Below are 57,671 nucleotides of genomic sequence, written 5' to 3' on the forward strand. Positions count from 1 at the left end.
TTGATTTTCGGCGGGGTTTTCGCGCTACTTTGGAGCGATTTTGGCAACTCTATCACTAAGCCTCATATCGAACGATACATTAGCGAGAAAACGGGCTTTGATATTAGGTTAGATAAATTTGACCTTAACTACGACGATTTCGACATTACGGCGCTAATTAATGGCGAAATTTCGGCGCATTTGGTGGGCAAATACGATATTTTTTCCAAAAGCTTCGACACAAACTACGAGCTAAATGCAAAAGATCTAAAAAGCTTTGGCGTAGCACTTGACGGCGAAAGGGTTTCGCTAAATGGTCGCGTGCTAGGAAATATGCAAAAAATCAGCGCAAACGGCGCAGGACGGGCATTTGATAGCGATGTGAAATTTTTAGCTAATCTCACAGATTTTATGCCCACAGACCTGCAAATCGTAGCGCCAAATTTAAATGTCGCCAAAATTTTAGCCGTGGCAGGTCAGCCACTTTACGCCACCGGAAATGTCGCCATTGACTCCAATATCATCGCCACAAACGGCGCACCAGAGGGCAGTGCAACCATAAAATCGCAAAATTTATTGCTAAACGAAAAGGCGCTAAAAGATCTAAACATAACTATCCCAAGTGGCGTTAAAATCGCGCTAAACTCCGATATCAGCGTGAGCGAGGGTATCGCCAAAGCCACGAGCGAAATCAACTCAAATTTGGCAAATTTAAGCGCGAAACAAAGCATTTTTGATATGCAAAAGCGCACCCTTCAAAGCGATTTTACCCTAAGCGTGCCTGAGCTTAAAAACATAGCCAAAATCATAAACTACGAAACCTCTGGCGACTTACTCGCTAGTGGCGAGCTAATCAGCGATTTTAAGAATTTCACGCTAAAAAACACAAACATAAACGCCTTTAAAAATGGCCTAAAAGCCGTGATAAATGGCGCGTATAATGCGCCTAGCAAAGACGGCAAAGTTAGCGCGAATTTCGCTATTAGCGACTTTGCCAAACTCTCTCACATCACAGGGCAGAAATTTTCAGGCTCAGGCAAGGGCGTGGCTGATATCACGCTAAAATCGGGAAAACTAGCTAACCTAGCCCTAAATCTCGACGCGCTTGGCGGAAATTTGATAGCTAGTGGCAATCTTAGCGCGCTAAGCGTGCGCGCAAAATCGCTAAATTTGGCAGTTATAACCTCGTTTTTGGGCATGGAAGCTATCGGAAATGGCGCGATAAACGGCGAAGCTAAGCTAAATCTAGATTCTGGAACAAACGGCGAACTTAGCGCAAATATCGCTAATGGCGTGCTTTATAAAAAATACCTCGACAAACTTAGTGGCAAATCTTTCCCAAGCGATACGAAATTTAGCCTAAATTTGGGCGCAAATATCAAAAACTCGCTTGCGAATTTTACCGCCAAACTCGGCTCAGATTTGGCGAATTTCGACAAAATAACAGGGACTTATAATCTCAAAACTAGCACTCTAAACGCCGATTATAGCGTTAATGTGCCAAATTTAAGCAAGATGAAATTTCTAACTGGCATTGAGCTGTTTGGCAAATTTAACGGAAACGGCAAAATCGATTACAAACCTAAAAATTTCGCCGTTTCGTTTGCGTCAAATATCCTTGGCGGGGCAATGAACGGCAAAATGATAAACGATGATGTCAGCGTCAAACTCACGAAATTCGCAGTCAAAGACCTGACCGATATGCTTGGTGTGCGCCACATTTACGACGGCGTTGGGGACATGGATTTTAGCTACAACACAAAGTCCAAAAAGGGCAAATTTAACTCCCTCATAAATCAAGGACGACTCAAAAGTAGCGATTTTATGGGCGTCGTAAGCAAAATTTTAGGTCGTGATTTAGCCGGCGAAGTTTATAATAATGTAACGCTTGATGGCACAATCGTGCAAAATTTAATCACTTTTAACACAAATATGAGCGCGCAAAAAAGCAAGCTAAATGTGAGCGCGGGCAAATTTGACACCCAAAGCAAGCAAATCAATATCCCGGTTAAGGCAAATATCGAAAAAACGGATATTAGCGTCCAAATCACCGGCACCACGCAAAACCCAAAATATAGCGTCGATTCTGCGTATTTGAAGGAAAAATTAAACAAAGAAATCAGCAAAGGTATCGACAAACTCCTAGGCGATAAGGGGTCTAAATCAGGGCAAAACACTGGCGCGAATTCTGACGCGCAAAATAATGCCAAAGAAAAAAGCCGTGAAGACAAGGCAAAAGAGGCTGTTAAGGGGATTTTAAAGGGACTGTTTTAACGCAAAATTTGGCTAAATTTTAAAATTTAGCCAAATTTTAAAAATTTTAAAATTTCAAAAAATTTCGGCGCAGTATTTTGCAAACCAAAATTTAAACAAAACGCAAAATTTCAAAATTTCAAATCTCAATCACCACGACCTTGCCCCTGCTAAGGGCGATTTTGCCTGATTTTTCCATCTCTTTTAGCACGCGCGATACCGCCTCTCTGGCACTTCCGATATGATTGGCTATATCTTCGTGCGTCGCGCACACTTCGCCGTTCGCGCCCAAATTTTCGCGCAAAAACCCCATTATGCGCTCGCTAAGTGGCGCGAAAATCGCCTGCTCGCTTGCCATTATGACTTGCAAAAAGCGTTTGGCTACGATTTCTAGGGCGAAATTTAGCACGGCGGGATAGCGTTCTTTTATGATTTTGAAAATGCTTGGCGGGATTACGATGAGCTCGCACTCGGTTCTAGCCTCGACGCTAAGGCGGTTTTGGGCAAGGGCGAACTTGCAAGTATCGCAAATCATACAGCTCTCGCCGTTTTGTATGCTAAAAACAGTCAGCTCCTTGCCCCCAGTGCCGATAAATGCGCGCAAAAGCCCGCTACGAAGCAAAACATAGCCCAGACAATCCTCGCTAGCATAGATTATCTGCCCCGCTCTGAGGCGCTTTTTATACGCGTTTTTGTAAATCAAGCTCAAATCATCGCCGCTAAAATCAAATTTATCGCAAAAATTTCCCTTCAAAAACTCCCAGTCTTGCGCTTCTAGCATATTTCACCCCTAAAAATTTTATAAAGCTTTCATTTTACACTTTTAAACTACCATTTACTTTAAATTACTAATATTTTGAAAATTTTTAAGGAGATGCAATGAAAAGCCTAACCCTGCCACTAATCGTATCGTGCGCGCTCTGTGGCGCAAACGAGCTAGAAAAACCAAAGCAAAATTTCATCGAAATTTATCAAAACGATAGTTTTTTGACCCAAACTTTTAGCCCAGGCTCTGCGAAATTTAGCGTAGAAATCCCTGCCACGCTCGATTTAGGTCTGCTTGAAATAAAAAGCGAGTGCGAGCTAGAAAACCTTGAAGACAGCGGGATTTATGAGATAAAAAGCGACGAGAGAAAACGCCTAGAAGAGGCACTCGCAAAGGTAGTAGCGCAAAAAAAGGCAATCCAGGCTAAGATTGAATTTAGCAAAAGTTTGGCTAGTTCTGGTAGCGGAAATGCAGATGAATTTTACATGGGCGCGCTAAGGGATTTTGAAAATATCGCTAAGCTTCAAGCCGATGAGAGCGCGCTAAACGAGCAAATCGCACGCACACCAAGTGCGCAAATGAGGCATGCGAATTTAAGCTTTGCGTGTGCGCCAAAGAGCGTTGCGTTGCGATACGCGGCGTTTTTAAACGAGGGGGCGAGCGCGAAAATCAGCGCCGATACAGAGAAGCAAAAGCTTGCTATCACGCAATCAATCCGCGTGAAAAACCCGCTAAATTCGGCTCTTGACGCGCTTAGTGTGGCAATTTATCCGTATGCGTATTCTGCCCTGCTCGCCCCAAGGCCGTTTCAGGCGCACTATATCGGCGGGCAAACTTACGAAGCAGATGGCGTGTATATGCAAAAAGCCATGCTAAATGCCGCGCCAAGGGCTGCGATGAGCAACCGCGCCGTGCAGGCGACAAATGCAGAGCTCACACTATCTAACTCATACATGATTGAAAATTTAAGCATTGCGCCAAATGAGAGCGCGAAAATCGACTTTGACAAGCAAATTTTAGAAGCGAAATTTAGCGTTTTTATCGACGCATACAGCCAAAATTTAGCGTTTTTGCAGGCCAAAACAAAGCTTGAAAAGCCACTCAATCACGCCCTTACGACAATCGAAATCGACGGGGTAAATGCTGGTCAAGACTGGCGCGAGGAAATACCTGCCGGTGTGGATACTAGCGTGTTTTTAGGACAAAATCGCCTAATCAAAGTCACCAAAAAAATCGATGAAAAAAACACCAAAGAAAACTTTTTTGGCACCAAAAAAACCACGATTTCTAGCTGGAATTACGAGGTGAAAAACACAAGCGAGCGGGCTTGGGATATCGAACTACTCGCCAAAATGCCACTAAGCGCGGACGAGAAAGTCAAAATCACTGATAAAAGTGGCACAAAAATAGGTAATATCGACACTGAGGGCCGAGCAAGCTGGAAATTCAGGCTAAATAACGGCGAGGCAAAAACGATAAATTTCGGATATGAAATCAGCGATAGTAGAGATTAAACGGGGTTTATTTCGCATTTAGTGCCAAATTGGATTATGGCTCTTTTAGTATTAGAGCCATAATCAACATTTTAAAAGAGTATCAATGGAAAATAAAGAAACAAAATTACTAAATTTGCATAAAAAAATCAAAAAATATAACTACTATTTTTTGATTTTTACATTGCTAGTTTCATTACAAATTTTTGTCTTACCAAACGACATTGTAGAAAAATTTCCTATTTTGAATACTTTTATAAATTTTATGAAATCTCATTTTGAAATCGTAAATTATTCATACGAAAATTTACCGACTTTTGTTACATTTTATCTATGCGAAATGAGCTTACTCGGTCTAATTTATGGCGCTTGTTGCTTCATTTATGCTATTTATTTTCTGGGTTTTAATTATGGTTTTTGGATAAAATGCAAAAGAGCAGATGACCCCAGCATATTTTTACACGAAAACAAATCCGCCCCAGACCAATTTATCACTTTGATTTTACGACCAGGCGAATTTTCAGGCTTGCTCATCAAAAATAGATTTCTATTTTTGGTTTCTCTATCTTTTTTTCTGCTTATGTGTTATGATCTTATAGAAATAAAAAATAAAAAAGGTTATTTCAATAGCTCAGAAATTCTGAAATTAGAAAATTTGGATTTTTTCATCTTTGGAATTTTTTATGGTTTTGGATTGATTTGGTTTTGTATTGCTATATTTAGTGCTATTTTTGGAATTATTACTTCCTTTATTATTGATTTTAAGCGATTAGATTAAAAATATCGTTGTTAAATTTTAACTATACGAAAAAATAAAAAATTGCTTTGTTCGCGACAAAAATTTAGCGTCGCAAAACAAAGCAGAAAAATTTATAAATTTATTTCACGCTTGCGATGACTTCGATTTCTACAAGAGCGTCTTTTGGGAGTTTTGCGACCTGAACGGTTGAGCGGGCTGGTTTAGTGTCTTTGAAATACTCGCCATACACCTCATTTACCGCCGCGAAATCGCCCATATCAGCCAAAAAAATCGTGGTTTTAATCGCGTGGTCAAAGTCGCTTCCAGCCTTTTTCAAAATCGCTTTTAAATTAGCCATAACCTGCGTAGTTTGCGCTCTCACATCGCCACCAGCGAACTCGCCCTCTGGCGTGAGCGCAATCTGACCAGAAGTGAAAACAAATCCATTTGCAACGATTGCTTGTGAATACGGCCCAATGGCACCTGGGGCTTTTTTTGTCGAAATTACCTTCATACAGCTTCCTTTCAAAAAAAAATTAAAAAATTCTAGCCACTTTTAACTTATGAGCCAATAAATTTAAGTTTTTTATAAAACTACCAAATTTTAGCCAAAAATCAGTCCATAAAGTAGCTTTAAAATTGTGCATGCAACGACGAAAAGCAGTATCGTGCGCACGAATTTCACATCCTTTTTCACGACCAAATTTGACCCCATCCAGCCGCCTACTATCTGCGCGCAACCCATGATGATACCTATCATCCACAGCACCTGTCCGCCGATGATAAATACGCCTAGTGATACGATATTTGAGACAAAATTTAAAATTTTTGTCTGTGCGACAGCAGTTTTCATGTGAAGTCCTAGCACGCCAACTAGTGCAAAAGTCCAGAACGACCCAGCCCCAGGTCCGAAAAATCCGTCATAAAATCCCAAAAGCAGACCAAACAAAACATAAAATAAATTTTTACTCATCTTCGCTGCGCGCTCGCTTTCGCCTAAATTTGGGCTTAGCACAGTGTAAATAAAAAGCGCTAAAAGCAAAACCGGGATAATGTAGTTTAGAAATTTCGCGTCGATTAAAAGCACCACACGCGTGCCAATAAATGCGCCAATGAGAGTGCAGACTATCGCTAGGGCGATTTTGCGCGGATCGACTAGCCCTTTGAGTGTGAAATTTAGCGCCGCAGAAAATGTGCCAAATGTGCCTTGAAGCTTGTTTGTGCCAAGGGCGAGGTGTGGCGGGATACCCACTGCAAGCAGTGCAGGCAGGCATATCAGCCCTCCGCCACCAGCAATTGCGTCGATAAATCCACCAGCAAACGCCGCAGCAACTAAAATCAAAATTTGCCAAATTTCAAATTCCACACTCTCCCCTTTTAATCAAATTTATTTAATTTCAAATTCAGGAAAAACGCTGTTCCAAAGCGTTTTTAAATTTTCGGTTTTAAAGTCCCCAACCCGCCTAAGCCTGTGCGTCATCGCTAGCATATCTGGGTAGCGAGCGAGCAAATGCACCGAAAAATCGTGCGAATATGGGCTAATGTGCGTGATTAGCGGGACTGCGCGCAGGCTTTTTATCTTTGTCGCGTTGCCCTCTTTTTCGATTACGATATCAGCCATGGCGCCCAGCATGCGCGCGCTCTCGTCTTGGTTTGAGATAAAATTTCCTAGCGAATAAAAGCACGGCACGCTTCTGTTATCATCTGTGGTGATGAGCTCTAATGGTTGGATTACATGCGGGTGTGTGCCGATGATGAGATCTGCGCCAGAGTTTGCCAAAAACTGCGCCTGCTTTTTCTGCGTGGCGGTTGGTTTGTGTGTGTATTCCACGCCCCAATGTGGCAAAACTACCACAAAATCGGCGTGTTTTTTCGCAAGTTCTAAGTCGCTTAAAATTTTTTCCTCGTCGCTTAGCAAATCCACCAAATACCCTTTGCCTTTTGGCATTATGTGGCCGTTTAGCCCATAAGTGTAGTTCAAAAACGCGACGCTAACATTGTTTTTTTTCAAAATTTTAACGATTTTACTGCTATTTTGATCTGGCGAAATGCCGATATATGTGATATCCTCGAAACTAGACCAAAATTTCGAGCTATCTAGTATGCCTTCTTCGCCCTTATCGAGCGCGTGGTTTGTCGCATGGGCGATTAGATTGAACCCAGCGTCCCTCACAGCCTCGCCTACTTCGAGCGGAGAGCCGAAATTTGGGTAGCCAGAGAGCTTTTTTTTATCTTCGATTAGGATTGTTTCTTGGTTTATGATTTTGATATCTTTGTCTTTGATTTCATCTTTGATAAAGCGATAATACGGCTTAAAATCGTGGCTTTTGGCGGTTTTATCATGCGCGCCCTCGATTAGCTTGGAGTGGATTAGATTATCCCCCACAGCGATGAGAGAGAGGGTGTTTTCGCTAGCACAACCAAAAAGTAAAAATGAAAAAAACAGAATTAAAATTTTCAAAATTTCCCCAAATTTAGCCAAATTTAACACTGTTCGCTACTATTACTAGCCGAATTTGGCTCTGAATTTTGCGTAGAATTTTGCGTAGAATTTTGCGCTGAAATTTCGCCATTTTGCGCTGAATTTTCGTGCTCGTCGATGATGGCTTGCATTTTGGTGCGGGTATTTTCTAACCATGCGTTATCGCTCGTATCGACTGGGTCTAGGTAGATGATTTTCACATGTCCGCTTCGCACGCGAAATTCCTTCGAATCCGCAATCGCCCCAGTGCCGATAAGCACGATAGGCTGGACTTTAAGGCCTAGTTTGTTTGCTATCATTTTTGCGCCGTTTTGAAATTTGAGCATTTTCGTGCCACGATGTCTGGTGCCTTCCGGAAACATCACGATAGCGCGGCCATTTTTTATACGATCATCTACTTCATGCACGATTCGCACGAGCTCGCGAGGGTTTTTGCGATCGACGGCAATCATCTTTGGCAGGGTTAAAATTTTGCCGATTATCGGCAGTTCGCCAATCTCTTTTTTGGCTATCCAGCAGATGTTTGCGGGGTGCGTTTCTTCCAAAACCACGATATCCATAATGCTTTGATGATTTGCGATAAAAAGCCCCACCTGCGGGTCTGGCGAGCCGATGATTTCGATATCATAACCCACAGCGTATCTTTGCCACCTGCCCCACATACGGCGAAATGTGCGGTGCGAGCTGTTTTTCGCCCACATTAGCACGATTACGACCATTACCGTAGCGACGAACCAAAACGAGTAAAAAAGCGCCTTAATCCTTGACAATTTCGTCCTTTTTGATCCAGCCGATTTTGCTACCACTTAGCATGATTTTATAAAATCCCTTGTTTTCGCCCAAAATTTCGACCTTTTGAGGCTCTTTGGTGACATAAAACACCGTAGATGTCGGTATCGGCAGGATATGCACGGCGGTATTTTTGGCGATTTTGCCGTTTCCATAAGGGTTTTGATAATACAAATTTAGCGCCAAAATAATCACCGCAAAAATCAGCGGAGTGATATTTTTGCTGAGCAAAAACATCACCAAAAGCACCGCTGCAAGGGTGTAAATGGCGATTTGTTTGTAAGCTTCAAATTTTGATTCTTTCGGATTGAGCCCGATTTGCGTGCTAAGATCCTCGGCCTGCGGATTTAGCTCGATACCGAAATTTTCGAATTTTTTCGTTTGCAGATTAAAATAGCTAAAATCGAAATTTTTCACATTTTTGTCGATTACAGCGAAATAATACCCACTCTGGCTAGCATATCCGCCACGCACAGAATCCACGCCTTGTTTTACAATAGCGGGATTATCCACGCTAAATGAGGCAAGCGCGCCGTTTCGCACGCTTAAATCTAGGGTAAGCAAATTTGAATTATCGTCAAATTTGGCGGTTTTGTAGTTTTTCAGCTTCAAATCATCGGCTGAAATATGGACGAAATTTTCCCTTTTTTCTAGCTTGATAAACTCAGGATTGCGCGGTTTAATCGAGCTTTTTTCAAAAAATTCGCCATTTCGCTCTAAGGTTAGAATAATGTCATTTATCTTCGCACCCTCGCCATTTGCGCTAAAATACAGCGTCGTTTCAAACATCTCATCGCCCTGTATCCACGAAAGATTATCCTCGTTTAGCCAGATTAAATTCTCCGTGCGATCGATCGCTAGCTTTGGCGTAACGGTTACTTTTTGACCTAAATACACGCTGAAATTTATCCTAAAAATTTCATTATAATAGGCTTTTTTAGGCGCTCCATCGACTTTGAGAGTGAGTTCTTTGGGTTTGATATCCTCATAGATTTTCTCATCTGAAATATCCAAATCCACCTCATTTGTCGGTGCGAGCGCCTTCAAATCATCAAGGCTAAGGTTTTTGTTCATAACCTCGTTTTTATTCAATTTCATCATTACGCGAGAGTTATCACGCTGTGCGCCCTCAGTAGAGCTGGTTTGCTCCGATTTTTTCGGAGCGTATTTGCTCAAATCATCGAGCGAATCTATGCTAACCTCTGGCGCAGCTAGGCTAAGTGCGCAAATACTAAAAAGGGCTAAAACTATTCTTAACAAACTAGCCCTTTTAGCATTTTTTCGCCGTCCGTTCCACCAAGAATTTCCTCGATAGCGCGCTCAGGGTGCGGCATAAGACCAAAGATTTTTTTGTTTTTATCGCAAATTCCAGCTATGCTATCAACCGAGCCATTTGGGTTTAAATCATTGCCATTTTCGTCGCAGTATTTAAGCAAAATTTGGTCATTATCATACATTTTTTTCAAATTTTCGCTATCGACATAGTAATTGCCCTCGCCGTGTGCGATAGGGATATTTAAAATTTCGCCATTTTTGCAACAAGCAAGAAATTTATTGTCATTACTAATGACTTTTAGATAGTGATATTTAGAGATGAAGCTCAAATTTATGTTGCGGTTCATGGCGCCCTCTAAGAGTTTGAGCTCCAAAAGCATTTGAAATCCATTGCAAATACCGAGCAAATACCCGCCCTTTTTGGCGTGAGCGCGCACAGCCTCCATAATAGGGCTAAATTTCGCAATCGCAGCCGTTCTTAGATAATCGCCATGGCTAAAACCGCCAGGAAGCACGACCAAATCGGCATTTAGCGTAGTATCTTTATGCCAAATCACTTCCACATTGCAACCAAGACGCTCAAAAGCATATTTTGTGTCGCGTTCGCAGTTCGTGCCCGGGAAATTGATAACCGCTACCTTCATAGCACAATCTCGTAATCTTCGATAACGGTGTTAGCTAGCAGGTCTTCGCACATTTGCTCTACATTTTTATAAATCGCCTCTTTGTTCTCGCCTTGCATGTCAAGCTCGATTTGTTTAGCCACGCTTACAGAATTTACACCGCTAAAACCAAGCGAAGTTAGGGCGTGTTTGACAGCCTTGCCTTGCGGATCTAAAACGCCATTTTTCAATTTTACATTTACGATTACTTTCATTTTTTATCCTAAAATTCTTTTTAAAACTTCCTCATAAGCGACTTTTACATCACCGAGCCCTTGGCGGAATACATCTTTGTCTAGTTTTTGGTTCGTATCCTTATCCCAAAAACGGCAGCTATCAGGACTAATCTCATCAGCTAACAAAATTTCGCCTTTGCTATCTTTGCCAAGTTCGATTTTAAAGTCGATTAGGCGCAAATTTCTCTCATCGAAAAATTTAACCAAAATTTCATTTATTTTCTTTGCGATTACTTTAAGCTCGTCAAGCTCGGCTTGATCTTTTACCGCGCCTAGAATTATGGCGTGTTCGTCGTTTAGGATCGGATCACCCAAATCATCGTCTTTGTAGCAAAACTCGACCAAAGTAAATGGCAAAATCATGCCCTCTTTGATACCAAGGCGTTTTGTAAGTGAGCCAGTAGCGACATTTCGCGCGATGATTTCAAGTGGGAAAATTTTGCATTTTTTGACTAATTGCTCAGTTTCGTTTAGCGTCTCAACTAGCGCAGTTTTGATGCCGTTTTTCTCTAATAAATGAAAAATTTGAGTTGAAATTTTGCAATTAAGTGCGCCTTTTCCAGCCTCTTCTGCCTTTTTCACGCCGTTAAATGCAGTTAGGGAATCTTTAAATTCGCTAATTAGCAAATCATCGTTGCCCTCCACAGACCACATTTTTTTGCCTTTGCCCTCGTAAATAAGCTCTTTTTTGCTTGCCATGCTACTCTCCTTTGCTTAGTCTTAAAATTTTAATCGCATCAATTGCGGTTTTTAGCTGAATATCGTCGTTAATCTGCTCTTTTGAGATGAAATTCTTCTCATCTTTTTTCTCTTTTTTTTCTTCTTCTTTTTTCGGCTCTTCGACCTTTGCAAGCTCGCTTTCTAGGTGTTTTTTAAGGTCGGCTTCTTTGACTGAAAATTCATTTTCGCTCTTTTGAGGCACCTTGCCAGCTGCTACAATCAAATCAGGCGTAACGCCCACAGCTTGGATTGTGCGACCACTAGAAAGGTAATACCGCGCGATTGTTAGTCGCAAGGCTTCCTTGTTTTCGATAGGCAAAATCACCTGCACGCTACCCTTGCCGAAAGTATTCTCGCCTACGATTACAGCGCGTTTTAGATCCTGCAACGACCCACTTACAATCTCGCTTGCACTCGCACTTCCGCCATTTACTAGCACGACAAGTGGCAGGTCGGTTACCTTTTTCTTAGGATCTGCGTTATGCTCCTCGGTATCGGCTTTGTTGCGACCTTTTTGCGATACGATTAAGCCCTTATCAACGAATAAATTCACAAGCCCGATTGCCTGCTCCAAAAGTCCGCCAGGGTTATTTCGTAAATCAAGGATTATCCCCTTTGCCTCGGGGTGTTCTTTTATAAATTTGGCCGTATCAGCGGTAACATGCTGATCGAAATTTGTTACACGCAAATACAAAATTTTCTCATCGTCTATCATTTTAGAATACGCAGACTCGACCTTGATTATATCACGCACGATCTCCACATCAAAGGGCTTACTCTCGCCTTTGCGAACGATTGTAAGCGTGATTTTGGTTTTTGGTTTGCCGCGCATTTTGCTTACGGCTTCATCAATTGTAATCCCAAGTGTCGCATTTCCGTCGATTCGCAAAATCACATCATTTGCTTTGAGCCCCTTTTTATCAGCCGGTGTGCCCTCAATCGGCGAAATTATCGTTAGTGCGCCATCTTTCATACCGACCTGAATGCCCAAACCGCCGAATTCGCCCTGAGTTTGCACCTTAGTATCATTGTAAGCTTTTTGATCCATAAAGCTAGAATGGGCATCCAAATTTCCCATTAATCCCGAAATCGTCTTATCCACAAGCTCCGAAAAGCTCATCTGCTCGACATAGTTATTTTCCACGATTGCTAGGGTTTTAGTAAGCTTTGCCAGCGCTTCAAGCCTTGTTTTTTCGCTGTCAGGTTTTTTGGTCGAATTTGCCTCTTTCGCCTCCAAATTTCCTACAAAAAACAGACCAAAAAGTAGTGAAAATACAAAACCAAAGCCAAAAAAGAGATGTTTTTGTTGCAAAAATTTGTCCTTAATTTGAAATAGGCGAAATTCTATAAAAATTTCGCTAAATATTAGTTAAATTTAAGCCATTTTTAGCGATAAAATTTTAAAATTCAGAGCGAAAAATTTAAAAGATTAAATTTATTTACTAAAAAACCTTGACATAATTAGACTAAATATATATAATACAGACAAAATCAACTTTAAGGAGTTTTTTATGAACGAAACACTTGAAATTTTAACTGACAAAATGCACTCACTACTCGAAAGTTCGCTCTCCCTAGCTATCCACTCCAAAAATGGCGAGGTTGCGAATTTGCACATTTTGTGGGCATTGTGCGTGGATTCAAGCTCTGTGCTAAATCAAATTTTTAACAAATTTGACATCAGCAAAAGCGCGGTTGAGTTAGAAATCAAAAGCGCGCTACAAACCCTGCCAACTAGCTCAAATGTCACGCGCGATAATATCAAAATTTCGCGCGAAGTGGTAAATTCATTAGAGAGCGCAAAAGGCCTAATGACGAGCCTTGGGGATAAATTTATCGCTATTGATACCTGGTTAGTGGCGAATTTAGACAAATCTCCGCTAAAAGAAATTTTGGCTAAATTTGCCGATCTTAGCGAGATAAAAAAAGAGCTTGAAATGCTAAGAGCGGGCAAAAATATCACCACCAAAACAGGCGATGACACACTTGAAGCGCTTAGCAAATTTGCGCTAAATTTGACCCAAAAAGCGATAAATGGCGAGTTAGATCCTATTATCGGGCGCGATGAAGTCATCACTCGCATGATGCAAATACTAATCCGCAAAACGAAAAACAACCCAATACTTCTTGGCGAACCAGGTGTGGGTAAAACCGCCATTGTCGAGGGTTTGGCGCAGTTAATCGCACAAAAAGATGTCCCGCTTAGCCTACAAAACAAGCGCGTAATGGCGCTTGATATGAGCGCGCTCATTGCCGGTGCGAAATACAGAGGCGAGTTCGAAGACCGCCTAAAAGCCGTCATCGACGAGGTCAAAAAAGCTGGCGATGTGATACTTTTCATCGATGAAATTCACACTATCGTGGGAGCCGGGGCAAGTGAAGGCAGTATGGACGCTGCAAATATCCTAAAACCTGCTTTGGCGCGAGGCGAGCTACACACTATCGGCGCGACTACGCTCAAAGAATACCGCAAATATTTCGAAAAAGACGCCGCCTTGCAACGCCGTTTCCAGCCTGTCATCGTGGCTGAACCGACCGTGAGCGAGGCTACGGCGATACTTCGTGGCATAAAAGAGCGCTTAGAGGTTCATCACAATGTTACAATCACAGATAGCGCGCTAGTCGCTGCCACCAAGCTTAGCCACCGCTACATCAGCGATAGATTTTTGCCTGATAAGGCGATTGATTTGATCGACGAGGCCGCTGCTGAGCTAAAAATGCAAATCGAGAGCGAGCCTTACGAGCTAGCCAAGGCAAAAAGGGAAATTCTAACACTCCAAGTCGAAAAAGAAGCCCTAAAAATGGAAAACGACGCCAAAAACGACAAAAGGCTAAATCAAATCGACAAAGAGATTGAGAATTTAAACGAAACCAAAAATTCGCTTTTGGCTAAATTTGAAAACGAAAAGGCTGTATTTAACGGCATAAGCGAAGCCAAAAAATCAATAGATAGCCTAAAAATCGAAGCCGCAAACGCTAGAAGCAAAGGCGATTTAAGCAAGGCTGCTGAGATCGAATACGGCAAAATCCCAGCCGCAAACGCCAAAGTCAAAGAGTTAGAAGCCAAATGGGAGGGTATGAAGGAAAGCGGAGTTTTGCTAAAAAATCGCGTCGATGAGGAAATGGTCGCAGGAATCCTTAGCAAATGGACAGGAATTAGCGTAAGCAAAATGCTCTCATCAGAGCGCGAAAAATACCTAAATATCGAATCTCACCTAAAACAAAGTGTCGTGGGTCAAGACGCCGCACTTCATGCCATAGCGCGCGCTGTGAAGCGAAACAAGGCTGGCCTTGCTAGCGCAAATCGCCCGATTGGAAGCTTTTTGTTTTTAGGACCTACTGGCGTGGGTAAAACAGAGAGCGCCAAAACGCTAGCGAAATTTTTATTCGACGATGAGCGAGCGATGATTAGATTTGATATGAGCGAATATATGGAAAAACACAGCGTCTCACGCTTGCTTGGTGCGCCTCCTGGATATGTGGGATACGATGAGGGTGGTCAGCTAAGCGAGGCTGTGCGCCGCCGTCCATATAGCGTGCTACTTTTCGACGAAATCGAAAAGGCACACAAAGATGTCTTTAATATCCTACTTGGCATTTTAGATGACGGGCGCGCGACCGATAACAAGGGCGTGGTCGTGGATTTTAAAAACACCATTATAATCCTTACGAGCAATATCGGCTCGGATAAGATTATGAGTCTGGGCGAAAATGAGCGCGAAAACGCCGTAAAAGACGAGCTGAAAAACTATTTCAGACCTGAATTTATCAACAGACTCGATGACATTGTGATTTTCAATGCCCTTAGCGAGGACAATCTCATCGATATCGTGGGAATTATGTTTAAAGAGCTAGCACATTTGCTCGAAGAGCGCGGTATCAGCGCAACTCTAAGCGAAAATGCCAAAAAGCTCATTGCTGGGGCTGGATTTGACGCAGAATACGGCGCCAGACCGCTAAGACGAGCACTTTATGATTTAGTCGAGGATAAGATCGCCGATATGATTTTAAACGACGAGCTAAAAGAAGGAAATGCAATCCTAATCGACGCCAACGGCGAGGATATCGAGATCAAGGTCGTTTCATAAGCTAAATTTGGCGCGAATTTATGCGCTAAATTTAGCCTCAAATTCGCGCTAAATTTTCTTAAATTTCAGCGCGAATTTATTTAAAATTTCAAGCCTAAATTTTGCAAATTTAGGCTTTTTTAAATTTTAAAATTTCAAATTATTTATAAAATTTCGAAATATCCACAGCAGGGTCTGGATTTTTGTTTTTCGCTAAATTTCTAGCCCCTAGCGTATCTGCTTGCACCCCGTCGCTAAAAATATCGCTAAATTCGCCAAAATTTGCCGTCTCTACACCCAGCCAATGCGCAAAATTTTGCGGAAAATAATTCGCAAAACTCTCATTTTTTACAAATTTGCGCCCCACACTATCGCTAGAAAATTTTATTAGCGGGATAGCGAAATGCTCCTTGCTAGCGTTTTCTAGCACCAAAAGCTCGGGCGGATTTTTCTTGTAATTATGCGTTAGTCCATGATCGCTAAAATAAATCACAGAAAAACTCTCGCCAGTTTTTGCGCGATTGCTCTCTAAAATTTCATATAACGCGCGCAAATCGCCGTCACTTTGGGCTATGCTTTTGGCGTAGCAGTTTATCCAAAATGTCCTCTCATCGGCGTAATTTTTGTAATCTTGCGATTTTAAGCGCGAGCAAGCGCGCGGGTGAGAGCCGATAGTGTGCAAAAATATCACACGGTTTTTCTCGCTTTTTTGCGATAAAATTTCGCCTACTTTTTTTACTAAATTTTCATCAAATTTCCCTGCTACACTCTCATCATCGCTCAAAAAATATAGCATTTTCGCCCTTTTTGCGACGATTGTGTTTGCCGTATCGTAGTAGCCGATTTTGCCCTGATTACTAAGCCAAAATGTCTCGAACCCAGCCAAATTTGCCAAATCAACGATATTTAAATCAAAATCTCCGCCCTCATTTAGGACATGTTTAAGTGCCAAAATCGTATTTAGCCCAGTAGCTGTGTAGCCATCGACAAAGGTGCCGTTGATTTCGCGCAAAAATGGCGTATTTGGCACGCCATATCCATACGCCTCGAAATAATCCCGCCTTGCACTCTCGCCAATAACAACGACAAAATTTTTATAATTTGGATTTACGCTTTTGATTTGCCATTTTGGCTCTATTTTTGTTTTAGTGTAGAGCCTCACATCATCTAAGCTCTGTTTAAAAAATTTAATTGCCTTTACAAATGTGCTTGTGGTGCCGATTTTAAGCGGCTGTCCCAAAGCCGTAACAATAGCAAAAATCGCAAAAAATGAGATTATTTTTTTACCTTTTAGCTGAAATTTTGGGGTGATAAAATAAAAAAACAAAAGTAAAACTGCGCTAAGCGCAGAATACACCAAATACTGCGGTGGCAAAGTCTTGCTAAACTCGTCTGCTTCGCTTCCATAAGTCCCCCAAATAGCGAAAACAAACGCCTCATTTATCCGCCCATACAAAAGACCAATCGGCGCGTAAAGGCACAAAAACGCAAAAAACACAAAATACAACCAAAAAGATTTTTTAAAATGTATAAAAAGTAGCGAAGAGAGCGTGAGATAAAGGACATTTACATAAAATGCCCACCCACCAAAAAGACTAAACCTACCTGTGCCTAGCACCAAATACACACTAATTAGCACAAGCGCAAGCACGATGAGCGCGTATTTTATTCTCTCTCTCTCTAAAATAGAGCTAAAAGCCATGATTTTCCTTTAAAGCAAATTTAAAATCGCCGATTTTAGCACAGGTTTTATAAAATTTTGTGAATTTTGCAAATTTATCGCAGGAAATTTTAACTCGTAGATTGCTTCGCTTCGCTACTTGCAATGGCAATAGCAAGCAGAATTTTGCCTAATTTGTCATTGCGAGGCGACAAAGTCGCCGTGGCAATCCAGTAAAATTTAGAGAGAATTTGAAATTTATTGTAACTTCCCTGGATTGCTTCGCTTCGCTCACAATGACGGATTTAGTAAATTTTACAGCTCTACACTAACGCGACTTTTAGTTTATGCGACGCCAAAGTTTTTGGCTTTTCACCCTTGCTAAGGGCGATAAACTCGTCCGTGCTAAGCAGGTAAAAATCAATTAGCTCGCGCCCCATTAGCGCGCAGATTTCACCACTTTTGCCATCGATAAAACCAAACGCACTTTTAGAATTTACCAGCAAAAAATCAGCCCCGCTATCAAACGCGTCAAAGAGAATTTCCCCAGCCACCCTTAGCGCGCACTCCTTTTCGGCGCCGTAAATTTCAGCCCTTAACGCCTCGTTTTCGCGCTCAAATCTCACGACATCTCCGCCAAATCTGCGCACCAAATCCCGCGCGCCCTCATCGCCCCAAACAGCGATTTTAAAGCCCGTGTAGCGGTGCGGGGCAGTGTTTGCGTCTATCTCGGCTAGGCTTTGTGCGCTATAAATTTTATCCGCGCGCGCCGGATCAATCCCACAAAGCTCGCAAAGCCTATCATAAATCAAATCGCAATCATAATCCAAATTTAGGGCATTACACGGCGTGAAATAGACGAGCTGTGGGCGGATAAAATCTAAAATTTCGCCCCTTTTTTGCGGGAAATTTTCGAGCAGAAAATTTGCGAAAACAAAGGCGCTGTTTCCCAAAAAAACCTCGCTAAACTTCCTTAAATTTGAGCTGTAAAAATACGGCGCTAATTCCTTGTAAAACTCGAAAGTATCGCTATTAGCGATAGCAGAAAAACTCTGAAATTTAGAGTAAAAGCTCTCAAATCCGCACTCCAAATCCTTGCGCGCCTCGCTCTGGCTAAGTGGCGCAATGTATAAAATCCTGCCAAAGCGCGCCAAAATCCCACCAAATGGCTCCTCCACGCTTACGACCACGCCATTGATTTTGACAAAACTCACGCCCTCATAGCTAAAATACGGATCGCCCGCCTTTATCTCGCCTAAAAGCTCGCCCACGCTAGCGAAATTTTCGCGCTCAAAAATATATGGCTTAAAATAGCTTAAAACATCGATTTTAGGGTCAAATCTGAAAAGCCTGATCTCCAACATAATTGCTCCTTTTTGCGCCCAAAATTCTACTAAAATTTGGCTAATAATTAGATTTTTAGGCGCAATTTTATATAATAATCGCTTTTATTTTAGCCAAAAAGTGAAATTAATATGAAATTTTTATATACCTTAAACCACGCGCCCATAAACGCGCATTTTAGCAAAAACTCAAACGATTTCGTCGTGCGCGAAGTCCCATTGTATGAGTCTAGCGGTGATGGCGAGCATGCGATGATACATCTGCAAAAAAAGGACCTTACCACCTGGGAAGCCTTGCAGATTTTAAGCGAACATTTAGGCGTTAAGATGCGCGATTTCGGCTATGCAGGGCTCAAAGACAAAGAGGGCTTAACTAGCCAGTTTGTTACATTTCCTTTCAAATTCGCGCCAAATTTAGAGAGTTTTTCGCACGAAAAAATCAAAATTTTAAGCCTTAATCGCCACAAAAACAAGCTAAAAATCGGGCATTTAAAGGGAAATAATTTTTTTATCCGCCTAAAAAAGGTCTTGCCAACTGACGCTTTAAAACTGCGTGAAGCTCTTGAAACACTCAGCGCGCAGGGGTTTGCGAACTATTTTGGCTTCCAGCGCTTTGGTAAATTTGGCGACAATGCCGAGGCAGGTCTAGCGATACTGCGTGGCGAAAAGCGCATTAAAAACCCCAAAATGCGCGATTTCTTAATCAGCGCGTATCAAAGCGAGCTATTTAACGCTTGGCTAGCCAAAAGGGTTGAAATTTCAAAATTTGCTAGCGAATTTAGTGTGAGCGAGTTTGCCAAAATTTACGGATTTGACAAAGACCTTGCCAAATCTATCGCCACTCAGACGCAATTTTACAAGCTACTTCCGGGCGAGATTTTGGGCCATTTCCCGCACGGGGCGTTTTTTACCTGCGAGGATTTAGGCGCGGAGGTAGAGCGGTTTGTGCGCCGTGATATCACGAGTGCTGGGCTCATCGCTGGGGCGCAAAAACTGCGCGCAAGTGGCGTGGCGAATAGATTTGAGAGCGAGATTTTCGCCGAGGCTGAGGCGTATTTGGCGCAAACAAACGGCTCGTATCGCTATGCGTGGAGCTATATAGAGGATATCTCGCACAGCTACGACGAGGAAAAGGCGCAGTTTGGATTTAGCTTTTATCTACCAAAAGGCTCGTATGCGACGGTGGTTTTGGAGGAAATTTTGCATAGAGAAATTTTCGAAAATTTCGCCCCTAACGAAGAGTAAAATTTGAAATTTAGCCAAATTTCGCTTCGCAAGCTAGAAATACTGCGTCTGGTTTGAAATAATGATGAAATTTGACAAAAATATAAAATTTGGCGAGCAAGGATGGTGCTTAGTGAATACAAATACCATTATTAGAGGATTTATAGGATTACTTATTTGCATTATATTATTTATCATACATTCTGTAAGTATGGTTTTTCTGTTTTGGTTTATTGACAATATTATTTATTGGGGAGATGAAACACAATATGTATGTAAATATGATTGTGGCTTTGGATTGTTTGCAATATTTTTTGCACCGATTGTAAGCTTTTTTGTGTGCTTATATGTATTTTTCTTATTTTTGCATAAAAAAAACATTTATATTTTTATGCTTATTGTTCCTATATTTATATTTTTTACAATGAAAATAACGAAAAACAAAATAATTGATTATTTCGATATACCAGAAAATTTGGGTATAGCAGAAATTATTGATATAACGATAGCAATTTTATTATATGTAGTTACAAAAATATTAATAGAAAAATTAATTTTAAAGGATTAAAAATGATAAAATTTGATAAAAATATAAAATTCGGCGGGCAAGGATACCCACCCTACGGCGCTAAATTTAAAATTTTATTGTTGCTTGTAATTATTTTTCTATTTGGATTTTTTTCGCATGAAATGTGGTTTATTAGGCAATCACAAAAAGACCCTTGTTATTATGAATATATTAAAAATTTACAAAATGATCAAAATTATAGCGGCAGATTTGTTTTTTGTGCTAATAGACTAATGCAAAATTCTGAAATAGAACTCAAATATTATTTTAGACATTTACCAAAGGACGCAAATTTTACTTCCCAAGAACAAATAGTCGTAGATAAAGTAAAAAAGATTTTAGATGATGAAAATTTAAAGGGTAGTAAATGAGTATCGTAGGGTGGGCGTCCTTGCCCACCGCAAATGAGCCGAATTTTACAGCCCCATTTTGTTTGGATTTAGGATATTGTTTGGATCAAAAGCCTTTTTAATCGCGCGGAAAAGCTCCATTTCAGCCTCGTTAAACGCCATTTTCATATACGGAGCCTTCGAAATGCCAATCCCATGCTCCCCACTTAGCGTGCCACCAAGCTCCACAGTCGCTGCGAAAATCTCCTCGATAGCTAGGTGAGCCTTTTTGACCTCTTCGACATTGCTTTTATCAGCCATGACATTTGTATGAACATTGCCGTCGCCAGTGTGTCCAAAACAAGGCGTCACAAGCCCATATTTAGCCGAAATTTCAGCGATTTTATCCAAAAGCGCAGGTAAATTCGAGCGTGGCACGGTGATATCTTCGTTTAGCTTCAAAGAGCCGTAGCAGGTGATTGATTGCGAGCAGTTTCTGCGCGCAAACCAAATATCCGCGCTCTCTTTTTCATCTTTTGCCACACGAAATTCACTAGCTCCATTTGCGATAAAGCTATCTTTGATCACGCGCAAATCGGCTTCTAGGCTATCTTCAATATTGCCATCGACATCGCAGATTAGTATCGCACCAGCGCTAGTTGGCAGGCCTTTGTGAAATTTCTGCTCGACAGCCTTTATGCACAGATTGTCCAAAAACTCCATTGCCACGGGCGTTACACCGCCTGCCATTGTCTTATACACAGCGTCCATTGCGTTTTTGACACTTGGGAAAATTCCCATTGCAGTCTTTTTAAATTTTGGCATTGCGATGAGTTTTAGCGTGATTTCGGTAATTACTGCAAGAGAGCCCTCACTAGCAATTAAAATTCCAGCGATATTATACCCAGCGACATCTTTTATCGTGCGTTTGCCAGCGCGTATGATTTCGCCACTAGGAAGCACAGCGCGTAGAGCCATGACATAGTCTTTGGTTATGCCGTATTTCGCCGCTCTCATACCGCCTGAGTTTTCAGCGACATTGCCACCAAGCGTGCTGTATGCCTCACTCGCAGGATCTGGCGGGTAAAATAGCCCCATTTTGGCGACTGCATTTTGCAAATCTTTATTTATCACGCCGGGTTGGACGACCGCAACTAAATTTTGCAAATCAATCTCTAAAATTTTATTCATGTGCTTTTCAAAGCCTAGAATTATCCCGCCCTCATGCGCCAAAGAACCGCCCGTAAAGCCACTTCCAGCCCCGCGCGGGATAATTGGCAGGTTGTGAGCGTTGCAGTATTTTAAAATCTCGCTTACATCGCTTTCATCTCGCGGAAAAAGCACAGCGTCTGGCTTAAAGCGCCTTCTAGTCGCGTCGTAGCAGTAGGCGATTTTATGCGCTTCGTCGAAATAGGCGTTTTGCTCGCCTAATAAATTCGTAAAAAATTCTATATCAGAATTATTCATCATCTAAGCCCAAAAGATATGAGTAGTGTCTGTCATAGTCGCTAATCGGACCATTTGTGAAATCCCAAAACACGGTTTTGATATCCCCTACGCGTGAATAAAATGGAAGCGTGTAGTAAGCGACCTTGCCACTTTCATAAGTGCGAAGTGGTTTGAAGCTGCCGCAGTCTGCGAATACGCTCTTTTCGTTCATTGCGACAAAAATCAGCCCAGTGCTGTTTTTCGCGCAAATTTTGCGGAAATCATCACGACTTGGATTTGGTTTAGAATTTAGCCTCAAATACGCTCCGCCAAGGTCAGGGTGAATAAACTCGATATTTGGGAAAGCCTGCACGATTTGTGCGTAAATTTCGGCATTTGGAGCCACGATTAGGGCGCGATCATAAAGGTAGTTTAAAATCACCTTATCGCCATTAGCTGGCAAAATTTTTGGCAGTGGCAAAGCCTTTTGCTCCAACATACCAAAGACTTCAAATCTGATTTTTGCCTTTGCGCCGGATTTTTCGCTGACTACTGCGCGCGCGATGATAGCGTTTTCGCCGTTACCGAAATCATGCATTACAATCCCAGCGCTTCCTACCATGATAGCGGGATTATCAGCGATTACGGCTTCGCCATTTTGCACATCAAAAATCAGCGTTTCGTAAGGTGGCATGTAAAACTCAGCCCCAAAAACAGATGATAAAAATAGCCCCAAAGCAAGTAAAATTCGTTTCAAATTTAACTCCTAAAATAAAATTTTCGCCAATTATACATAAGAATTTACAACAAACGGCAAGGGATATTTGCCAAATATAAACCAAATTTGGCTAGAATTGAGGTTTTAATTTCAATTTTAAAGCGGTTTATGATGAGAATTTTTGCACTGATTTTTTTACTTTTTAGCCTTTCATTTGCCAGTTCTTCGAGTGTGGAAAAATTTAAATGGCCCTCAGGCGTGAGCTTGCTACAATTTATGGAAAATTTCTCTATTCCGCTCTCGACATATTATGATTTAGACAAAGAGGATCAAGAATTAGCCGCCGAAGTGCGCGCAGATGTCGAGTGTATGATGCTAAAAGACCCGCTTGGCAAAATCGTCCAAGTCCTAATCCCCATAAACGACGAACTTCAAATCCAAATTTACCGCGATAAAAAGGGAATTTACAAATTTATCTACACGCCAATCGTTTATGAGCAGCACTCTTACGCTTTAAGCATTGAGATTACTTCATCGCCCTCAAACGATATCTTAAAGGCTACCGGAAGTATCGCGCTAGCAAACGAATTTTCGAGCGTTTTTAAAAACGAGGTAAATTTCAAAAAACTACAAAAAGGCGATCGCCTTACGATTTTATACGAGCAAAAAACTCGCCTTGGACGCCCATTTGGCGGGGTTAAAATCCTAGCCGGCACAATCGAAGAAGCCAAAAAACCAAAATCGCTTTATTATTTCGAGGACAAATACTACAACGAAACTGGCAAAAAGGTCGAACATTTCGTGCTTACCACGCCACTTGTTTATACTAGAATTTCATCTCGTTTCACGCCTAAACGCTTCCACCCGGTGCTTAAACGATACCGCGCGCACCTAGGCGTGGATTATGCTGCGCCAAAAGGCACGAAAGTAAATGCCGCAGGCAATGGCAAAGTAACCTTCGTAGGGCGCAAAAACGGCTATGGAAACACCGTCGAAATCAACCACGGCGGAGGTTTGGTTACGCTGTATGCGCATTTAAGCGGATTTGCCAAAGGGCTAAAAGTCGGTATGAGCGTAAAACAAGGCCAATTAATCGCCTATGTAGGCTCCACAGGCCTAAGCTCAGGACCGCATTTGCATTTGGGTCTGTATCGCAACAACCAGCCAGTCGATCCCCTAAAAACCATAAAAATCACAAAATCAAATTTCGTAAGCGAGGAAGAGCGCAAATTTAAGGCGTTGGTAAAGGATATGAACGCTAAATTTGACGCGGTTAAAGACGGCTCGAAAAACCCAGCGAAATTTGAACCTTATGAAAATTTAGTCAGCATAAATTAGAGGCAAAAATGGAAGCAAAAGATAAAGAATTTTTGACAGATTACGAAGAGGCCGAAGCTCTTTTAGAGGCGCATATCGGCGATACGATAGAAGAAGAGCTAAGCCCAGCGGACCTTGCAGATCACTTAAAGGCGCTTAAAAAACACGACGAGGAAAAATATGTCGAATTCCTAGAAAAACTCGACCCCGAGGATCTCGCTGACGCTGCGCTTGAAATGCCAGATCACATGCTCGAAGATATCATCGAAACCCTTCCTAGCGAGAAAATCGTCGAAGCTATCGAGGAGCTAGAAAGTGATGATCAAGCAGAACTACTCCAAAGTATCGAAGAAATCGACGAGGATAAGGCAAAGGAGCTTTTTTACGGGCTTGATGAGGACGATCGCCACGATATTTTGACGATTAACAAATACGACGATGACGAAGCTGGCGCGTATATGCAAACCGAGGTTTTTAGCGCACGCGAAAACCAAACCCTAGGCGAAGCTGTCGATATGCTAAGGGTAATGCGCCAAAACGGCGATATCGAAAATGTCTTTCAGCTCTTTGTTTTAGATGATAAGGGCCACATGCTAAGCGCATTTTCGACCTCGGATTTGATTTTATACGATTTTTCGCTCACGCTAAAAGAAATTTCGCAAAAATTTAACGCAGACGCAAAGGTGCATTTCGCCACCGATACCGATAAAATCGAAGATGTCATCAAGGATTTCGAGGAATTTGACCTAAATGTAATCCCTGTTTTGGACGCAAACGGCGTGCTAATTGGGCGAATCACAGCCGATGATGTGCATGATTTGATTCAAGAGCGCGCCACAGAGCAAATTTACAACCTTGCCGGTGTCGATGATGAGGCTGAGGAGGAAGATACTGCATTTTCAGCTGGAAAGGCGCGTGCATCGTGGCTGGGCGTGAATTTATGCACGGCGATTATCAGCTCGATTATCATCGGACTTTTTGACGCTACAATCGAGCAGCTCGTCGCCCTTGCCGTGCTTATGCCAATCGTGGCCTCCATGGGCGGAAACACAGGCACACAGGCTCTTACCGTTACGGTTCGTCGCCTAGCCCTCGGCGAAATCGAGGCGCGCGATATCCGCTCGGTAATCACGCGCGAAGTTACCATTTCGCTGGTAAATGGCTCGATTTTTGCCGTAGCAATGGGAGTTGTGGCGTGGGTGTGGTTTGGCATGAAGCTTCTTGGCGTCGTGATTGCGATGTCAATGGTGATAAATTTGACCTTGGCTGGATTTTTTGGCGCGATTATTCCGATCGCCTTGCGCCGTTTTGGAATCGATCCAGCTGTGGGAAGCTCGGTTTTGCTGACCACGGTTACTGATATAGTGGGATTTTTTAGCTTTTTAGGACTTGCGACATGGATATTGATATAAAAAATTTTAAAATTTCAAAACTCGAACACTCGAATTTCATTAAGCCATTTAGGCTAAATTTCGAATTAAACGGCGAGGCGCGGGCGTGGGACTGCGTCAAGGTGCATGATAGCGTCTCAATACTGCTGTATCACAGCGAAAAAAAGGCGTTTTTGCTCGTTAAGCAGTTTCGCCCAAGTGTGTGGTTTTACCAAGACGAAAATTTAATAAACTGCGATGAAAAGGGCTTTACCTACGAGCTGTGCGCTGGGATTTTAGACAAAGGTATTAGCGAGGAACAAACCGCAATCGAGGAAATTTACGAAGAAACCGGATATGAGCTTAAAAATTTGGAGTTTATCACGAGCTTTTACAGCGCGCTTGGTTTTGGCGCAAATCGCCAAATTTTATTTTACGGCGAGATTGATGAGAGTATGAAAAAAGGTGCAGGTGGCGGAGTCGATGGCGAGAATATCGAGCTGTATTTTTTGCCGTTAGATGAAGCTAAAAAATTTATGTATGATGAAAAAATCGTGCGAGCCTCTGGGTTAGTGGCGGCGTTTTTGTGGTTTTTCCAAAACAAGGGCGAAATTTAATGCAAATTTTAGCCCAAATTTCACTAAATTTTAGAATTTATCCACGCCGATGACACAGCATAATATCATTTTATATATCGAATACATCGGCATTGCCTCGGCCTCTTTGAGCGGATTTTTATTCGCGGTTAAAAGAGATTGCGACTGGCTGGGGATTTTTTTGGCTGCGTTTTTAACCGCCCTTGGTGGCGGGATTGTGCGCGATATCACGGTGGGCAGACCGCTGTATTCCTTCACGCACTATATGCCAGTAATCATCGTCATTGCGGTGCTTGTCGCCTCGCATATTTTCGCAGCCCAGACCAAAAAACTACAAGGCAGATTTATATTTATTTTCTCCGACGCAATCGATGTGATTTGCTTCTCGATTGTCGGGGCTATGGTTTCGATCGAGTATGGATTAAATGTTTTTGGGGCGATACTTATCGCCTTTTTTAATGGCGTTGGGGGCGGAATTTTGCGCGATGTGCTATTAAACGAGGTGCCGTGGTTTTTGCGCACGGGGCTTTATGGGACGATAAGTATGGGTGTCGGGCTGGTTTATTTTATCTTAGACTGGCTTGACTTGGCGAATATCTACACGATTTTGGCACTATTTTTCGCTGGGATTGTGGTTAGAATGTTTGCGTATTATAGGGGTTGGCATTTGCCAAAGGTGGAGTATAACAAATGAAGTATTTAATGAGTAATTTTTCTAGGGTCGATGTCGCTTTTACGAGGGGTAAAGGCGCGAAGCTATGGGATAGCAACGGCGAGAAATACATTGATTTCGCCGCTGGAATTGGGGTGTGTAGCCTAGGACATGCAAGCCCTGTGGTGATAGAGGCCATAAACACGCAAAGCGCGATGATAATCCATAGCTCGAACATTTATAGAGTCCTACCACAAGAGGTGCTAGCCAAAAAAATCAGCAATCTTTTGGGCTATCAAACATACGCTGTGTTTTGCAACTCTGGGGCAGAGGCGAACGAAGCAGCCATAAAAATGGCGCGCAAATACGGCACGACTAAATTTGAGAGCAAAAAATATGAAATTTTGACTTTGAAAAATTCCTTCCATGGGCGCACAATGGCTACTTTGAGTGCCACAGGACAGGATAAATTTCACCCTGAAATTTTCGCTCCATACATTGAGGGGTTTAAATTTTACGACGGAATCGATGAAATCATCGCAAATATCAGCGATAAAACGGTCGCTGTGATGATAGAACTAATCCAGGGCGAGGGCGGAATTTGCCCGCTGGATAAAAAATCAGTCCAAAAACTAGCCAAAATTTTAAAAGAAAAAAATTTACTTTTAATCACCGACGAGGTCCAATGTGGCGTATATCGCTCAGGCGAGTTTGTCGCAAGCAAGCTCTATGGCATAGAGCCTGACATTATCACCTTTGCCAAAGGGCTAGCAGGTGGCGTGCCAATCGGTGCGTGCGTGGCTAGGGAAAATATCTTTGCCCCTGGCGAGCATGGAAGCACATTTGGTGGCAACCACCTAGCCACATCGACCGCAAACGCCGTTTTGCGCGAGCTAGAATACCTCTACGAAAGTGGCGAGCTTAAAAAAACTATCGCTGAATTTGAGGAAAATTTAGACAAAATTCTAAAAGATTTCCCAAATTTCTTCGAATCTCACACAGGGCTTGGACTAATGCAAGGCTTGGTTTTAAAGGACAGCACAAATCTAAGCATACTTTTTGCCGAGTGCCTAAGAAACGGACTTTTGGTGCTAAAATCAGGTAGCAAAACGCTAAGATTTTTACCGCCATTAAACATAAAGAAAAAAGAGATAAAAGCAGGATTTGAAATTTTGCGCAAGACTCTTGAAGAGCTTCAAGATTGAAATTTAGCGATTTTTTCGAGGCGTGGCTAAATGATAGCTACTACGCAAATGGCGTTAAAATCGGCAAAGAGGGCGATTTTTACACCGCTGTTAGCGTGGGAAGCTTTTTTGGGATTTGCTTAGGGCGCGAAATTTTGCGCCTTAGTGCGAATTTTGCCGGCAAAATTTCACTCGTCGAAATCGGCGCAAATGAGGGGTTTTTGCTCGCTGATATAGCGCAAGCGCTTTTTACTTTCGACCCAAATTCTTTGGCGAAATTTGAGTTTGTCATCATCGAGCCACACCAGAGGCTGCGCCAAATCCAAAGCGAAAATTTCGCTAAAAAATTTGGCGATGAAATCACGCTAAAACATTTCGCTTCGCTAAAAGAAGCGAAATTTAGCGAAGCGATTTTTATCGCAAACGAGCTTTTTGACACCTTCAAATGCGAGGTCGTAAAAGATGGCAAAATGCTTTATATCGAGGATTTTAAACAAATTTGGCGCGAAATTTGCGATAATGAAATTTTAAAATTTAGCGCTGGGGGCGCAGAAATTCCGCTTGGATACGAGGAATTTGCCAGTAGCATTAATGCGCAAAAATTCGCCTTTTTGGCATTTGATTACGGCAAAATGGGCGCGAGCGGGGAAATTTCGCTTAGAATTTACAAAAATCACCAAGTCTATAATTTTTTTGAAATTCAAAATTTAGCCGAATTTTACGGGGTAAGCGACATTACTTACAATGTAGATTTTGAAATTTTAACGCGCGCTTTTGAGAATACTGGCGCGAAAATTGGCAGATTTATGAGTTTTGAAAAAGCCTTAATCGAATTTGGCGCGACACAAATTTTGGAGCAATTTGCGCAAAATTTGGGTCAAAACGGCTATCAAAACGCCCTAGCCCAGTTTAACCACCTGCGCCACGAATTTGGCGAAAAGTTCAAATTTATCGAGTTTTTAAAAGGATTTTAATGAGAATTTTTATCGATTGTGAATGCGAGATTATGCAAAAAAGCCTCGAAATGTTTTTGGCAAATTTTGTCGTGCAAAATTTAGGCGAAGCCGATTTTGTCGTGACAGACACTGCCAGAGCAAGTGCCAAACCCCTCTTTATCATCGCCAAAAACGGCGATTTAGAATTGCCGTTTGGCAAAGAACAGCTTGTTTTGGCGCTTAAAAATTTTAGCGCGAGCGAGATCGTGCAAGCTAGCTATAATAAATTTGAGTTTTCGCAAAATTTGGATTTAGAAGCGCAAATCGGCGCAGTATTTGATGAATTTAAGGCGCGAATTTTAGAAATTTTAAGGAAACAAAGTGGCGAAATTTAGAGGCAAAATTTCAAGCGGAATTTACAAAGGAAAAAGCTTGGAACTCCCAAGCCTAGGCACTACGCGCAGCACGAAATCAATCGTAAAGGGCTCGTTTTTCGACTCATTTAGGTATGAATTAGAAGGCAGCTGCTTCATCGAGGGCTTTGGCGGAAGCGGCGGCATGGCGCTCGAAGCCCTTAGCAACGGCGCAAAAGAGGTTTTTGCTATCGAAAAAGATCGCAAAGCTTACGAAATCACAAGGCGCAACTTCGCCCTTTTTGGCGTGGAAAAAAATGCCCTAAACGGCGATTGTTTCGCGCTTTTGCCACAAATTTTGGCGAATTTAGACACCGAAAAAATTTTTATCTACCTTGATCCGCCATTTGATATCAGAGATGGTTTTGCTGGAATTTACGAGCGCGTAGTGGGCTTAATCTGCGAAATTTGCGAGTGCGAGAGGGTGAAATTTGTGATAATCGAGCACGCAAGTGAGGTGAAATTTGAGGCAAATATCGCCAAATTTAGCCTTTTAAAATCCAAAAAATTTGGCGCCACAACGCTATCTTACTATGCAAAATAAAATTTCAAAAAACCTTAGCAGTGCCGAAATGAAGGCGCTTTTGGAGTATTATTCGGCGCGTAGTAATACTGATGAAAATCTTTTTAGCGCCCCAGATCCACTGCAAGTGCTAAAACCTCTCGCTCACACCCCGCACGCGCCCGTAATCGCGCTAATTTGCGCACTTTTTGCCTATGGAAACGCAGCTCAGATAATCAAATTTTTAAATTCGCTAAATTTTGATTTACTTGGAAGCGATGAAAAGACGATAAAATCGGCTTTGCAAGGCAAAAAATACCGCTTTCAAAGCGAACGCGATGTGGCAGAGATTTTTCTCACGCTTCGCAGGCTTTGCGAGTGCGATATAGAAAAAATCATTTTAAATGGTATGAAAAATGGCGAAATCATAAACGGCATAAATGCGCTCATAGCCCAAATTTACGAGCTTTCAGAGTATCGCTCGGCTGGATATGAGTTTTTTTTCGGCAAAAATTTTACCGCCAAACCAACCTCGCCGTATAAACGCTACAATCTGTTTTTGCGCTGGATGGTGCGCAAAAGTGATATAGATTTGGGGTTATTTTCGCGCATAAGCCCGGCCAAACTACTCATACCGCTCGATACTCACACGCACAAGGTCTCACTAGCCTTGGGTTTGATTGATAGGAAGGTTTATGATTTTCGCGCTGTTAGCGCTCTTAGCGCAAAACTGCGTGAATTCGACCCGCATGATCCGATAAAATATGATTTTGCGCTGTATAGACTAGGACAAAGCAGAGAAATTGAGGAATTGATAAAAAATTTGAAGTGAAATTTAGCCCATATTTGGGCTAAATTTAGATTTCTACGACTATTTTTCTGGCGTTTTCATCGACATAGATTGCGAAAATTTCGTGTTTTTTCTCGCCCACGACTTCCACTTCACAACCCCTAAGCTCGGGGCTTTCTAGCAAAATTCTAGCGATTGTATCATTTAACTCTTCTAGCGTCATTTTTAATCCTTATTTATCTTTGAAAAATCGCGCGATCTTGGCTTGGAGTTTAAACCACTCTTTTAGCTCCATTATCGGGTGGCCGGCGAAATTTTTACCAGCTGGCAGGTCTTTGCTAATCCCGCCTCTGGCTGCGACTTGGACGAAATCCCCTACCCTGACATGTCCGCCACTGCCTGCTTGACCGCCAAGGACGACATTTCTACCAAGTATAGTTGATCCTGCAAGTCCCACTTGCGAAACGATTAGGCAGTTTTGACCTAGCTCGCAGTTGTGTCCGATTTGGACTAAATTGTCGATTTTGGTGCAAGATGAAATTATCGTAGAGCCAAAAACCGCCCTATCTATCGTGGTATTTGCACCGATTTCAACCTCATCTTCGAGCACGACATTTCCATTGTGATAAATTTTAACATGCGTGCCGTCGCTTCTGTGCGCGTAGCCAAAGCCGTCCGAGCCGATAACTGCGTTCGCTAGGATATGGCAGCGAGCCCCTATAATCGTGTCATTATAAATCACGACCCCTGGGTGAATCACACAATCATCGCCGATAACGACATCATCGCCGATATACGCACCAGCGCAAATTACAACTCTCTCGCCGATTTGGGTATTTGAGCCGATATAAACGCCCTTTGCGATTTGCGCACTTTTAGCTATCGCGCTTGGGCGAGGCTCCCTAATAAGCGGTTTTGCGAAATATTTGCTCAGTATAGCAAAGGCTAGGTGTGGATTGACACACTCGACTTTGATTATGTTTTTTGGAACCTCTACGCCCTTTTTTACCAAAACAGCGCACGCCTTGCTATCGGCGATAAATTTTTCATTTTTTTCACTATCGCAGTAACTAAGCTCGCTTCCGCTTGCATTTTGCAATGAATTTATCGCTGTGATTTCGGCATCTTCAATCCCCAAACTAGCAAAATCCATTCTTAAAATTTTAACAATTTCAGAAAGTTTCATATCTTCTCCTACATATCAAGTGCGACGCTACCGCTTCTGACGATATCGATTGGGTTGTATTTTTTCACAGTCTTTAAAAAACTCTCGATTCTATCAGCGTCATCGCACGCCATAAGCACGATATGGTTTTCGTCGCTGTTTGCGATAGAGCCGTTATATGCTTTTAGCAAAGCGTCAAGTCCGGCTAAATTTTCGTTTAATGCGATTTTGATTAAAACCATCTCTTTTTCGACAAAATTTGCCTCCTCGATTACTTTATAAATCGGGATTAGCTTGTGAAGTTGCTTCGTAATCTGCTCGATAATGCGCTCATCGCCCAAGGTTACAATCGTAAGCCTAGATAAATTTGTATTTGGGATAGGTGCGACGGTTAGGGAGTTAATATTATATCCGCGCCCTGCAAAAAGCCCAGAAATACGAGAAAGCACGCCGTGTTCGTCCAAAACTATGACTGAAATAATTCTTTTTATACTATTCATAATCAAATCCTATTCAAATATCATATTATATAGCGCGCCACCTGCTGGCACCATTGGGAAAACATTTTCGAAGCGATCGACCTTAACCTCGATAAAGCAAACCTTATTGCTTTCAAGTGCAGTTTTTAGCGCGCTTTCAAACTCAGCTTTTGTGCTAACGCTAAATCCAAGCCCGCCAAAGCTCTCTACGAGTTTTACGAAATCTGGCTGTTTGCTAAGATCCGTCGATGAAAATCTCGCACCATAAAACATACTTTGCCACTGCCTAACCATACCCAAAAAGTTGTTATTAAGTATGATATTTACGACACCAAGATTATTTTCGCTAAGCGTCATTAGCTCTTGGATATTCATCAAAATTGAGCCATCGCCTGTGAAATTTATAACCTGCCTTTTCTCGCCAGCGTAAGCTTTCGCTCCCATTGCAGCAGGCAAGCCATATCCCATAGTGCCAAGCCCACCGCTTGTAAGAAGTGTGCGAGGGCGGTTAAATGGATAAAACTGCGCTACCCACATTTGGTGCTGTCCGACATCTGTGACGATGATAGCGTCATCGCTTGCGATCTCGCCAGTTTTTTGCACTACCCATTGTGGTTTTAAAACCTCATCGCTATCTGTGTATTTTAGCGGGTGAATTTCTTTATAAATTTTGATTTGTTCGCGCCATTTGGCGTAGTTTGCAGGCTCTGCTTCGTCCTTTAATCTAGGATTTAGCTCTGCTAGGACTGATTTTACATCGCCTACGATTGGGAAATGTGCATTTACGATTTTTGAAATCGAGCTTGGGTCGATATCGACATGGATAATTTTTGCGTTTTTAGCGAATTCTTCGAGTTTTCCAGTTACTCTATCATCAAATCTCGCTCCAAGGCAGATTATAAGGTCTGTTTCGCTAAGCGCCATATTGGCTGCGTAGCTTCCATGCATTCCCACTAAACCCAAATTTAACTCATCGTCGCTTCTCATCGCGCCAAGTGCCATTAGAGTCTCTACTACTGGGATTTGCGTGATATGCGCTAGTTGCCTTACTTCCTCGCTAGCCTCGCTTAAAATCACGCCACCGCCAATATAAATTATCGGGCGTTTGGCCGCCATTATTAGCTCTGCTACTTTTTTTATCTGTTTTGCGTTGCCTTTGTAAGTCGGGCGATATGTTTGCATTTTTATCTCATCTGGATAGATAAACTCGCCAAGCTTAGCCGTGACATCTTTTGGCACATCGATATGCACAGGACCCGGTCTGCCAGAGCGCGCGATATAAAATGCTTGTTTTAGCACCATTGGAAGCTCTTCAACGGTTTTTACTAGGAAATTGTGTTTGACACATGGTCTTGAAATTCCAACCGCATCAATCTCTTGAAATGCGTCAGTTCCGATAAGCGAACCAGCAACCTGTCCGCTAATTAGCACGATTGGGATAGAATCTGCATACGCAGTGGCAAGGCCTGTGATTGCATTTGTAAAACCAGGACCGCTTGTTACGATAGCTACGCCTACTTTGCCACTAGCGCGCGCGTATCCGTCAGCCGCCATAGTCGCAGCTTGTTCGTGGCGCACCAGGATATGTTTGAAATATGTTTGTTTGTATGTTTCATCATATATGTTTAGCGCAGCGCCACCAGGATATCCAAATACTACCTCAACGCCCTCTTGATGAAGCGCCTCGATAATCATCTGCGAACCGTTTAATTTCTCCATGTTCAATCCTAATTATGAAATGACTGGGTATTTTATTATTTTTTAGATTAAATTCTAAGAATTTTTTAAAGAATTTGATTAAATTTTATATTTTTGTAAGAAATTTGATTAAATTTAAGGCGAAATTTAAAAAGGCTTGCGAACGCGCGCAAGCCTAAATTTGGTTAAAATGATTTTTTCGTAAGGATATGTATCAAAAAACTAATCACAAAAGCCACTACGCTAGGCACAATCCAGCCAAGCATAGCATCATAAAATGGAAAGCTACTAACCCAGTTAGTGATACCTGGAATTTTGATTTTTAAGACATCTAGTCCATTTATGATACCCACAGCGAAGCTCGCATACACGCAAGCCCTATAAACTAACTTGCTTGTATCGATTAGTGGATCGATTAGCGATAAAATTATAAGCATAATCGCAGCTGGATAAATCGCGATTAGCACAGGAATACTAGCACTAATAATCGTTGTAAGTCCGAAATTTGCTACGCCAAATGATACGAGGCAAAGTATCACAACCCACGCTTTGTATGGAATTTTACCTTTGACCAAATTTTCAAAATACTGGCTACATGAGCTAATCAAACCCAAAGTCGTAGTAAGGCAGGCTAGGAAAAATGCAAGCCCTAGCAAGGCTGTGCCGACACTGCCAAAAAGATAGTGGCTGATTTTGCTAAGGTATTGTGCGCCGTTTGTTACATCAGGGAAAAGGCTAGCCGCACTCGCACCAAGATATGAAATCATCAGATAAATCACAGCTAAAAGCGCGCCCGCAAACATACCCGCTTTTATCATAGATACGACGATATGTCCCTCATCACTAACACCGCGCGCTCTCATCGCATTTGCGATAATGATACCAAAGGCTAGTGAAGCCAAAGCGTCCATAGTCTGGTATCCATCGACGAAACCACTTGCGACTGCGTGATCTCTATACGCTTCGTTTGGAGCGACAAATTCGCCCATAGGGGTCAAAAATGACGATACAAAAAGTCCCAAAATCAAAATCAAAAGCACAGGTGTCAAATATCGTCCGAGCAAATCGACGAGTTTTGACGGATTTAAGCATAAAACAAAATTTAGCGCAAAATACGCAGCCGAATAGATCAAAAGCCACATCTGCACCGATGTTTCGGCGACATTTTCGCGCACGACGATATCAAATGGCATATTTGCAGCACGCGGTATCGCAAAAAGCGGTCCGATAGTCAGATACAATGCGACTGTGAAAATTAGCGCAAACACAGGATCTACGCGTTCGACCAAATTCGCTAGACCCTTTGATTTAGCCACGGCTGCGACGCCAAGGACTGGAATTAAAATCGCGGCACAGCAAAAAAACATAATTCCCACGAAAAAGTTATCACCAGCATTTTTGCCCACAATCGGCGGAAAAATGAAGTTTCCGGCACCAAAATACATAGCAAAAAGCATTAAAGCAATGGTAAAAAACTCTTTTTTGGTAAGCTTTCTGTCCATGAAATCTCCTTATCAAAAATTTAATCGTTCATTTTCTCATTATTTAATTTAAATTTCATTTAAATTTTATTTTTACTAAAAATTTAAGGCAAAAATTTTTGCTATAATCGCGCGAAATTTAATAAATTTATCAAGGTAAAAGAAAATGGCAAAATCAAAATCAACACTTTTCGAGTGCCAACACTGCGGAAATCAACAATCCAGATGGCTTGGCAAATGCCCTGATTGTGGCGCATGGGATAGTTTCGTGGAGCTTAAAGCCGAGCAGATTAAAACCCTAAAAGAGATAGAAAAATTAGAGCAAAAAAGAGGCGCGAGCGGCGCAAAAGCAATCGATGAAATCCAAATCGAAGATGTCGTGCGCGTAGATACCAAAGACGCTGAGTTAAATTTGGTTTTAGGTGGCGGGCTTGTAGAGGGCTCACTCGTGCTAATTGGCGGAAGTCCCGGCATTGGCAAATCCACGCTTTTACTCAAAATCGCTGCAAATTTAGCCAGCCCAAATTCGCCCGCACTCTATGTCAGTGGCGAAGAAAGTGCCAGCCAAATCAAAATGCGAGCCGACCGCCTAGGCGCAATCAACAAAAATTTATTCTTGCTAACCGAGATAAATTTAAACACGATTTTAGATGAAATTTCAAGCAAAAATTACAAAAGCGTCATCATTGATAGTATCCAGACCCTTTATAGCGACAAAATTTCATCAGCCCCGGGCTCCGTGACGCAGGTGCGCGAGATCACATTTGAGCTAATGCGATTAGCCAAAGAGCGCGGGATTAGCATTTTTATCATCGGGCATATTACCAAAGAGGGCTCGATTGCGGGACCTAGGATTTTAGAACACATGGTCGATGTGGTGCTGTATTTCGAGGGGGACGCGAGCAAGGAACTTCGAATTTTGCGTGGTTTTAAAAATCGTTTTGGTTCTACTAGCGAGGTTGGGATTTTTGAAATGAGCGAAAAAGGGCTAATTAGCGCAAAAGATGTTGCAAGTAAATTTTTCACTCGCACCAAACCTGCCTCAGGCTCAGCAATAACCGTGACTATGGAAGGTTCTCGTGCGCTTGTGGTCGAAATCCAAGCCCTAGTTTGCGAAAGCTCGTATCCCAAACGCTCTGCCACTGGATATGATAAAAATCGCCTCGATATGCTTTTAGCGCTTTTGGATAGGAAGCTTGAAATCGGACTTGGGGGATACGATGTCTTCGTAAATGTCATCGGCGGGGTCAAAATCACCGAAACCGCCTGCGATTTAGCCGTGGTCGCTGCGATCGTAAGTAGCTTTAAAAACCGGCCACTTAGCAAAGAGAGCGCATTTATTGGCGAAGTTAGCCTAAATGGCGAAATTCGTGAAATTTTCAACCTTGATGCGCGCATAAAAGAGGCTAGTTTGCAAAAATTCAAAAACATAATCTCGCCGATGAAACCGCAAAACTCCCTTGGGCTTAAAATTTTTCACGCCACGGAAATTTCGCAAATCCTTGATTGGATGTAAAAAAATGCTATAATCGCGCGAAATTCTTGGACGGACAAATTCAATGGAAAAATGCGATCACTGCCACGGCTCGTTTGAGAGCGCGGAGCTTTTTAGCGATGAGGCGGGGCATAAATTTTGCTGTAATGGGTGCAAAAATGTCTATTATCTTTTGCAGGGGCAAAATTTGGGCGAATTTTACGAGCGCCTTGGCAAAAATACTCTGCGCCCAGCCAAACAAAATGCCAAAATTCAGGGCTCAGCTAGCAGTATTTACAAAAACTATGTCACCAAAGATAAAGACGGATTTAACCAAATTTCGCTTTTAATCGACGGAATTCACTGCTCAGCATGCGTCTGGCTAAACGAAAAAATCCTAAATAACGCCACTGGCATAATCGAAGTAAGCCTAAACGCAGCCTCGCACAAAGCGCGCATTGTATGGGACGAAGAGCAAATATCCTTAGCCGAAATTTTAAATCTAATCCGCTCGATTGGATACGATGCCTACCCTTATGACACAAACACCCAAAACGCCAAAGACACGGCAAAACGCAGGGAATTTTACGCTAGGCTTTTGGTTGGAATTTTTTGCGTTATGAATATAATGTGGATCTCAATCGCGCTGTATGGCGGGTATTTCACGGGGATCGAGCAGGGCACGAAGGATATTTTACACTTTGCTGAGTTTATCCTAGCTACACCTGTTCTTTTCTATACAGGGGCAGTATTTTTCAAAGGTGCATTTTATGCGCTTAAAACTCGCACCCCAAATATGGACTTGCTCGTTGGTCTTGGGGCTTTGGTAATTTATATTTATTCGCTTTATGTTATGTTTTCGCGCAATGGCGAGGTATATTTCGAATCCGTAGCGATGATAATCACCTTTGTTTTTGCGGGAAAATATCTGCAAATTTTAAGCCAAAAAAGGGCTGGCGAAAATTTAAGCTCGCTTTCAAACATGCTTCTTGGCGAGGTTTGCACGCTAAGCTCTGGCGGAAGCTATGCCAATAAATCCCCAAATGAGGTGCAAATCGGCGATGAAATTCTCATAAACCAAGGCGATCGCGTCCTAATCGACGGAGTGGTAAGTAGCGGCGAGGGAAGTTTCGATTATTCGGGGATTTCGGGCGAGAGTATCCCGGTATCGCTCGGCAAAAACGATGAAATCAAATCAGGCTCACTCTGCCTATCTGGCTCGCTAAAATACCGCGCAAACGCCGATTTTAAGGGCTCGTTGCTAAGCAAAATTGTCGAGCTTTTAGAAAACGCAAATCTAAAAAAACCAAAATTTGAAATTTTGGCTAATAAAATTTCAGGCTATTTTTCGATTTTTGTCATAGCCGTGGCGTTTGTGGCGTTTGTGTTTTGGTATGCCAAAGCAGGTTTTGCAAGCGCGCTACTAATCAGTGTTAGCGTCATCATCATCGCCTGCCCTTGCGCCCTAGCCCTTGCCACGCCGATTGCGACGCTGTGCGCGATCTCTGTGGCGCTAAGGCATGGCATAATCTTCAAAGAGGCCAAAATGCTAGAAATCCTCTCCAACGCCGATACTATCGTCTTTGACAAAACAGGCACGCTCACAAGCTCTGCGCTAATCGTCAAAAAAAGCGAAATTTCGCCCCACTGCGATATCGGCGCGCTAAAAGGGCTTTTGCAAAGCTCAAATCACCCTATTTCCGAGGCCGTGCTTGAATTTTTAAATTCGGGCGAATTTGCAAAATTTGCGCCTGCGAATTTAGAAAATATCACAAACCACCCAGCCAAGGGCCTTAGCGCGAAATTTGGCGAAAATGAAATTTATGGCGGAAGCGCGAAATTTATGTGCGAGCTTGGCGCAAATGTCGCTAGCGGGGATTTAAGCGAGTATTTTTTCATGCAAAATAGGCAAATTTTAGCCAAATTTTGGCTTCTTGCGCCACTTAAAAATGATAGCAAAGAGGCCATAAAAACGCTACAAAATTTAGGTTACGAGCTTCATATCATCAGTGGCGATCACCAAAACGCCGTCAGTGCGATAGCGCGTGAGCTAGAAATCGAAAAATTTGGCGCGCAAATTTTGCCAGACGAAAAGGCTAGCTATATCCAAAACCTCGCTAAAATGGGCAAAAAAGTAGTAATGGTAGGCGATGGGATAAATGACGCGGCCGCGCTTAGCCTCGCTCACGCTGGGATTTGCCTAGGAAGTGGCGCGAATCTTAGCGTGCAAAAAAGCGATGTCGTGCTTATCAAAGACGATATGACGAGCCTCGTGCGCGCCATGCGTATCGCGCGCAAAACCGGCAGTAAAATCCGCCAAAATATCGCTATTTCGCTACTTTATAATCTAATCACAATCCCGCTTGCGTTTTGTGGATACGCAATCCCGCTGTTTGCGGCACTCTCGATGAGCCTAAGCTCGGTAATCGTGGTCGCAAATTCAATGCTTTTAAGAAGGATAAAACTATGAGCAACGCCGTGCTAATGACTATGGTTACGATTTCGCTAATACTTGGATTTTGCGTGTTAGGCGGGCTTTTGTGGGCGCTGAAAAATCATCAATTCGATGATTATTCTAAATTTCTTGGCGGGACGGAATTCGACGGCGAGGACGCACTCAACGAAGCTGTGAAAATGGAAGAAAAACGCAAAGAGGCGTTAAGGCGAAAAAAAGAGAATTTGGATAGTTGAAATTTAGAGTAAAATTCCACATTAAATTTCGCAAAAATACTGCGCCGAAATTTTGCAAAAATACTGCGCCGAAATTTCTTACTCGTAGATTGCCACGAATTTTGCTGACGCAAAATTCTCGCAATGACAGATTATACAAATTTTGCCTAATTTGTCATTGCGAGGAGCGAAGCGACGAAGCAATCTACGAATTTAAAATTCACAGACGCTAAATTCGCTGTCATTGCGAGGCGATTTATCGCCGAAGCAATCCAGAGATTGCAAAATTTAAAACGCCTGACGGCGTGCTGGATTGCTTCGAGTTTGAAAAACTCTCGCAATGACGGAAATTTTATAAAAAGGATTAAAATTGGAAAATTTTGAGAATTGGAATAAAAATGTTAGAAATAAAAATTCAAACACAAATTCAAATCAAAGAGATTATGACAAAGAGCCGATTATAATCAAAAATCCTTATGAATTTTTTCTTGCAAATTTGTTCTTTTTTTGTCATTTAGGAACAGTGCTTATATTGTTAATTTATGTTGATTATATGGGGATTGCAAATATTAATAATATTTTTCTATTCGCCTTTTTTGGTATTGGAGTTTTGCATATTGTGGCTACTTTTTATTATTACATTATAAAAAACAAATGCGAAACCAAATTTACAAATAAAACGATTGAATTTAGTGTAAATAACGAAACGAAAATAGTTAAGAATTTAATAGATTTAGACAGACCTATTGAAAGGACTTTTAGACTGTTTTCACCATTATCACTAAGTAACATTATCATTTTTTATATACCTATATTTTTTATATTTGCATTGGTAAAAATGGCTTATTATCTTATCGTTTGTTATGTTATTGGTTTATTTTTGAATTGTTTATTTAAATTTGTTTTTCATTTGGTTTTAGGTGGAAAATTAAGAGATTTTTCATTATTCCCAGCTTTCATATTTGATTATAGAAAAATTATAGGCAAATTAAGCCTTGATGGCATGGATACCTTAAAATACAAATACCACATGGTTTATATAATTAAAAAACAAGATTACTTGGTTTTACAAAAATATTTTTCTGATAAGAAACATATTAATTTAAATTTGGTTAAAAAAAAATTTTAACCTAAAAGGAGACACGCATGAGTAGAGAAGCAGTTGCTCAAATCGAGCTAGACAAGCTAGAAGCAAGGCTACAAATAATAAACATAAACAGTTGGTAAAATTTTGCAAATTTAAACCCAAACTATCAAATTTGAGTTTAAATTTGTGAATTTGATAAATTCGGTATTTTAAAATACTGACCGAGATTAAATTTACATAAAATGTCATTGCGAGAAAACGAAGTTTTCGAAGCAATCCATGGAAATTTAAATTTAAAATTCAACCTAAATTTAGCATTGAATTATTTTTTTAAATTTTAGGCTAATTTTGAAATTCTCTGTAAGGGGGAAAGGAGCCCCAATTACTCTGCTTTGCTTCGCTCGCAATGACACAAAATTTGTGTTTTGGTGATTTTTGCTCGTAGATTGCCACGAATTTTGCTGACGCAAAATTCTCGCAATGACAGATTAAGCAAAATTTGCCAAATTTAAACAAATGCCTAAATTTCGCCACTTCCCTTATACATACAATGCTCGAAGATAAATTTATGCTCTTCTGGCAGTGTCGCAAAAATCTCATTTGCGAGTGCGCGTATCTCCCAAAGTGCCGATTTGCTAGAACGAAGAGAAAGGAAGTTTTGCAAGCTTCTAGCATTTATGCTCCACGCTAACTCGGTTTTATAGCACTCTGGCAGACAGTATTTGGCGATATCTAGGCTGGTGTTTGCGCCTAAAATTTCCCTTAGATTATTTAGGGCTTTTATGCTTGCGCTATCGACAGCCTCGTTGCCTGTTAGCACGATGTATTTTGCGGCACTATCGCTTGTGATTTCAGGCTCATTTCTTAGCTCTTTTAGCGTGTAGCGGGTGGATTTCACGCTCAGACTAGCCATGCGATGCCTCGCTAATTCTTGCAAAAGCGCGCGCGAGATGCCCTTGATATAAAAATTATAAAAAATATGTTCGAGCGTAGATGAGTGCTTCATTTCATTTCCCACGCGGTTGATTAGCGCTAAGTCCTTTTCGCCGCCGTTATCGCCCCGCTCGAAGCTTTGCCAGCAAGTTCTTATGGCGTTTGAGCATACCCAAAGTGGCGTGAAATTTAGTAATTTTACTTCCATAAATTTTCCTTGATTAAATTTTATAACGCGTGATTTTAGCCAAAATTTTATAAATTTAATCAAATTTAAATAGCTTAATGTAAGCTAAATTCTGATAAAATTGACAAATTTTTTACCAAAAGGAAAAGTATGAACGACAAATTCACACGCATTGGTTTTATTTTGGCGGTCGCAGGCTCAGCCGTGGGACTTGGAAACGCTTGGAAATTCCCCACACTCGTAGGTCAAAACGGCGGTAGCGCATTTATTTTGCTCTATCTTTTGCTCACATTTTTGGTAAGTTTTGTCATTTTTATCGGCGAAATCACCATTGGACGCCTTGGCGAGAGCGATCCAGTCGATAGCTACCGAAGACTTGCCCCTAGCAACAAAGAACTTTGGAGCAAGGCCGGATTTTTGATGATTACTGCGCTTTTGATTTACTCATTTTACAGCGTCGTAATGGGCTGGATCTTAAAATACACAGCCACATCGATTTTCTCACTACCTCAAAATTTAGACGATAGCGGTGCGATGTTTAACGCTTTGATTTCGAATTCGCCACTCGTAGCGATTATCTGCTTTACGATAATGTCGCTTGTGTGCTTTTTGATCGTCTCAAAGGGTATCAAAAACGGCATTGAGAGATTAAATATCTGGATGATGCCTAGCCTTTTTATCCTGCTTGTGCTTATGGTTTTGTATTCGGCTAGCTTCGACGGATTCGCACAAAGCGCCAAATTCTTGCTTTTGCCTGATTTTAGCGCGCTAAATTCACAAAGCGTGCTTGACGCGCTAGGATTAGCGTTTTTCACACTTAGCCTTGGCGTAACTACGATTTTGACATACGCAGCAAGCCTGCCAGAGCGCACCAATATCCTAACTTCGAGCATTAATATCGTTTTAATCAATGTAATGATTGGCGTTATGATGGGTCTTGTTGTTTTCACATTTATTTTCGAATTTAACGGCGATCCAGCCCAATCTGGTCCTGGGCTGATTTTCGTTTCCCTTGCCGTGCTATTTAGCAAACTTGGCTTTATCGGACATATTTTGGCGTTTGCGTTTTTCTTAACCCTACTTTTCGCCGCCATTACCTCAGCGATTTCGATGATTGAACCAGCTGTTTATTACCTAGTCAAATCCCGCGCATTTTCTCGCGCGAAAGCTTGCGTGGCGGTTTTTGTATTTACCTATGTGCTAGGGATTGCCTGCATTTTGGGATACTATGGCGCGACAAGCGAGTATTTCGTCATCGCAGGACAGCCGTTTTTCGATGCGCTGGATTATTTGACATCTAAAATTTTAATGCCACTTGGCGGATTAATCATTGTCATTTTCGTAGGATATGTCATCAAAAAAGACGGCGTTTATGCCCTGCTTTCGCCGTATATGGGAGATTTGGGCTTTAAGATTTGGTATTATGTCCTACTTCGCGTGGTATCTCCGCTTGCGATTTTTGTAATCGCGCTAAGAGAGCTAGGAATCGTAAATTTTGGATAGTCAAATTTGAAATTTAAAGAAAGATTATGAACGATAGATTTAGCAAAATCGGCTTTGTTTTAGCGGTCGCCGGCGGTGCTGTGGGGCTTGGAAATGCGTGGAAGTTTCCGACCCTAGTCGGTAGCAACGGCGGAAGCGCGTTTGTGCTTTTATACCTCGTGCTCACGCTTGGGATTGGGTTTAGCCTATTTTTAGCCGAAATGGCGATTGGGCGCATTAGCAGAGCCGATTTGCCTAGCGCGTATAGATATCTCGACCCCAAAAACGGCGAAAAGTGGAAATTCGCTGGAATTTTCATAGTGGGCGGAATTTTTGTTTTGTCATTTTATCTCGTAATCCTTGGCTGGGTTATGAGATACATTTTCATCGGTTTTAGCGCGCTTCCTGCCTCAGTAGATGAGGCTGGCGCACTTTTTGGGGGCGTGATTTCGCACTCGCTATTTTCAAGTCTTGCATTTTATGCGCTAGGGCTTGTGCTGACACTTTTTGTGGTATCGCGCGGAATCAAAAGCGGCATAGAAAAGCTAAATTTGATAATGATGCCCCTGCTTTTCGTGCTTTTGCTTTTAATGCTAGGATATGCAGTTTTTATGGACGGGTTTGGCGAGGCGGTGAAGTTTTTATTCACGCCTGATTTTTCCAAAATCACCGTCGCTAGCGTGCTTGATGCGCTTGGACTTTCACTTTTTACCCTTTGTATCGGGATTGGCTGTATCGCTGCGTATGCTGCTAGCCTAGGAGAGGGTGTAAAGCTAGTGAAAAGTTGCGTAAATATCGTATTTATCAATATCGCAATCGGGCTAATGATGGGGCTAATCGTATTTACATTTATCTTCGAATTTAACGCTAGCCCATCTCAGGGCGCAGGGTTGGTGTTTGTATCGCTTACCACGATGTTTGCCAAGCTTGGCTTTATGGGGCAAATTTTAGCGATTTTGTTTTTTGTGTCGCTGTTTTTTGCTGGAATTACGAGCGCGGTTTCGATGATAGAGCCATTTATTTTATATCTTGTCAATCATTTTGGCATTTCTAGAAATAGAGCGTGCGGGTTATCAGGCATAGTCGTAGGCGCGCTAGGAGCGTGCTGCACGCTATCAATGAACGCGGAATTTGGCGAGAGTTTTACATTTTTTGGCAAAGGATTTTTTGATATTTTAGACTTTTTGACCTCAAATATCATGCTTCCTCTTGGCGCGCTAAGTTCGGCGATTTTCGTCGGATTTGTGATGAAAAAATCCCTTTTGGCGGAGTTTTTTGGCGAGGATATGGGCAAGGGTGCGTTTGAGATTTGGTATTTTTCGCTAAGATTTATCGCGCCATTTGCAATAATCATAATAATGGTAAATTTGCTGTTTTTTAGCTAAATTTGGAGAGTAAAATTTAAAATTTGGGCTACCGAAATTTCGGTAGCCTTTTTTTATGCTTTGCGAATTTTTGAGTAGATTACCGCTACGATGTATGATAGCACGCTCACAGCTACAAACATTAGTAGCACAGGATTCATATCCCACTCTGCTTCGTCGCCAAAAACAAGCACGGCAATATAAATGATGAAAATGTATTGCAACACATAAAACGGCGTTACAAGCACACTTATCGTTTTTAAACACGACATAATGAGATTCGGAAGCACCTTAGCTACCAGATACATTAGCCCAATCCACGCCAAAACAAAGGCGATAAACATTATGTTAAAAAATATGTTTTGGTGATAGTATGGATCGCCGTCCATCATATCGTCCCACGCATAAAACTTCGCCAATACCACGGCTGCGGCGATAAAGATAACCGCGCAAATAAGGCTTAGTTTTGTGTATAGTGCGCCTTTATCTTCTGGGCGAGTGTAGATTAAAATATCAGCGAATAAATATCCAGCTATCGGGTAGGCAATCCAGCTTAAAAATGGAAAATAGCTTCCCTCGTGTGTGCCCCAAAATAGCCCTGTTACTGCCAACATTGCGTCAGATTCAAACTCTGCGAAATTCTCGCCTAGATACATTGCAGCACCTGAGCAGATAATGCCCACTATGAGATAGCCTAAATTTGATAAATTTAGCTTTTTCATTAGCGCAAAAAATATAAACGCAAGTCCCGCAAACTGCAAAATGTCCGCATCGTAAATCTGCGTCCAGTTTTCTTCGAAAATTTCAGCGTCATCGTTTAGCTTAGAGCTAATGTAGTATGGAAGCACATACACAAGCGCGTTAAAGACATAAGATAACACCAAAAATATCACGCCACGCTTAAAAAGTAGCCCCGGCGCACTACGCCTAGAATAGACAATACCGCAACCCAAAATAAACATAAAAACAGGCGCAGCAGGCGGTGAGCCTAGGAAGTTTGCGACCTTGAAAAACACGGAATCTTCGCCGTTGTAGAAGTATTCCACGCAGTGGATTAGCACCATAAAGATTACAGCAAGACCCCTTGCTATATCCAACTCATTTTGTCGCCCGGCATTGGGCAATGATAAAAAATTCATAAATACCACAACCTCCTTTAAAAATTTTACAAAGCGATAATTATCTTACTTTATCGGTTAAAATCTAATTAATGCAAAATTAAAAAAGTAAAATTTTGCGCCTACACGGCAAAATTTTCAGCCCAGTTTAAGGGGGGGGGGGGGGGTAGAATAAACGCTTATTTTTTTATTAAGGAGTTTTTCATGGCAGATGAAAAAATAGTCATAGTCCAGAAAAATAGTAGCAATGTGGCGGGAATTTTAGCCATTATTTTTGCTATTTTAGGGATTTTTTTTCTTGGAATTGTATTTGTTCCGCTTGCATTTATTTGCGCCCTAGTCGCAACATTTGGTGCCGTAAAAGGCAAATCCTCTATACTTGTCGCAGTAATAGCTTGGATTTTGTTAATTATCGCTTTTGCAACTAGTCCTGCTTTAATAGCCGCACTTGGATTTGGTTCATCTCTTTAAAACCCAAATTTTCTTTTGCAATAGGCAAAATTTGCTAAAATTTTGCCTATTAAATTTCAAATTTTAGCCAAATATTTCTCTTAAAAAACAACACCAAGTAATAGAAGCATTTATCGGATATGAAAGCAAGTATAAAACTACCATTAAATTTCTCTGGATTGCTTCGAGCCGTTGGCTCTCGCAATGACAAGCAAATTTAAATTTTGATTGATTTGAAAAACTCGCAAACGCTGACTTCTAGGACATTTGCGATTTTGACTAGGTGTTCTATGTTGAAATGTTTTTTATTTATGCCAAGTTCAGCCATAGAAATCGTGCCGACTGCCTTGTGTCCTATCGCCATAGCTAGGCTTAACTGCGAAACGCCCTTTTGTGTGCGTATGCGTTTGACATTTTCGCCGATAGTTTTGTAAATTTGCTCCATTTGTTCGTCTGTAATGGTGCAGTCTTTCAATTTCGCCTACCTATGGTTAAACTAACTGTAAGTATATTAGTATTATAATTTCTTATCAACTAACTATGGTTAGGTAAATTTAAAATAAGGATTTTCAAATGAAAAAAATGGCTTTACTTTTAATATTGTGTGTTAATTCGTATGCGTTTTTTGGTTTTGGCGGAAATATCGGCAAAGCTAAAAACACCATATTTGAAAAATTAGATCCAAGTTTAACGATAGGCGATGTTATAGATAGTTATCAAATGTGTGAAGGCACAAAATGGGAAGAAATAAAGGCTTCAAATGGAAGAATTGTGGTTGAAGCAAGTTGTAAATTAAAAAATGAGTTCGTAACGCAAGGTAATGAATATTTTCAAAAAATCGTAGAAGAAGCTGAAAATTTAGCCGATAATGCCATACAAGATGAACAAGAAACAAATCAAAAAATAAATTCCATAACCCAAAAAGCTGAACAAGATTTAAGCAAGATAGAAAAATCATATCAACGACAATTAAATAATGCAGACAAAGCCAAAACCAACCAAACAGAGTGGATGAATAGCGCTACTGGCATAGCAGCGGAAGTAAAAATGTTTGATGATATGTGTAAGTCGGATTATAAATATTGGCTCAAACATAAGGGTAAAGCTTATGCGGACGATTTTATGAAAGAATGCCAAGCCAAAGTGGATAAAAAAAGAAGACAAATGGAATTTGAAAATGAAGAAATCCAAAAAGAACATAGTGAAAAATTGGCAAATGCAAAAGAAAATTTGCAATATCTCAAAGACGAAATCATCGAAGATAGAGACGAGCAAATAGAAAGAGAAAAAGCCAAATATCAAGAAAGAAGAGAAATTTTCGCACAAAATAAAGAAAGACGAATTAAAGAAGCAAACTTAAAATATGAAGAATTTAAACAAACAATAAAAGAAACTGAATATTTTGATTTGGTATTTAAATTTGCATTAAATAAAACAAACGAAAATTTTGAAATAGCAGGGATTGAATACAGAAGGGGCATTATCGGAAAAAAACCGCAAATATCTGGAATTAATACTTATGATGCAGCAGGAATGTTATTTTTTTGGAGCGCTCTTTACAATAATAAAAGAATAAATTTATTTTAATCAAGAAAGGTTTTATTTATGATAAATGAAAAGGTTAGAAATTTCCTGCTTTCAAGTGTAGGTTTTGACGGCGGGGATTTAGGAAGCCCCAAAAGACAAAGCATTTGGCTATGTGGTATCGAGTGGGGTCTCGGATACAATAATATCGAAGATTTAAAAAATACTCTTTGTAACTATATACCTTTAAAAAATATCATTGAAAATAATAAAAACTTTTTTGCAGGAATTGAAGATTTGTATGATAATATCAAATATCCATATAATAGAAATGCTATAAAAATACTTTCACACATGCTCGATTACAATGGAGATTATAAAAAATTTAATAACGATTTTAAGCCATTTGGAAAAAATGAAATTGGATTTTTCAAAATGAATTTATTGCCGATTTCTTTTCCAAATACAAGAGATTTTGATAAAAGAAATAAAACAGCACAAGCAATAGGTTTTAAGGACTATAACCATTACATAGAAGAATGCCATAAAAGATTTAAACTATTAAAAGAGTTAAAGGAAAAATATCAACCAAAAATCATAATTTGCACCGGAAAAACATTTGATAAATTTAAAATAGCTTTTGGCATTAAAAATGATGATATTAAGCATTACGACGGCGAAAAAAACTCGGATTTTGATTGTGCTATATCCGAATATAAAAACGGCAAAAAGTGCTTATTTGTTCAGACAAGATTTATAGTTTTTCCACACTTATGCTCAAATATTGGACTAAAAAATTGTGGTGAAAACATAAGAAAAATCGCACAAAAAAATGATATAGAACTCCCATAGCACCGTAGCGTTGGTATTTATACTACCAAATTCCTTACATTTCATTTGTGGTGGGCAAGGATGCCCACCCTACGAAAGTTAGATTTGGAATTGCAAAATTTAACACTTATGCCGACGATTTTTCACGGAGTGGGCGACGGACTAGACCGACTTGTCTGCCCTAGCCCACGCCGTGAAAAAGCTAGGCTCGTTTAATTGCAAATAATATTTTAATGTAAAAAGTGGCGAATTCCCGTAAAATACATCGCCATGCCAAACTCATCCGCCGCAGCGACGACTTCATCATCTCTTATCGAGCCACCCGGTTGGATTACGGCTTTTACGCCCACTTCATTTGCGATTTCTATGCTATCTTTGAAAGGGAAAAACGCTTCACTTGCCAGTGCGCAACCTTGCAAATCTAAGCCCAAATCCTTTGCTTTTGCCACAGCCGCGCGCGCAGCATCGACACGGCTTGTCATACCCATGCCGATCGCCACCATTGCCGAATTTTTCACATACACAACACAGTTTGATTTAGTCAGAGCCGCCACCTGCCAAGCGATTTGCAAATCGGTAAATTCGCCCTCATTTGCCGAACGCTTGGTAACGCATTTAGCATTTTTGACCTCATCAGCACCCACATAATCGCGTTCCTGATAGACAAATCCCCCGTCTATGAATTTAAAGTCATATTTATCATTTTCACGCATTAAAAATTTATTCTCTTGCGTGAAAATTTTAATGCGTTTTTTGTTTGCAAAGACTTCAAGTGCGGCGTCATCGACATTGGCTGCGATGATGACTTCCACAAAAATTTCATTGATTTTTTCAGCCAAAGCCTTATCAAGTGTGCCGTTTATCGCCACTACGCCACCATAAGCCGAAACAGGGTCGCATTTGAGCGCTTCGGTGTAGCTTTCTAGCAAATTTGATTTTATGGCAAAACCACATGGATTTGCGTGTTTGCAGATACTTACTGCTGGGGCTTCGCCAAAGCTACTTGCTAACATAACTGCGCCGTGAATATCAGTCATATTGTTAAAACTTGCTTCGCCTTTTAGGGCTTTGAAATTTAGGCTAAAAAAGTTTTCGAATTCATACAAAGCGCCCTTTTGGTGCGGGTTTTCGCCATATCTTGTCGCCATGACTTTTGAGCCTGTGATAAATTTTTTAGCACCAAAACCGCCGTTAAATCGCTCGTTCATATAGTTTGCTATCATGCTATCATACGCAGCAGTGTGCTCGTAGGCTTTTATCATAAGGCTTCGGCGAAATTCCAAATCATCGGCTTTTGCTTTGATTTTTTCGATGACTAAATCATAATCTAAAATGTCCGTTACTATCAAAACATCTTTGAAATTTTTCGCTGCACTTCGCACCATAGCAGGTCCGCCAATGTCGATATTTTCGATAATCTCATCAAAATCATCTGTGCGAATCGTGGTTTGTTTAAATGGGTATAAATTCACGCAAACCAAATCAATTCCGCCAATGCCGTGTTTTAGGGCTTGTTCGGCGTGATTTTTGTCGTCCCTTTTATGCAAAATTCCGCCGTGAATTTTTGGGTGCAGGGTTTTTACTCTGCCTTCAAACATCTCAGGGCTTCCTGTGTAGGCACTCACTTCCACAGCATTTACGCCGTTTTCACAAAGTAGCTTATATGTGCCACCCGTGCTTAAAATTTCCCAACCCAAATTTGCCAAATCTTTTGCAAATTCTACTACGCCGTCTTTGTCGCTAACGCTGATTAACGCTCTCATGCTCACTCCTTATAAATTGAAATTTATTTAAATTTTACTCGCCAAATTTTTCTTTTAAGCTCTCATACGCTTCGTTGATTTCTTGAAGCTTTTTCGTGCCTTCTTGGATAATCTCGTCATCTGCGCCCTTGCCCATTAAAATATCTGGGTGGTATTTTTTGACTAGTTCGCGGTATTTTTTCTTTATCTCGCCAAAACTTGCACTCTTATCCACGCCCAAGACTTCGTAAGGGTCTTTTTTCGAGCTTGTATTTCGCGCAGAACCACCATATCCGCCACCAGAGCTAGAATTTTGATATCCGCCGCCGTAATTTCCGCCATAACTGCCACCGCGACTATCGCCGTAACCGCCAGAATTTCGGCTATTTTGGTAGCCACCACGCCCGCGGTTATCGTAGTTTTGGCTAGAACCGCCGTATGTGCCATAATAGCTCGCCTCAAACATAGCAAAAATTTGACTTACCACATGGGAAGGCATACCAAATCCGCGCGCGATTTTGGCGATTATATCTCGCTCTTGCTCGCTAAATGAGCGATCGATATAGGCTATGTTTAAGAAAAAATAAATTAGTGCCGCTTTTCGGCTCGAACTTAGGTGAAATTTTTGATTGTAATGAAACGCGAGAGAGTAGATATCGTGCTCTTTGTCTTTGTTTATCTTATAAACTTGCTTCAAAAGTTTTCTCTCGTTTTCGCCACCGCCCATTTTGCGAACCAAATCGTCCAAAATCTCGCCTATCATCGTGGCTTCTGTCTCATTTACCACGCCGTCGCTTTTGGCGACCTTTGCAGTTAGGGTGATTAAAATTTTCGCCTCTTCAAGGCTCATTTTTGGCTCTTTTCTCTCATAGCCGGAATTTCCGCTAATACCGCTTATAAATCCCTTTATAAAATGATAAAGCAAAAAAGCCAAAAATAGATAAAAAATACTCGACACTATTAATCTTCGCTTCTAATGATTTTCGCAAATTCGTTGAAATAAATTTCGCTCAACTCTCCCAAATCGCGCGAAATGCTATTGATTTGGAAAATTTTACCGCCAGTAATGCCTAGTTTTACGAAATTTAGCCCTGCTTCGCGCGCCAAACTTTCAAATTTTGCTTCATCTTTTACGCCGAAAATCGCGCGAGTAAAGCTCTCGTCGAAAATATCTCTCTCATCATCGCACGGCATTTTAAACTCGCCACCCATTTTGCCCACACACGCCATTTTGGCTAGGGTGATTGCCACGCCACCGATTCCTACTGAGTTTGCGAAGCGCAATGCGCCCTGTTGGCCCGCTTTAATCGCAAAATCCCAAAGTTTGCGCTCTTTGACTAAATCTAGCTTTGGTAGCATGCCTCCGATTGCGCCTTTTATGGCTTGTTGATACAGCGAACCTGAAAACACGCCGTATGTATCGCCCACCAAATAGACGCTAGTATCAGCCTGAGTGAAATCACTAGGGATAATCTCGCCGTTATTTACGCCCACGGTTACGATCGCAGGGGTCGGCTGGATACTCACACCCTCTGTTTCGTTATACAAACTCACATTTCCGCTCACAACTGGCGTATTTAGAGCCTTGCAGGCCTCTTTGATACCCTCTGCGCCCTGTGCGAACTGCCACATAACCTCTGGGTTTTGCGGGTTGCCGTAGTTTAGGCAGTCAGTTATGGCTAGCGGTGTCGCGCCACTAAGGGCTACCTTGCGTCCGCTCACAGCCACAGCAAGTGCTGCGCCAGTGAAAGGATCTATATAATTCATGCGGGTGTTGCAATCCATAGCGATTGCGAGTTTTGTGCCATTTTCTTTGACTCTCATTACCGCTGCACCCAATTTGCCTGGGCGTTTGGCTGAGTTTAGCCCGACATTTGCGTCGTATTGATCGTAAATGAGTGATTTATTTAGCACATCTGGGTGCGAAAAAACCTTGTCAAAATCGGCGTTTATGTCAAATTTATCAGAGCATGTGCATAAATTTTGGTTTGCGATTTCGTCCAAATACGCTGGGCGTTTTGTAGGGCGGTCTAAAATCGGTGCTGCTTCGCTTAAAGGCTCGATTGGAATCTCGCCAGCTAACTCGCCGTGCCAGTAAAGCTCCATTTTACCGGTATCGGTTACTTCGCCGATGACTTCTGCGTCTAAATCCCACTTCGCAAAAATCTCTTTTATCTTATCTTCGCAACCTTTTTTCGCGCAAATTAGCATTCTTTCTTGGCTTTCGCTTAGCATTAGCTCATAAGGCGTCATACCGCTTTCACGCATAGGGACACGATCAAGGTGCATTTTCATACCGCTTCCGCTTCGTCCTGCCATTTCAAAACTGCTCGATGTAAGCCCCGCCGCACCCATATCTTGGATTCCAACGACATAGTCAGTCTTAAAAAGCTCCAAACAAGCTTCCATTAAAAGCTTTTCGGCAAACGGATCGCCAACTTGCACGGTCGGGCGAAGAGATTTGTTTTCATCGTTAAAGCTATCACTTGCCATAACAGCTCCACCAAGCCCGTCCCTGCCTGTTTTTGAGCCTACATAAATGACTGAGTTTCCCACGCCTTCTGCCTTGCCGTAGAAAATTTCATCACTTTTTACAATTCCAAGAGCAAAGGCATTTACCAAAATATTTCCGTTAAAACTGCTATCAAATGTCGTTTCGCCGCCTATCGTAGGAATTCCCATGCAGTTGCCATAGTGTGCGATACCGCTAACTGCGCCTTTGACTAAATATCTTTGATAGCGATTTGTTTTGGAATTTCCCACGACATCGCCAAAACGAAGCGAATTTAGATTTGCTTCGACTCTTGCGCCCATTGTGAAAATATCGCGCAAAATTCCGCCTACGCCCGTGGCTGCGCCTTGAAACGGCTCAATGTAGCTAGGGTGATTGTGGCTTTCCATTTTAAAAACAGCTGCCATGCCACCGCCAATGTCGATAACACCGGCATTTTCGCCTGGACCTTGTATGACCCATGGGGCTTTGGTTGGAAAGCCGTTTAGGTATTTTTTACTTGATTTATATGAGCAGTGTTCGCTCCACATAGCCGAAAAAATGCCAAGTTCTAGCAAATTTGGCTCACGCCCTAGAATTTCTAAAATTTTCGCATATTCGTCTTCGCTGATTTTGTGTGCCGCAATGGTTTTTTTATCCATTTTATCGCCCTTTTAGTGGAATTTAATAACTTTTTATAATAGCTAAATTTTGCTTAATTTCCTTTTTTGTTAAGCCAAATTTCATACAATTTCGCCTCTTTCATAAATGCGTAAAATGCGTTAATCATAGAGCCAATAAAACCACTTTTTCCATTTAAAAAATTTTTGCGAATGAAATAGGATTTTATGAAAATTGCTGGAAAAACAAAAATTAATTTTAAACATGAACTTTTTTTATTTTTTGCGATTTTTTCCTCAGCCCTTAGAGTAGAATATTTATTGATTTTATCGATATGTATTTGTAAATTTTGGGTTCCATAGTCCCTTATAATGCCATTTGCAACTACACTTTTTCCTGTAAATTTTATACTTTCGTGTATAAGTTTTTCTGGATAATGTCCGCATGACTTTCTAAAAAATCTAATCCTTTGGATATGTTTGCCAAATTTATGCGTCCATTTACCAAGATACAATGTCGAAATTTTGATTTCAAGCCCATCAATATCGTTGTTTTCAATCACCTTTGAAATTTCATCTTTTAATTCCACACTGATTTCTTCATCACCATCTAAATTTAGCACCCATTCATTTGAACACAAATTTTTAGCGAATTCCTTTTGTTCGGCGTAGTTTGTAAATTTTTTATGATAAATTTTAGCATTAAATTTTTGCGCAATTTCTAGCGTCTTATCGGTGCTACCGCTATCGACGATGATGATTTCAGCGAAATCCGCGACACTTTTTAGCATTCGTTCGATATGTTTTTCTTCGTTTTGCACGATTGCATAGACACTTGCATTTATCATAGTTTATTCCTTATGCGCGTAAATTTCAGCCAAAAATCAAAAAAACTCTCCGTCCCCAAAACGCCAATTCTCTTTATGGCGAATTTATCATCGCCCGCTTCGTAAAGTCCGCGCTTTACCACAACCGCGGCGCAGTATCCCACACTCCTAGTAAATGACAAAATTTCATCATTAAATTTGCCGTAAGGATAGGCAAAAACCCTGCACTCTCGCCCGGTGATTTTCTCTAACTCTTTTTTGGATTTTTCGATTTCATCTCGCGCTTTTTCGGGCTCGCTCGCCCACAAACGCTCTAAATTCGCGTGGCTTAGCGTGTGCGAGCCAAACTCGATTAAATTTGAGCGGTGCATTAAATTTATCTCATCGCTAGTTAAAATTTGGCTTAAATGCTCGGTATTTCCACGCTCCCAGTCGTTTTGCGTAGCAGTAGCCACCACAAAAATCGTGGCTTTGAAATTATATTTTTTCAAAATTTCAAAGGCGTTTGTGTAGTTATCCATAAATCCGTCATCGAAGGTAATACAGAGCGATTTTGGCGGGATTTGGGCTAAATTTGCTAACTCGCTAAGCGTGAAAGTAGTAAAGCCGTTTTTGGCTAGCCACGCGATTTGGGCCTCAAAATCGGCTGGGCGAACGCGCCATTTATCAAATTTATCGCCCTTATGCTCGCTTATGCTATGATACATCAGCACGCGCGCTTTATCCCAGCCCTGCGGGATCCGCCACCAGTTATACCTGCACGAAAAGGCTATAAACGCCACAGCTAAAATTGCGAAAAAATATATCAATATCTCTCTCCATTTTCATGTAAAATTTTGTAATATTTACTAATCACGGCATAAATTGTTACTGCAAATATCATAAAAAACGACCATCTAGAATTTGAAAGCGCAAATGTCGAGTGAAAAAACGAAAATGCGTAAAATACGCTAAATGCGCCAATAAACATAAAAACTCCGCGCTTAAAAACGCAAAAAAATACATAAGCAAATAGAGTAAGCATAAAACAAAGCCCCACTGCGCCCTGCTCGCTTAAAACATCTAGCCATGGACTATGTGCGTGATGAACAAATTTACCATTTTTAGGGTCGATTTCATAGCTTTGAAATTCTGGTTTGTAATACTCATACTCTCTATGACGAAAATTTTTAAAACCTACGCCCAAAATTGGATTATCTTTAATCATTTCAAAAGCGGTTTTATAAATCGCCACTCGGTAATGTTTTTGGTTTTCAAAAGGGTGAGCGAGAGTAGCAAATCTGCTTTGAAGCTTATCCGAACTTAACAAAATCGCCCCCACGCCGACACAAAAAAACACAAACGCACCCAGAGCATATTTTCTATGCGGACTAGAAAATACGATAAATGGCAAAAATAACACCAAAATCACTAGAGAGCCACGAATTCCGCTAAGAACAATACTGACAAATATCGAAATCAATGCCACAAGATAGAGCAAATAATGTGATTTTAGCCTATCTCGCAAAATCAGCATTACTCCAAACACACCCACATATAGCGGGACGATATATGGGAACTTGCGCGTAGTATTCGTAAGTAAATCTGTCGCTCTATCAGCGAGTATCGGAGTGCCAAAAAGATTTTTACCGAGGACAAATTGAAGCAGACAATTAAAGGCTATAAAAAGCACGATAAAGGCTTGAAGCTTGAAAAATCGCTCTAATTTTTCTTTTGAATTCAGTGTAGAAACCACCGCTAAATAGAGCAAACTCCACGCAAAAATTACTCCTGCGCCACTAGCAATACCACCTTTGTGACTCGCCCAAATGATAGTACTAAACATATACAACGACCAAATGCTAATAAAAATAAAAAATTTATCCCTAAAAATTGCAAAATTTCGTTCTTTTATAACCTTGACCAAAAACAAAACTATAATCAGTCCAGCCACGACATTGTATGCCTTACCGAAAAAAAACGAAACACTAAGCAGATAAATAAGCCACTCTAAAACTTTGTCAATGCTAAATTTAGCACTCTTTGCAAGCGTAATCAAGCTAGCTCCTTATAGTAATTTTCTAAATTTTGAATATACGAGAGAAACAGATACTCACCCTTTTTGTTTTGCTGAATTTGACAGATTTTGTAGAAAAATTTGTCGTAGTTAGAATAAATTTCGCCGATTTTATCGCTTAGTTTCGTATAGTCAAAGATAAAATCGCTGGGTAAAATTTCACTTGCAATCCCTACATTGCGCAAAATCATAATCATATAATAAAGTAATCCCTCGATTAGCACAAGCCCCAAGCCCTCACTTTTAGAAGATACGACCCGTAAGAATGAGTTGTTTAAAATTTCTGCTATCATGTTGCTAAAACCCAAAAATTCCACATAATTAGAATTCCCTAAATTTCGCGCTAATTTTTTTAGATTTTCTAATTCGTTTCCGCTACCTACGATTTGCAAGACATAATCAAATTCCAACCTCGCACGCGCCTTGATTAATTCATCAAATACCTTAATCCCATCTAGCATACCAATCACGCTTATGACAAAGGGGTTTATTTGAGGTAGGCTTTTTTGTAAGATTTGAGGTGTTATGCCAAAATGCAAAAACCTAGTGTGCGGAACGCTAGCGCAAATTTTGCGTGAATGCCCAATTACATTTTTAATATGCCTAAAAATCCCAGCCTTTCTATCATTATGCTTAGAGGCTATAAATTTTATAGGCAAAATTTTATTTATCAAAAATCCCATTTGAGTGGCTTTCATGCCGTGCGTATGAAAAATCTCAGCCTTAAATTTTTTCAAAATTTGCAAAATTTCAATATATAAAAGCGGATTGTAGCGTTTATCAAAATTTGTATATTCACAAACCTTAACATTTGGCAAAATTTTATCCCAAAATATAAAGCCCTTAGGCAATATCAAAAGCACATCGTGTCGCACACACAGCGCATTTAGGCTATCGCAGGCAATTTTTTCGACGCCACCATAAAATTTACTTGCAACGAGGTAAGCAATTCTCACAATTGCCCCCACTGCGTCAAAATAGCAAAATTTATAGCTATCACACCATCTCCTTATACACACTCATAGTTTTCTCCACCATTTGCGCTAAACTGAAATTCTTCGCTATGTAGCCGTATCCGTCAAATTTATAATCCTTCGCGCGCTCTACCGCCACGGCTAGCTCCCTCTCATCGCCCACGGCGAAAAACTCGCCATTTTCGCCAGATTTGATTATATCTAGCACGCCACCGTGATTGCTCGCCACCACAGGCGCATTTAGCGCGATTGCCTCAGCCACGCTTCGCCCGAAACTCTCAGGCTTTTTCGACGCACTCACGACGACATTGCTTAGCGCGTAAATCTCAGGGATTTTGCTTTGCGAACCCGTAAAAATCACGCTTTGCGCCAAATTTAACTCACGCGCTAAATTTTGTAGCCCCAAAAAATACTCTTTTTTATCCTCTCGCACACCGCCCACGATTAAAATTTTTAGCCCCTCACTAAGGCTTTGCTTTAAAATTTGCCCCGCTTTTATGAGCGTTTCATAGTCTTTGAGTTGCGTTA

The 57,671-nt window shown here is 41.2% G+C and carries 56 protein-coding genes (2 of these 56 only partly in view); 26 read left to right on the plus strand and 30 right to left on the minus strand.

Annotated elements, in window-relative coordinates:
- Positions 1–2,253, plus strand: the 3' portion of a protein-coding gene (locus tag OFN73_RS00845; protein WP_270861817.1) for a hypothetical protein. It extends 36 nt beyond the left edge of the window; the window shows 2,253 of its 2,289 coding nt (coding positions 37–2,289); its start codon lies off the left edge, out of view; the stop codon is at positions 2,251–2,253.
- 118 nt (positions 2,254–2,371) lie between these two features.
- Here the strand turns inward: OFN73_RS00845 and OFN73_RS00850 are convergent, their stop codons facing one another.
- Complete coding sequence (locus OFN73_RS00850) at positions 2,372–3,013, minus strand: Crp/Fnr family transcriptional regulator (RefSeq protein WP_270861818.1); 642 nt, start codon at positions 3,011–3,013, stop codon at positions 2,372–2,374.
- Between the two features lie 98 nt (positions 3,014–3,111).
- On the opposite strand from OFN73_RS00850, the gene OFN73_RS00855 reads away from it, so the two are divergent.
- Complete coding sequence (locus tag OFN73_RS00855; protein ID WP_270861819.1) at positions 3,112–4,512, plus strand: DUF4139 domain-containing protein; 1,401 nt, start codon at positions 3,112–3,114, stop codon at positions 4,510–4,512.
- A gap of 85 nt (positions 4,513–4,597) precedes the next feature.
- The gene (locus tag OFN73_RS00860; protein WP_270861820.1) at positions 4,598–5,269 is read left to right on the plus strand and encodes a hypothetical protein; all 672 of its coding nucleotides are present in this window, start codon (positions 4,598–4,600) and stop codon (positions 5,267–5,269) included.
- A 100-nt stretch (positions 5,270–5,369) separates the two neighbouring features.
- On the opposite strand, the gene OFN73_RS00865 is transcribed toward OFN73_RS00860, so the two are convergent.
- The 9 genes from OFN73_RS00865 to OFN73_RS00905 form a co-directional block, all read right to left on the minus strand.
- Entirely contained in the window at positions 5,370–5,744 is a 375-nt protein-coding gene (locus OFN73_RS00865; RefSeq protein WP_270861821.1) for a RidA family protein, read from the minus strand.
- A 90-nt stretch (positions 5,745–5,834) separates the two neighbouring features.
- On the minus strand, positions 5,835–6,596 hold the full coding sequence (locus tag OFN73_RS00870; RefSeq protein ID WP_270861822.1) for a TSUP family transporter: 762 nt from the start codon (positions 6,594–6,596) through the stop codon (positions 5,835–5,837).
- A 21-nt stretch (positions 6,597–6,617) separates the two neighbouring features.
- Positions 6,618–7,691: a CapA family protein gene (locus OFN73_RS00875; protein ID WP_270861823.1), complete on the minus strand. Its 1,074-nt coding sequence runs from the start codon at positions 7,689–7,691 to the stop codon at positions 6,618–6,620.
- A 23-nt stretch (positions 7,692–7,714) separates the two neighbouring features.
- Complete coding sequence (locus tag OFN73_RS00880) at positions 7,715–8,482, minus strand: lysophospholipid acyltransferase family protein (protein WP_270861824.1); 768 nt, start codon at positions 8,480–8,482, stop codon at positions 7,715–7,717.
- Entirely contained in the window at positions 8,469–9,761 is a 1,293-nt protein-coding gene (locus tag OFN73_RS00885; RefSeq protein WP_270861825.1) for a hypothetical protein, read from the minus strand. Before OFN73_RS00885 ends, OFN73_RS00880 begins: the two co-directional genes overlap by 14 nt.
- The gene (gene purQ, locus OFN73_RS00890) at positions 9,755–10,420 is read right to left on the minus strand and encodes a phosphoribosylformylglycinamidine synthase I (RefSeq protein ID WP_270861826.1); all 666 of its coding nucleotides are present in this window, start codon (positions 10,418–10,420) and stop codon (positions 9,755–9,757) included. Before purQ ends, OFN73_RS00885 begins: the two co-directional genes overlap by 7 nt.
- Positions 10,417–10,653, minus strand: coding sequence for a phosphoribosylformylglycinamidine synthase subunit PurS (purS, locus tag OFN73_RS00895; RefSeq protein WP_270859018.1), 237 nt, complete (start codon positions 10,651–10,653; stop codon positions 10,417–10,419). The genes purQ and purS overlap by 4 nt, the downstream gene beginning before the upstream one ends.
- Positions 10,654–10,656: 3 nt before the next feature.
- The gene (gene purC, locus OFN73_RS00900) at positions 10,657–11,373 is read right to left on the minus strand and encodes a phosphoribosylaminoimidazolesuccinocarboxamide synthase (protein ID WP_270861827.1); all 717 of its coding nucleotides are present in this window, start codon (positions 11,371–11,373) and stop codon (positions 10,657–10,659) included.
- Position 11,374: 1 nt separating this feature from the next.
- Positions 11,375–12,721, minus strand: coding sequence for a S41 family peptidase (locus tag OFN73_RS00905; protein ID WP_442867877.1), 1,347 nt, complete (start codon positions 12,719–12,721; stop codon positions 11,375–11,377).
- A 184-nt stretch (positions 12,722–12,905) separates the two neighbouring features.
- Here OFN73_RS00905 and OFN73_RS00910 point away from each other — a divergent pair, with 184 nt between their 5' ends.
- The gene (locus OFN73_RS00910; RefSeq protein ID WP_270861828.1) at positions 12,906–15,482 is read left to right on the plus strand and encodes an ATP-dependent Clp protease ATP-binding subunit; all 2,577 of its coding nucleotides are present in this window, start codon (positions 12,906–12,908) and stop codon (positions 15,480–15,482) included.
- A gap of 139 nt (positions 15,483–15,621) precedes the next feature.
- On the opposite strand, the gene OFN73_RS00915 is transcribed toward OFN73_RS00910, so the two are convergent.
- Positions 15,622–17,163: a phosphoethanolamine transferase gene (locus OFN73_RS00915; protein WP_270861829.1), complete on the minus strand. Its 1,542-nt coding sequence runs from the start codon at positions 17,161–17,163 to the stop codon at positions 15,622–15,624.
- Positions 17,164–17,444: 281 nt separating this feature from the next.
- Entirely contained in the window at positions 17,445–18,485 is a 1,041-nt protein-coding gene (locus tag OFN73_RS00920) for an HdrB C-terminal domain-containing protein (protein ID WP_270861830.1), read from the minus strand.
- A gap of 111 nt (positions 18,486–18,596) precedes the next feature.
- Here OFN73_RS00920 and truD point away from each other — a divergent pair, with 111 nt between their 5' ends.
- The 3 genes from truD (at position 18,597) to OFN73_RS00935 (ending at position 20,627) form a co-directional block, all read left to right on the plus strand.
- Positions 18,597–19,709 (plus strand): tRNA pseudouridine(13) synthase TruD, encoded by a 1,113-nt coding sequence (gene truD / locus OFN73_RS00925; protein WP_270861831.1) that lies wholly within the window; start codon positions 18,597–18,599, stop codon positions 19,707–19,709.
- 61 nt (positions 19,710–19,770) lie between these two features.
- Positions 19,771–20,256 carry a hypothetical protein gene (locus OFN73_RS00930; RefSeq protein WP_270861832.1) on the plus strand — a complete coding sequence of 162 codons (486 nt, stop codon included), beginning with the start codon at positions 19,771–19,773 and terminating at the stop codon, positions 20,254–20,256.
- Positions 20,257–20,258: 2 nt separating this feature from the next.
- The gene (locus tag OFN73_RS00935) at positions 20,259–20,627 is read left to right on the plus strand and encodes a hypothetical protein (protein WP_270861833.1); all 369 of its coding nucleotides are present in this window, start codon (positions 20,259–20,261) and stop codon (positions 20,625–20,627) included.
- A 45-nt stretch (positions 20,628–20,672) separates the two neighbouring features.
- On the opposite strand, the gene OFN73_RS00940 is transcribed toward OFN73_RS00935, so the two are convergent.
- Together OFN73_RS00940 and OFN73_RS00945 are read right to left on the minus strand one after the other, a co-directional pair.
- Positions 20,673–22,052 carry an FAD-linked oxidase C-terminal domain-containing protein gene (locus OFN73_RS00940; RefSeq protein WP_270862228.1) on the minus strand — a complete coding sequence of 460 codons (1,380 nt, stop codon included), beginning with the start codon at positions 22,050–22,052 and terminating at the stop codon, positions 20,673–20,675.
- Positions 22,045–22,770 carry a plasminogen-binding N-terminal domain-containing protein gene (locus OFN73_RS00945; RefSeq protein ID WP_270861834.1) on the minus strand — a complete coding sequence of 242 codons (726 nt, stop codon included), beginning with the start codon at positions 22,768–22,770 and terminating at the stop codon, positions 22,045–22,047. The genes OFN73_RS00940 and OFN73_RS00945 overlap by 8 nt, the downstream gene beginning before the upstream one ends.
- A gap of 129 nt (positions 22,771–22,899) precedes the next feature.
- On the opposite strand from OFN73_RS00945, the gene OFN73_RS00950 reads away from it, so the two are divergent.
- From OFN73_RS00950 to OFN73_RS00990, 9 genes are read left to right on the plus strand one after another with little or no spacing between them, the layout of a single operon-like run.
- The gene (locus tag OFN73_RS00950) at positions 22,900–24,069 is read left to right on the plus strand and encodes a peptidoglycan DD-metalloendopeptidase family protein (protein WP_270861835.1); all 1,170 of its coding nucleotides are present in this window, start codon (positions 22,900–22,902) and stop codon (positions 24,067–24,069) included.
- Between the two features lie 8 nt (positions 24,070–24,077).
- Positions 24,078–25,460 carry a magnesium transporter gene (gene mgtE / locus OFN73_RS00955; RefSeq protein WP_270859029.1) on the plus strand — a complete coding sequence of 461 codons (1,383 nt, stop codon included), beginning with the start codon at positions 24,078–24,080 and terminating at the stop codon, positions 25,458–25,460.
- Positions 25,445–26,035, plus strand: coding sequence for an NUDIX domain-containing protein (locus OFN73_RS00960; protein WP_270859030.1), 591 nt, complete (start codon positions 25,445–25,447; stop codon positions 26,033–26,035). The genes mgtE and OFN73_RS00960 overlap by 16 nt, the downstream gene beginning before the upstream one ends.
- Before the next feature lie 49 nt (positions 26,036–26,084).
- Positions 26,085–26,708 (plus strand): trimeric intracellular cation channel family protein, encoded by a 624-nt coding sequence (locus OFN73_RS00965; RefSeq protein WP_270861836.1) that lies wholly within the window; start codon positions 26,085–26,087, stop codon positions 26,706–26,708.
- Positions 26,705–27,871 (plus strand): aspartate aminotransferase family protein, encoded by a 1,167-nt coding sequence (locus OFN73_RS00970; protein ID WP_270861837.1) that lies wholly within the window; start codon positions 26,705–26,707, stop codon positions 27,869–27,871. The genes OFN73_RS00965 and OFN73_RS00970 overlap by 4 nt, the downstream gene beginning before the upstream one ends.
- Positions 27,868–28,824 carry an SAM-dependent methyltransferase gene (locus tag OFN73_RS00975; protein ID WP_270861838.1) on the plus strand — a complete coding sequence of 319 codons (957 nt, stop codon included), beginning with the start codon at positions 27,868–27,870 and terminating at the stop codon, positions 28,822–28,824. Before OFN73_RS00970 ends, OFN73_RS00975 begins: the two co-directional genes overlap by 4 nt.
- Positions 28,824–29,180: a hypothetical protein gene (locus OFN73_RS00980; RefSeq protein ID WP_270861839.1), complete on the plus strand. Its 357-nt coding sequence runs from the start codon at positions 28,824–28,826 to the stop codon at positions 29,178–29,180. Before OFN73_RS00975 ends, OFN73_RS00980 begins: the two co-directional genes overlap by 1 nt.
- On the plus strand, positions 29,167–29,742 hold the full coding sequence (rsmD, locus tag OFN73_RS00985) for a 16S rRNA (guanine(966)-N(2))-methyltransferase RsmD (RefSeq protein WP_270861840.1): 576 nt from the start codon (positions 29,167–29,169) through the stop codon (positions 29,740–29,742). Before OFN73_RS00980 ends, rsmD begins: the two co-directional genes overlap by 14 nt.
- The gene (locus OFN73_RS00990) at positions 29,732–30,532 is read left to right on the plus strand and encodes a TIGR02757 family protein (protein WP_270861841.1); all 801 of its coding nucleotides are present in this window, start codon (positions 29,732–29,734) and stop codon (positions 30,530–30,532) included. The genes rsmD and OFN73_RS00990 overlap by 11 nt, the downstream gene beginning before the upstream one ends.
- Before the next feature lie 25 nt (positions 30,533–30,557).
- On the opposite strand, the gene OFN73_RS00995 is transcribed toward OFN73_RS00990, so the two are convergent.
- From OFN73_RS00995 to brnQ, 5 genes are all read right to left on the minus strand, one after another.
- Positions 30,558–30,713, minus strand: a complete 156-nt coding sequence (locus OFN73_RS00995; protein ID WP_270859037.1) for a hypothetical protein — start codon at positions 30,711–30,713, stop codon at positions 30,558–30,560.
- Positions 30,714–30,722: 9 nt separating this feature from the next.
- Positions 30,723–31,676 carry a UDP-3-O-(3-hydroxymyristoyl)glucosamine N-acyltransferase gene (lpxD, locus tag OFN73_RS01000; RefSeq protein ID WP_270861842.1) on the minus strand — a complete coding sequence of 318 codons (954 nt, stop codon included), beginning with the start codon at positions 31,674–31,676 and terminating at the stop codon, positions 30,723–30,725.
- Between the two features lie 8 nt (positions 31,677–31,684).
- Entirely contained in the window at positions 31,685–32,155 is a 471-nt protein-coding gene (gene ilvN, locus OFN73_RS01005; protein ID WP_270859039.1) for an acetolactate synthase small subunit, read from the minus strand.
- A gap of 9 nt (positions 32,156–32,164) precedes the next feature.
- On the minus strand, positions 32,165–33,853 hold the full coding sequence (locus OFN73_RS01010) for an acetolactate synthase large subunit (protein ID WP_270861843.1): 1,689 nt from the start codon (positions 33,851–33,853) through the stop codon (positions 32,165–32,167).
- A 164-nt stretch (positions 33,854–34,017) separates the two neighbouring features.
- The gene (gene brnQ / locus OFN73_RS01015) at positions 34,018–35,334 is read right to left on the minus strand and encodes a branched-chain amino acid transport system II carrier protein (RefSeq protein ID WP_270861844.1); all 1,317 of its coding nucleotides are present in this window, start codon (positions 35,332–35,334) and stop codon (positions 34,018–34,020) included.
- Between the two features lie 145 nt (positions 35,335–35,479).
- Here brnQ and radA point away from each other — a divergent pair, with 145 nt between their 5' ends.
- From radA to OFN73_RS01040, 5 genes are all read left to right on the plus strand, one after another.
- Positions 35,480–36,829 carry a DNA repair protein RadA gene (gene radA, locus OFN73_RS01020; protein WP_270861845.1) on the plus strand — a complete coding sequence of 450 codons (1,350 nt, stop codon included), beginning with the start codon at positions 35,480–35,482 and terminating at the stop codon, positions 36,827–36,829.
- Positions 36,830–36,872: 43 nt separating this feature from the next.
- Positions 36,873–39,257, plus strand: coding sequence for a heavy metal translocating P-type ATPase (locus OFN73_RS01025; RefSeq protein ID WP_270861846.1), 2,385 nt, complete (start codon positions 36,873–36,875; stop codon positions 39,255–39,257).
- Positions 39,254–39,478, plus strand: coding sequence for a cbb3-type cytochrome oxidase assembly protein CcoS (gene ccoS, locus OFN73_RS01030; protein ID WP_270859044.1), 225 nt, complete (start codon positions 39,254–39,256; stop codon positions 39,476–39,478). The genes OFN73_RS01025 and ccoS overlap by 4 nt, the downstream gene beginning before the upstream one ends.
- Positions 39,475–39,690 (plus strand): hypothetical protein, encoded by a 216-nt coding sequence (locus OFN73_RS01035; protein ID WP_270861847.1) that lies wholly within the window; start codon positions 39,475–39,477, stop codon positions 39,688–39,690. The genes ccoS and OFN73_RS01035 overlap by 4 nt, the downstream gene beginning before the upstream one ends.
- A gap of 137 nt (positions 39,691–39,827) precedes the next feature.
- Entirely contained in the window at positions 39,828–40,586 is a 759-nt protein-coding gene (locus OFN73_RS01040; RefSeq protein ID WP_270861848.1) for a hypothetical protein, read from the plus strand.
- A 478-nt stretch (positions 40,587–41,064) separates the two neighbouring features.
- Here the strand turns inward: OFN73_RS01040 and thyX are convergent, their stop codons facing one another.
- Positions 41,065–41,685, minus strand: a complete 621-nt coding sequence (thyX, locus tag OFN73_RS01045) for an FAD-dependent thymidylate synthase (protein ID WP_270861849.1) — start codon at positions 41,683–41,685, stop codon at positions 41,065–41,067.
- A 129-nt stretch (positions 41,686–41,814) separates the two neighbouring features.
- On the opposite strand from thyX, the gene OFN73_RS01050 reads away from it, so the two are divergent.
- Positions 41,815–43,167: a sodium-dependent transporter gene (locus tag OFN73_RS01050; protein ID WP_270861850.1), complete on the plus strand. Its 1,353-nt coding sequence runs from the start codon at positions 41,815–41,817 to the stop codon at positions 43,165–43,167.
- Positions 43,168–43,193: 26 nt separating this feature from the next.
- A complete protein-coding gene (locus OFN73_RS01055) occupies positions 43,194–44,531 on the plus strand; it encodes a sodium-dependent transporter (protein WP_270861851.1) in 1,338 nt (445 codons plus the stop codon).
- 53 nt (positions 44,532–44,584) lie between these two features.
- On the opposite strand, the gene OFN73_RS01060 is transcribed toward OFN73_RS01055, so the two are convergent.
- On the minus strand, positions 44,585–45,649 hold the full coding sequence (locus OFN73_RS01060; RefSeq protein WP_270861852.1) for an acyltransferase family protein: 1,065 nt from the start codon (positions 45,647–45,649) through the stop codon (positions 44,585–44,587).
- Positions 45,650–45,832: 183 nt separating this feature from the next.
- Between OFN73_RS01060 and OFN73_RS01065 the strand changes: the two genes are divergently transcribed.
- Positions 45,833–46,099 (plus strand): hypothetical protein, encoded by a 267-nt coding sequence (locus tag OFN73_RS01065; RefSeq protein WP_270859051.1) that lies wholly within the window; start codon positions 45,833–45,835, stop codon positions 46,097–46,099.
- 196 nt (positions 46,100–46,295) lie between these two features.
- Here OFN73_RS01065 and OFN73_RS01070 read toward each other — a convergent pair whose 3' ends face one another.
- Positions 46,296–46,553 carry a helix-turn-helix domain-containing protein gene (locus tag OFN73_RS01070; RefSeq protein WP_270861853.1) on the minus strand — a complete coding sequence of 86 codons (258 nt, stop codon included), beginning with the start codon at positions 46,551–46,553 and terminating at the stop codon, positions 46,296–46,298.
- Positions 46,554–46,651: 98 nt separating this feature from the next.
- Here OFN73_RS01070 and OFN73_RS01075 point away from each other — a divergent pair, with 98 nt between their 5' ends.
- Positions 46,652–47,665: a hypothetical protein gene (locus tag OFN73_RS01075; RefSeq protein WP_270861854.1), complete on the plus strand. Its 1,014-nt coding sequence runs from the start codon at positions 46,652–46,654 to the stop codon at positions 47,663–47,665.
- A gap of 18 nt (positions 47,666–47,683) precedes the next feature.
- On the plus strand, positions 47,684–48,454 hold the full coding sequence (locus OFN73_RS01080; RefSeq protein ID WP_270861855.1) for a hypothetical protein: 771 nt from the start codon (positions 47,684–47,686) through the stop codon (positions 48,452–48,454).
- A gap of 209 nt (positions 48,455–48,663) precedes the next feature.
- Here the strand turns inward: OFN73_RS01080 and purH are convergent, their stop codons facing one another.
- The 8 genes in view from purH to OFN73_RS01120 are tightly spaced (at most 53 nt apart) and all read right to left on the minus strand, a layout consistent with a single transcriptional unit that may run on beyond the window.
- Positions 48,664–50,196, minus strand: a complete 1,533-nt coding sequence (gene purH, locus OFN73_RS01085; RefSeq protein WP_270861856.1) for a bifunctional phosphoribosylaminoimidazolecarboxamide formyltransferase/IMP cyclohydrolase — start codon at positions 50,194–50,196, stop codon at positions 48,664–48,666.
- Between the two features lie 34 nt (positions 50,197–50,230).
- Positions 50,231–51,133, minus strand: a complete 903-nt coding sequence (locus tag OFN73_RS01090) for a DnaJ domain-containing protein (protein ID WP_270861857.1) — start codon at positions 51,131–51,133, stop codon at positions 50,231–50,233.
- A gap of 2 nt (positions 51,134–51,135) precedes the next feature.
- Entirely contained in the window at positions 51,136–53,328 is a 2,193-nt protein-coding gene (gene purL / locus OFN73_RS01095; protein WP_270861858.1) for a phosphoribosylformylglycinamidine synthase subunit PurL, read from the minus strand.
- Positions 53,329–53,381: 53 nt separating this feature from the next.
- Positions 53,382–54,134, minus strand: coding sequence for a glycosyltransferase family 2 protein (locus tag OFN73_RS01100; protein WP_270861859.1), 753 nt, complete (start codon positions 54,132–54,134; stop codon positions 53,382–53,384).
- Complete coding sequence (locus OFN73_RS01105) at positions 54,131–54,922, minus strand: polysaccharide deacetylase family protein (protein WP_270861860.1); 792 nt, start codon at positions 54,920–54,922, stop codon at positions 54,131–54,133. Before OFN73_RS01105 ends, OFN73_RS01100 begins: the two co-directional genes overlap by 4 nt.
- Positions 54,919–56,151, minus strand: coding sequence for an O-antigen ligase family protein (locus OFN73_RS01110; protein ID WP_270861861.1), 1,233 nt, complete (start codon positions 56,149–56,151; stop codon positions 54,919–54,921). The genes OFN73_RS01105 and OFN73_RS01110 overlap by 4 nt, the downstream gene beginning before the upstream one ends.
- Positions 56,148–57,125, minus strand: a complete 978-nt coding sequence (locus OFN73_RS01115; protein WP_270861862.1) for a glycosyltransferase — start codon at positions 57,123–57,125, stop codon at positions 56,148–56,150. Before OFN73_RS01115 ends, OFN73_RS01110 begins: the two co-directional genes overlap by 4 nt.
- Positions 57,126–57,165: 40 nt before the next feature.
- Positions 57,166–57,671, minus strand: partial view of a glycosyltransferase family 4 protein gene (locus OFN73_RS01120; protein ID WP_270861863.1) — the 3' end only. It continues 586 nt past the right edge of the window; 506 of the gene's 1,092 nt are visible here — the last part of the coding sequence; the start codon falls outside the window, past its right edge; the stop codon is at positions 57,166–57,168.

The organism is Campylobacter sp. JMF_14 EL1 (genome assembly GCF_027737585.1).
In the GTDB taxonomy this organism is placed as follows: Bacteria; Campylobacterota; Campylobacteria; order Campylobacterales; family Campylobacteraceae; genus Campylobacter_B.

Coding starts and splice junctions, on each gene's coding strand:
- OFN73_RS01050 (WP_270861850.1), top strand. CDS start 41,815: ATGAACGACAAATTCACACGCATTGGTTTTATTTTGGCGGTCGCAGGC.
- OFN73_RS00970 (WP_270861837.1), top strand. CDS start 26,705: ATGAAGTATTTAATGAGTAATTTTTCTAGGGTCGATGTCGCTTTTACG.
- OFN73_RS00965 (WP_270861836.1), top strand. CDS start 26,085: ATGACACAGCATAATATCATTTTATATATCGAATACATCGGCATTGCC.
- thyX (WP_270861849.1), bottom strand. CDS start 41,685: ATGGAAGTAAAATTACTAAATTTCACGCCACTTTGGGTATGCTCAAAC.
- OFN73_RS00855 (WP_270861819.1), top strand. CDS start 3,112: ATGAAAAGCCTAACCCTGCCACTAATCGTATCGTGCGCGCTCTGTGGC.
- OFN73_RS00910 (WP_270861828.1), top strand. CDS start 12,906: ATGAACGAAACACTTGAAATTTTAACTGACAAAATGCACTCACTACTC.
- OFN73_RS00935 (WP_270861833.1), top strand. CDS start 20,259: ATGATAAAATTTGATAAAAATATAAAATTCGGCGGGCAAGGATACCCA.
- OFN73_RS00995 (WP_270859037.1), bottom strand. CDS start 30,713: ATGACGCTAGAAGAGTTAAATGATACAATCGCTAGAATTTTGCTAGAA.
- OFN73_RS00865 (WP_270861821.1), bottom strand. CDS start 5,744: ATGAAGGTAATTTCGACAAAAAAAGCCCCAGGTGCCATTGGGCCGTAT.
- OFN73_RS00980 (WP_270861839.1), top strand. CDS start 28,824: ATGAGAATTTTTATCGATTGTGAATGCGAGATTATGCAAAAAAGCCTC.
- OFN73_RS01065 (WP_270859051.1), top strand. CDS start 45,833: ATGGCAGATGAAAAAATAGTCATAGTCCAGAAAAATAGTAGCAATGTG.
- OFN73_RS01075 (WP_270861854.1), top strand. CDS start 46,652: ATGAAAAAAATGGCTTTACTTTTAATATTGTGTGTTAATTCGTATGCG.
- OFN73_RS01080 (WP_270861855.1), top strand. CDS start 47,684: ATGATAAATGAAAAGGTTAGAAATTTCCTGCTTTCAAGTGTAGGTTTT.
- OFN73_RS00860 (WP_270861820.1), top strand. CDS start 4,598: ATGGAAAATAAAGAAACAAAATTACTAAATTTGCATAAAAAAATCAAA.
- brnQ (WP_270861844.1), bottom strand. CDS start 35,334: ATGGACAGAAAGCTTACCAAAAAAGAGTTTTTTACCATTGCTTTAATG.
- lpxD (WP_270861842.1), bottom strand. CDS start 31,676: ATGAAACTTTCTGAAATTGTTAAAATTTTAAGAATGGATTTTGCTAGT.
- OFN73_RS00915 (WP_270861829.1), bottom strand. CDS start 17,163: ATGGCTTTTAGCTCTATTTTAGAGAGAGAGAGAATAAAATACGCGCTC.
- OFN73_RS00940 (WP_270862228.1), bottom strand. CDS start 22,052: ATGAATAATTCTGATATAGAATTTTTTACGAATTTATTAGGCGAGCAA.
- OFN73_RS01025 (WP_270861846.1), top strand. CDS start 36,873: ATGGAAAAATGCGATCACTGCCACGGCTCGTTTGAGAGCGCGGAGCTT.
- ilvN (WP_270859039.1), bottom strand. CDS start 32,155: ATGAATAGTATAAAAAGAATTATTTCAGTCATAGTTTTGGACGAACAC.
- OFN73_RS00920 (WP_270861830.1), bottom strand. CDS start 18,485: ATGTTGGAGATCAGGCTTTTCAGATTTGACCCTAAAATCGATGTTTTA.
- radA (WP_270861845.1), top strand. CDS start 35,480: ATGGCAAAATCAAAATCAACACTTTTCGAGTGCCAACACTGCGGAAAT.
- OFN73_RS01100 (WP_270861859.1), bottom strand. CDS start 54,134: ATGATAAATGCAAGTGTCTATGCAATCGTGCAAAACGAAGAAAAACAT.
- truD (WP_270861831.1), top strand. CDS start 18,597: ATGAAATTTTTATATACCTTAAACCACGCGCCCATAAACGCGCATTTT.
- OFN73_RS00950 (WP_270861835.1), top strand. CDS start 22,900: ATGATGAGAATTTTTGCACTGATTTTTTTACTTTTTAGCCTTTCATTT.
- OFN73_RS01060 (WP_270861852.1), bottom strand. CDS start 45,649: ATGAATTTTTTATCATTGCCCAATGCCGGGCGACAAAATGAGTTGGAT.
- OFN73_RS01055 (WP_270861851.1), top strand. CDS start 43,194: ATGAACGATAGATTTAGCAAAATCGGCTTTGTTTTAGCGGTCGCCGGC.
- OFN73_RS00990 (WP_270861841.1), top strand. CDS start 29,732: ATGCAAAATAAAATTTCAAAAAACCTTAGCAGTGCCGAAATGAAGGCG.
- purH (WP_270861856.1), bottom strand. CDS start 50,196: ATGAGAGCGTTAATCAGCGTTAGCGACAAAGACGGCGTAGTAGAATTT.
- mgtE (WP_270859029.1), top strand. CDS start 24,078: ATGGAAGCAAAAGATAAAGAATTTTTGACAGATTACGAAGAGGCCGAA.
- purL (WP_270861858.1), bottom strand. CDS start 53,328: ATGGATAAAAAAACCATTGCGGCACACAAAATCAGCGAAGACGAATAT.
- purS (WP_270859018.1), bottom strand. CDS start 10,653: ATGAAAGTAATCGTAAATGTAAAATTGAAAAATGGCGTTTTAGATCCG.
- OFN73_RS01010 (WP_270861843.1), bottom strand. CDS start 33,853: ATGGAGAAATTAAACGGTTCGCAGATGATTATCGAGGCGCTTCATCAA.
- OFN73_RS00850 (WP_270861818.1), bottom strand. CDS start 3,013: ATGCTAGAAGCGCAAGACTGGGAGTTTTTGAAGGGAAATTTTTGCGAT.
- purQ (WP_270861826.1), bottom strand. CDS start 10,420: ATGAAGGTAGCGGTTATCAATTTCCCGGGCACGAACTGCGAACGCGAC.
- OFN73_RS00960 (WP_270859030.1), top strand. CDS start 25,445: ATGGATATTGATATAAAAAATTTTAAAATTTCAAAACTCGAACACTCG.
- ccoS (WP_270859044.1), top strand. CDS start 39,254: ATGAGCAACGCCGTGCTAATGACTATGGTTACGATTTCGCTAATACTT.
- OFN73_RS00930 (WP_270861832.1), top strand. CDS start 19,771: ATGATGAAATTTGACAAAAATATAAAATTTGGCGAGCAAGGATGGTGC.
- purC (WP_270861827.1), bottom strand. CDS start 11,373: ATGGCAAGCAAAAAAGAGCTTATTTACGAGGGCAAAGGCAAAAAAATG.